Here is a 56457-nt window from a genome sequence, read left to right as displayed (position 1 = left end):
GACTACGCACGCCTAGAGACCCAAGCGGTGGAGATCAGCTTTTTCAGCACACTGACCGTCCCAGGACTTCTTCAGACCGAGCCTTACGCACGTACCACCTTCGCAGTGCGGCAACCCCTGCTCGACGAGAGGACGATCGAGGAGCGGGTCGCCGCTCGACTGGATCGACAAGAGATTCTGACGGCTTGGCCAGCTCCGGTGGTCACCGTCGTGCTTGATGAGTCTGTACTTCGGCGTGAGATCGGCGGACCGGCCGTACAGCGGGAACAGCTCAAGCGCCTGCTTGTGTCCAGCCAATTCCGCAGCACAACGATCCAGATCCTGCCCATGGACTGCGAGGGATACGCGGGCGTGGACGGTCCCTTCATCCTGCTCACGCCGAAGGGCAAACCGCAGCTCGGATACTCGGAGGTACAGGGTGTGGCCAACCTCGTCACCGACCCGGAGGAGGTACGTATGCTGGCCGTGCGCTACGGAACCATTCGAGGCCAGGCCCTCACACCACGCGAGTCCATGGCCCTGATCGAGAAGCTGCTGGGAGACCGATGAGCACGCAGGCATCACCGTCGACGGGTTCGGCAGAGCTGTCTTGGTTCAAGAGCAGTTACAGCGGCGGAGAGGGCGGCGAGTGCGTGGAGGTCGCCCACTCCCCTTCTCGCGTGCACGTCCGCGACTCGAAGAAGCTTCAGGGCCCACACATCAACATGGCTCCGGCAGGGTGGAGTTGCTTCGTGCGGTTCGCCGCACAGAGCTGACTCACTCGGGTGGTACCGCTGACGGCATCACCTTGAGGCATCGCTCTCACTGGTACTGCGCACCCATCGCCACGGCGACGATGAGCCACATCCAGATGACGTGCACGGCGAGCACAGGCCTGCGTGATGTCGACTACTGCCCTCTTCCACTGCCGACGGGTGAATCCAGACGCCGAAGAGGAAGCCGGCCACGGCCAGGTGCCCGACACGAACGAACACCACTGCCCAGAGCGGCGCTTCGACCAGGACAGGCGTCCCGGTGAGCGCCGAGCCGAAGGAGAACAGGCTTCCAGAGACTCCAGTTCCGCCACCAGGCGGTCGAACTCCTCCGCCAGCGCGTCGAACTGTGCGCGCTGGATGCCGAGGATGGCAAGGTCAACCGTGAGTTGGCTCAGCCGTTTCTTCACATCCCGCTCAGCAGCCATCTCTTGCGGTGATCCCCGTCGGCCTGCGGCGCCTTGTTCCGCTTCTGTCTGGGCCAGCCTGGCCACGCGGATGAGCAGCTGCATGCGGTTGCTCGGCGGTATCGGTGCTGGCCAGAGCCTCGTCGAGGCCGTTGCATACATAACGACCCATCACATCCAACGAGACGTCGGCGGTCTTCGGAGCAAGGCTGGTCGACATGATCAGATCCTTCGATGGGGAAATCGCACGTCTTTTCTGTATGAGCGCGGAACACAGCCCGGAGCCGTGTTACCACCAGAAAACGGGCTCGAACCGACACAGGTGGCCCACCGTCACTGGTTATCGATGAATGCCAACGGATTCTCGGCGAATCATTCCTGAAGAACGAAATCAGTGAATGATTCTCGCAACAGACGCTACATCGCTGTGATCGTATGCGCGATGTGGATACCGGAAGCGCGCTGAATCATTCCTCCTACTGAGGGAATGACACTGCGGTCGCCGCTTCCGCGTACCCGGATCACCAGGTTCGACTGCTTCTGCACCGATGACGGGGGCTGCGCTGCGGGGCAACTGGGCGATCGGCCAACATTGCCGCAATGCCCACGTGGAGGTAACAGGGACCGGGCAGGGGGATGTGCTGGGTGGAAGTCGTGGGGGCGCCGTTCGAGGGGATCGCCGGCCACGGTGATCTGGGCGGCCTGCGAGGTCGCGACCAGGCACTCGCGGACGTAGCTGCGGGTGAGAGGCCGGCCTTCGGCGCCGTACCTGCGTTGGAACAGCAACGGCATGGGCGGGCTCCAGGTCTGCTCAAACACGTCATAGGCCGACACCAGCGGCAAGGCGGCGTTCCCGGCCCGGACCCGGAAGATGACCGCGGTCAGAATCTCGACACTGATGACACGCTAGGTTACTAAGCTGTTACAGTCAGTTACAACGCGGATGGAGCCCTGAGTACGTGCCGGGGTTGGCGGCAACTCCAATGCACTGCCCTGCCCAATCGCATGTGGGCACGGTGCAACTGCTGTGCACGTCGAGCGGCACGTCCATGAGAGCAGAGGCGGTAGTCATGGCACAGGAAGCCAGGATCGACGTCGAGTTGACGGCGAAGCAGGATGAAGGGAAGCCCCCGGCCGAGGCATCGGCGACGCTCGCCGGGGCGCTGGAGCCGAGCGTCTGGTTCGCGAGCCCGGCGCGTGCGACCCGCACCGAGGATCGGAAGCCGAGGATCTGGGAGCTGCGGTCCGCCCGGCCGTACCGACGCGAGGTCGCGACCGGATCAGCGGCGGTGTACTTGGCCAACGGGCGCAAGAGCCTGGAGCGGCCCTTCATCTTCGCGGACGGCTTCAACTACGGCCCCAGCGATCTGCCGGGGCTGTGGGAGCACTTCAACGCGCCCTACAAGAAGGGCAAGCCCGGCTTCCTCGACCAGCTGCTCGCCGCGGGCATCGACGTCGTCCTGGTCGGCTTCGAGCAGCGGCACACCTACATCCAGGCGAACGCCGGTGTGGTGATCAGCGCCATCCAGCAGGCCATCATCGAGAAGCAGGGTGATACCCCGCTGATCGTGGGCGGAGTGAGCATGGGCGGCATGATCACCCGCTATGCCCTCGCCGAGATGGAGCACCAGGGCATGGACCACCAGACCGAGACCTACATCTCCTGGGACACCCCCCACAACGGGGCGTGGATCCCGCTGGTGCTCCAGCAGATGGCCTACTTCTTCGAGTCCTTCCCCACCGGCAACCCCGACGCGCCCAAGCAGGCCGACCTGATCAGGAGCCCCGCAGCCCAGCAGCTGCTGTGGGCCTGGGTCGAGAATGCCAAGTACTCCGGCCCTGTCGCCACCACCAGCGAACTCCGCAAGCAGTTCCTGGCGGAGCTGGAGCAGTACGGCCAGTTCCCGGTGCGGCCCCGCAAGCTGGGCGTGGCCAACGGCACCGGCACCGGCACCGGCCGCGACCTGCCGCCCGGCGAGACGGTGTTCGACTGGCGGCTGCCGCTGGTCGCCGCCGCGACGGCCCGCTTCCAGCCCAACGCCGGCGAGCGCCAGCCGATCGGCGAGATGAAGGCACTGGGCCAGGTACGCCGCGGCAACACCTCCCACGTACCCGCCCTCGACGGCGCGCCCGGCGGCAGTCTCGCCTCCTTCGGCATGATCGCCGACGCGCTCAGGGCCGAGATCCCGCAGGAATACCGCAGCGGCTGCTTCGTCCCGGCGGTGAGCGCGGTAGCGCTGGACTTCGACCCGGTCACATGGAACGTGAACCCTTACGAGGACATCGAGTCACTGCCCGCCGAGAAGAGCATGCTCGACGAGTTCAAGTGCGACACCAAGAACACCGAGCACAGCCAGGTCACCGAGACGCTGGCCGACTGGGCCGTGGAGCGGATCGTCGGCTGACGCCAACGATCCGTGCGCTGCGGCCACTTCGGCGGCCTACCTGCCTCCGGAGTGACCGCGGTGCATCACGCCGCGTCAGGCCGCGGCCGGGCACCCAGTGATGCCTGTTGGGCCACGTCTCCAGGGTCGCCCACCAGCGACTACTCGTGCCGGTCGGTGTGTCGCCCCGGGCCTCGTCCTCCTTGGTTTCGGGTCGGCCGTCGAAGGCCCGGCGCCGAGCACGCCGGGAGTACCAGGCCAGCAGGCTGTACTGGTGGCCAGCGGCGCTAAGAAGCTGTGTATGAGGGCTGAATGACAAGCTGAGCGGTGGCTCTGTGCAGGGCAGAGGCCCGTTACCTGCCAACTGAAATGCGGCGGGACAGCTGGTCGTTGCCGTCGCCCGGTGACGGCAACCTACGCCGAGCTCTTGGTCAGCCAACCGGTGCGAATGCAGTCCTGGTTGGGGACGGTCGTGGGGTGGACCATGACAGCAGGAATGGGTACGGCAGCGGCCGCAGTGAGTGAGTCCGCTGTGCTGACGGCCGTGTCGCGGAAAACAGAGCTGGGGTCAGCGCCGGTCACCGAGCTCATGGGACAGTCCAGGTGAGCCGGGTCGGACTCAGAAGTGGCTCGGCACGACCTGGTAGCAGTTGTCGATCGATACGCCCCAGGGCGTTGTCCAGGGTCCATTCTTCTCGACCTTGGCGTGCTCGATCCCCCAGAGAACCTCGCTGCCGGTGTTTTTGCCGACCTTGCCGTCGACGGACAGCCCCATGTCCCCCTGGAAGTTCCTGACCTGGCTCAGGGTGTGATTTCCGAACTGCCCGTCCTGCGAGGTCCAGGCATCTGATCGTTGGTGATAGCTGATGCCGACCTGGACGCAGTACACCTTGAATCCGGTCATTCCGTATCTGATCTCGGGCGCGTTGGGCGAGGCGCTTGCGGTGCTGATCGTTCCGGCCGTTACAGCGCCCGCGAGCGCGAGAATGGTTGCGGATCGGCGCATGCTGTGACGCATCGAGTTCCCATCTGTGAGTGAGAGCGGGATTGGAGAGGTGCACGTCGGCCCGCGCCGCGACCGCGGCGTAATAAGCTGAGGCTGCGTACGAAACGTTGGACGTTGCGGCTGCTTAGCAGATCCCGCACCCACGTATGCCGTCCGGATGTGTCAGTTCTCCGCGTGAATTCGGTTGTTCTTGGGGCCTGGACGCCCGCGGAGCGTGTCCCGCGGCGGTGTCAGCAACCGGACGCCGAGGTGTACGACGCACTCCTCCAGGCACCGTTGATCACGCCAGTTCGCCATAGGCAGCGCGGACTACGCCGGTCCGCCCCAGCCGAACGGTCACACCTGAAAGGTGCAAACGTTCGACGTCAGCGGACCTCTCCGCGGCGGGCGGGACGGCGTCGAACAGAACGGCTGTCGGCAACGCTGTTCCGGTCGGCGCGGATCTGTCCGGCTTCCGCGCCGTGATCTGGTGTGAGCGGTCCTTCGTCTCCTTTGGCGCCACCGGCCTCTCCTCATCGGCTTGATGCGATGACCACAAGTCCGCCACCCGAATGGGCCTCCTCCAGGCGAGGTTCTGGTCAGCCCTCCGCCTCCAGTGCCGCGGTCAAGCGCGCGGGGGCGACCAGGCAGTAGGCGTCTAAAACGAGGTCCTTCACCCGGTCCCAGTCGACGGCGACATCGAGGTAGATGCCGATCCAGCCCCGGTGGCCGACGTAGGGCGGGCGGAAGAAGTGCACCGGGTCGGAGGCGACCAGGTGCTCCTGAACTCCGGCCGGTGCAGCGCACCAGAATGCGAGCCGGTCGTCGTGGTGGTGGTCGGAGAAGGTGACGAACATCTTCTTCCCGGCGAACCAGCTGGGTTCCCCGTGGCTGAGCCGCTCGTCCGCCTCGGGGAGTGCCAGGCAGATCGACCGGAGCCGGGCCGACGCCGAACGTGCCATGGCCGGATCAGCCCGGATCCGCGGCCTTGCGGGGCTCCCCGCGATAGGTACCGAACGACCACCGATTGCCTTCGGGATCGCGGGCGGCGAAATCTCTGGAGCCGTAGTCGGTTTCGCGCAGCTCGGAGGTGATCTCGGCGCCGGCGGCCTTCGCGCGGGCGTACAACCCGTCGGGGTCGGCGGTAACCACGTACGCGCCGATGCTTCCGGGGCGCAGCGGCCAGGCGTCGTCCTCGCCGTCCTGCTTCGCCGAGCCGAGCATGATCCCACCGCCTTCCGGCCAGGACAGCTGGGCGTGGTCGACTCGGTCACCCGCCCCGTGGACCACCGTCTCCTCAAATCCGAACGCGTCGATCAGAAACCGGATCAGCGCGCGGGCATCGTGGGCCCGCAGGGTGGGCCACACCTGCGGTGCCGGTGTCGTGTCGTCCATGTCCACCAAGCCTCCTCGGCCAGTCCTTCAGTACTGGTTGGGCTCTTGCTGCAGCCAACCTTCCACTGGTGCGCCGCTGGGGGCTTGGACGTTTCGGAACTCCTCGGCCAGCCACGTGCTCGGGGCGCAGCCCGCCAGGGAGCGGAACTCACGCGCGAGGTGTGCCTGGTCGAAGTAGCCGCACTTCGCAGCCACGTCGGCGAGCCGGGGAAGCTCCGACCGACCGGCATCGGCTGCCAGCAGTCTGCGGGCGCGGTCGAATCGGACTACCCTCGCGGCGGCCTTCGGCGTGAGCCCGGTCTCCCGGCGGAAGCGGTCCGCCAGATGGCGTCCGCTCCAGCCGACCTCGTCCGCCAGCGCCGACACCGGTACGGCACCGCCGGTGCGGATCAGCAGCTGCCAGGCGCGGGCGACCTCGGGCGGAACGCCTCCGTAGGGGGAGGTCGCCCGGAGCAACAGCTTGTCCAGCACGGCGAAGCGCTCCGGCCAGCTGTCGGCCGCCTGCAGCCGTGCCTGGAGCTCACCGCACACGCGGCCCAGGACGGCGTCTGCGGGAAGATCGGTGTTGGCCAGCTCACCGGCCGGCAGGCCGAGCAGCGCCCGCGCACCGAGCGGGTGGAGCGCGATCTGGATACCCGACTGCCGGCCTTCGTGAGTGATCAGCGCCGGTGACGTGTGCAGGCCGCCGAGCAGGGTGTCGTAATTCCCCGGGGCCTGTCGGGGATCAGGGTGGCCGGCCACGGTGAGCACATCATCGAGCGTGAAGATCAGTGTCAGGTAGGGCGAGGGCATCCCCCGGTGCTGTGCGGCCGGGAAGCCGCCCTGACGGTAGCCGGTGTACCAGGCCACAAAGGGCCGAAGCGCGGCGGCGGCCCGAACGCGGACCGACTCGTTGACCACGCCGTGGCAGGGGAAGGCCGTAGCCGCCGCGGCGACCCGCCCGCGCGGCGGGGAGCCGACGTACGGCCCTGGGATGTCCACTCGCGGCACGCTGTCCACGCCACCAGTATCGGCCCGCCAGGCCAAGGAGTCGCAGAGGAGGTCCTGCCGGATCGACTGGACCATGGTCAGCGTCGACTCGACCACGTGCCGCGCGCACCAGCAATGTCGAGGTACAGCCTCATCTGTCCACCCGCGTACGAGCTAACCCCCGGGCCCGAGGATCGCCTGGGACGACGAGACGGCCCGCGCCGCGCTGGTCGACGCACTGGTCACCGACGCACATCTCCTACTCGGGCACCTGCCCGAGCAGGAGATGGGTGAGAAGGCGGCGAACGCGGTCGGCTTACTTCGCAGCGGCCTCTTGCTCAGCCTCCCGCGATACTACGTGCTGGCCACCCGGGCCCGTTTCGAACTGCACCTCGGTTACGCGGGGGGCCTGCGAACCCCCGCCATCGCTGGGATTCCTGGGCACGTACTGACACGCGGACAGGCGATGAGGACAACCATGAACGACGCGCCCGACTCCTTCCAACTCCTTCCCGGCGCCGCCGACTCGCCGGTTATCCTTCACGTCCCGCACTCCTCGCGGGTCATTCCCGAGTCGGTGCGTGACAGCATCGTGCTGGACGACCCCGCGCTCGAGCTCGAGCTCGACCACATCACCGACTCCCATACGGCGGAGATCGCTGCCGCCGCTGCCGAGGCTGCCCCGACGGGCCCTTGGAGGTTCGTCAACGGGCTGTCCCGTCTGGTGATCGACCCCGAGCGCTTCCCCGACGAGCGCGAGGAGATGCTCGCCGTCGGCATGGGGGCCGTCTATACGCACACCACTCACCGCGAGCGGCTCCGCTCACCGGACCTGGACCCGCAGCCCTTGATCGACCGCTATTTCCATCCCTACGCGGAGGCGATGACCGCGGCGGTCGACGAGCGGCTGGCGGCCACCGGGCGTGCCGTCGTCATCGACATCCACTCGTACCCGACCGATCCGTTGCCGTACGAGCTGCACGGCGACGGGCCGCGGCCCCCGGTCTGCCTCGGCACCGACGACGTCCACACTCCCCCGCAGCTGCTCGCCCACGCGGAGAGGGCATTCGGCGGCTTCGGTGGTACCGGTATCAACAGCCCCTTCGCCGGCACGTATGTGCCGCTGAAGTTCTACGGCAAGGACCCCCGCGTCAGCGCGTTGATGATCGAGATCCGGCGGGACGTCTACATGAGTGAGCCGGGCGGCCCGGCGGGTCCCGGCCTCGCCGCGCTCGCCGGCGCCGTGGCTCATCTGGTCCAGGCGCTCACGGATTGATCCTGTCAGCCGGTTGGACGACTAACGGCACCCGGCCGAGGCGACTTCAGCCGCGACCCGCCGCCCACGCCGCCAGTTCGCCCCGCGCGCCGCTCAGCAGCTCCGCCGAGGGCGCCGCCGCCCCATTGGTGACCAGTGCGTAGTGCAGGCCCACCGGATTCTCCGCGGTGAGCAGCAGGCGGCGGCTGCCCGTCCCGCCCGGCTCGGGGGCGACGGCTATCGGGGTGCCTCGTGTGTACGCGGGAGGTCCGACGGCCGTGCCGAGGTCGGAGATCACCGTCGTCCGGGGGGTGTCGAAGGACGCCGGCAGGTGCAGTTCGGTGGGGACGGAGGTGCCGTCCGAGTGCCAGAGCAGGAGGCCGTACTGGCCCGAGCCGACGAGCTCGGAGACCCGCGGCAGTGACGTCGGGACCGGATTCCAGGTGAGCGTCGCGGAGCCGTCGCGGGAGCGGTCCTCGTAGGTGAAGGCCAGCGCGCGGCCCGCGGTGGCGCCGGGGTAGAGCCGGTCCAGCAGGCGGGCGTCCTGGCGGAGTACGGGCGTGCCGGAGTCGTCGAGGCGGACGGCCGACAGGTCCTCGTCGTTCCAGGCATCGCCCGAGGTCCGGACCTTGGCGGGGTTGCCGTTCATGAGCTCGTGGTGGCGGCCGTTGTAGATGTCCCACTGCCATTGCGTACCGGACAGGACCGGCCCCGACTGCTCGGGCTTCGCCCACCAGCCGGCGCCCGGGAGGCGGAAGTCCAGAGCCTGGTACACGCGGTGGCCGCTGCCAGATAAGTGCGGTCCACCTGGCCCCTCAGGCAGCGGCCTGCGCGTCGAACCAGAGGGGGCCGGCGAGGGGCGCGGCGGCGGACGGTGCGCCTCCTGCGGTCAGGGAGGTGGTCAGGCACGCGACCACGAGGACGAGCAGACCGATCAGACGCGCACGCATCTTCACCATGCCCCTCACGGTTCCTGACGCACCGTCAGACTATCAACACTTCGGCACCATCCCGCGACGGCGACTGCGAGCGCGCCCGGCGACCCATGGCCAAAAGCACCGCGAACGGCAATCGCAGCACCCATTGCTCGAAACGTCGAGCTATCGGAAGGAAATCGCCTATTCCACCCCGCGTCCGGCGCAACTCCGTTATGGGGTTATGTTCCCCGCGCGCGGCACGTCGGCGAATCTGCACACTGAATACTCAGGTGACACACCGTCTCCCACGAACCCGCCCCGTACTGACTGGCCCATCAGCCCCTTGGTGCGGGAATGTCCTGTTCGAGGTCACGGGGCCGCCGGCTGACAGGAGTCAGTGCGGGCGACAACGTGAAGAAGATGCCACCAATCCATGGACACTCGTGCACGTCCCGTAATTCGGCGGAGGGGTACGGTCCGGATCCTTAGTTGTCCGACTGGCTGCGCAACACGCCTGCGTGCTTTGATCCTTCGCACTGCGGGAGTCGCCCCAGGGTTCCCGATTTCTTCGGGCATCCGACGACCGCTGCCGCGGCCGGACCGCCTTTCGGGAACGCCCGGCCGCAGCCATTTCGAGATATCCATTGAAGGGAAGCTCCTCATGAACTCCACCCCCCAGGTTCAGACCCAGGAAATCTCCGACGCCGACCTGGACAACGTGTCCGGTGGCCTGGTGGGCCAGGCTGCCGGTGCCGTCCTCGGCACCGTCGACTCGGTCGTCCCGGTCTCCGGCCTCGTGGGCGCCGCTTCCGGCACCGTCGGCTCCGTCGTCGGCACGGCCGAGGGCCTCACCGGCCTGAACACCGGTGGCGTCACGGGCCTGGTCGCCGGTCTCTGAGCTGATCGCGTGCCGCTGAGCGGCACAGCCACCCGCGGTGACTACGGCTTCGTCGGCCCCCCCTCCTTGCCGGCAAGCCACGCCGTATGCCCCGGACCCAGCCAGGTTCCGGGGCATACGGTCGCCGCCACCGTCGGGCCCGCAACGGGCTCCGGCGTGCCCGACAGAAACCATTGCAGTTGAGGGAAGAGTGTCGTGCAGTTCCGCCAACAGGCCCTTTCCAAGCTGCAATCGCCCGAAGAAATAGATCTGCCGGTGCGCTTCGCCCGGCCGCAGGGCCGGCTCGTCCTGACCGTCACGGTCCTGGTGATGATCGCCGCATCCTTCTGGGCAGTGACCGGCACCGTGTCGTCCACCCTCGGCGCTCCCGGCGTCCTCACCCACGCACAGGGCAGTTACGTCCTGCAGAGCCCCGTCGCGGGCCAGGTCACCGACGTACTCGCCGAGGAAGGCGCACGGGTTCCCGCCGACGCGCCCCTGGTGAAGGTCCGTACCGCCCAGGGCAGCGCCGTCGTCCGCACGATCGCCGCAGGCCGGCTGACGACCCTGGCCGCCACGATCGGATCCGTGGTCACGACCGGATCGGACATCGCGGCCGTGGAGCGGGTGGAAGAGGCCGACGATCCCCTGATGGTCATGCTGTACGTTCCGGCCGGCTCCGGATCGACGGTGCCCGTGGGCGCGTCCGTGGACATCACCGTGCAGTCGGTACCGACACAGCAGTACGGGGTACTGCGCGGCAAGGTCAAGGCAGTCGGCCGGACCGCCCAGACCCGCCAGCGGATCACCGGCTTCCTCGGCAGCAGCCAGCTGGGCGAGCAGTTCTCGCAGAAGGGCCAGCCCGTATCGGTCCTGGTGCGCCTCGCCCCGTCGGCAGGCACCAAGTCCGGCTACGCCTGGTCGTCCTCGGAGGGACCGCCGTACGCGATCGACTCCATGACCCTGGCCACCGGCGCCATCCACCTCGCCGAGCAACATCCGATCGATTGGCTGCTTCCATGACCGCGCAGCAGCAACTGCCTCCGGCGGGCCGCGGCCGGCATCGCCCCGACAGCGCGCCCGCCTCCCGGCGCCGCGCGCACGGCGGCCGCCCCCCAGGGCCCCCCAAGGTCAAGAAGCGGAAAGCCGTTCGCACCCCCACCGTGCTCCAGATGGAGGCCCTGGAGTGCGGGGCCGCCTCGCTGGCCATGGTGCTCGCGCACTTCGGGAAGCATGTGCCGCTCGAGGAGCTGCGTATCGCGTGCGGTGTATCCCGCGACGGCTCGCGGGCCAGCAACCTGCTCAAGGCCGCCCGCAGTTACGGCCTGCAGGCCAAGGGTATGCAGATGGAACCGGCCGCGCTCGCCGAGGTGCAGGCGCCCGCCATCCTGTTCTGGGAGTTCAACCACTATGTCGTCTACGACGGCATGGGCCGCAAGCTCGGCCGCCGTGGCGTACACATCAACGACCCCGACAAGGGCCGCCGTTTCGTGTCGATGGAGGACTTCGACACCAGCTTCACCGGGGTCGCCCTGGTCTTCGAGCCGACCGAGGCCTTCCGCCGGGGCGGCCGCAAACCGGGAATCATGGGCGCCGTGCCCGCGAGGATGCGCGGCACGACGGGCACCCTGCTGGCCGCTCTGCTGGCCAGCCTGCTGCTCGTCGCCGTCGGCGCGGCGATGCCGGCGCTGAGCCGTACGTACATCGACATGTTCCTGATCGGCAACCAGACCTCGCTGCTGGGACCCCTCTTCGCGTCGATGGCCACGATGGTGGCGCTCACCGCCGTGCTGACCGCTCTCCAGCAGGCGAATCTGCTGCGCGGCCGCATCATCTCGTCCACGCTCAGCAGCGCACGCTTCCTGCGGCATCTGCTGCGGCTGCCCGTCACCTTCTTCGCGCAGCGCAGCCCGGCCGATCTGGTCCAGCGGCTGCAGTCCAACGACGCGGTGGCCGAAACTCTGGCGCGGGATCTCGCCGCCGCGGGTGTGGACGGGGTCGTCGTGATCCTCTACGCCTTCCTGCTGTGGACGTACGACCCTCAGCTCACCTTCGTCGGTGTGCTGATCGCCCTGCTCAACGTGGTCGCGATGCGCATCGTGATCCGGCTGCGCGCGACCAACACCCAGAAACTGCGCGCAGACAGCGCCCGGCTGACCAACACCTCGTACACCGGCCTTCAGCTGATCGAGACGATGAAGGCCACCGGCGGCGAGAACGGCTACTTCCGCCGCTGGGCGGGCCAGCACGCGACGACGCTGGAGGTACAGCAGCGTCTTGGCGTGCCGAGCGCGTTCCTGGCCGTCGTCGCGCCCACCCTCGCGACGCTCAACAGTGCGCTGATCCTCTGGATCGGCGGGCTGCGGGCGGTGGAGGGCCACATCTCGATCGGTCTGCTCGTCGCCTTCCAGGCGCTGGTGACGCGCTTCACCGCTCCGATCGCGCGGCTGAACGGCGTGGCCGGCCGGATCCAGGACTTCGCGGCCGATGTGGCACGGCTGAAGGACGTCGAGAACTTCCCGGTCGACTCGCTCTACTCACGCCGGGAGCCGGACGCGAGCACCCGCCGCCTCACGGGCCATGTGACGCTGGAGAACGTCACCTTCGGCTACAGCCCGCTGGACAAACCACTGCTCAGCGGCTTCTCGCTGGCGGTCGGCCCCGGCCGGCAGGTCGCGCTCGTCGGCGGATCCGGCAGCGGCAAGTCCACCGTCTCCCGGCTGATCTCCGGCCTCTACAGCCCCTGGGAGGGGACGATCCGGATCGACGGACAGCGCCTGGAGGACATCTCCCGCAGCGCACTGGCCGCCTCGGTCTCCTTCGTCGACCAGGACGTCTTCCTCTTCGAAGGCACCGTCCGGGACAACGTGGCGCTGTGGGACCCGTCGATAACCGACGAGGCCGTCGTCACCGCCCTCAAGGACGCGGCCCTCTACGACGACGTGATCGCGCGGCGCCCCGACGGCATCCACAGCCGGGTCGAACAGGACGGCCGCAATTTCTCCGGCGGGCAGCGCCAGCGGCTCGAGATCGCCCGCGCGCTGGTGCGGCGCCCGAGCATCCTGGTGCTCGACGAGGTGACGAGCGCCCTGGACGCGGAGACCGAGCGGGTCATCATCGACAATCTGCGGCGGCGCGGCTGCGCGTGCGTCGTGATCGCCCACCGGCTGAGCACGGTGCGCGACAGCGACGAGATCGTGGTCCTCGACCACGGTTCGGTCGTCGAACGTGGCCGGCACGAGGACCTGGTCGCCGCCGGGGGCCCGTACGCCGAGCTGGTCAAGGAGCACTGACGTGTCATCCGTACACCCCTCCACGGCCGCGGGGCCCGCCGAGTCCGACGCGGTGACGCACGCACTGGGCGGCCTCGGCACCCCGGTGGACTGCACGGGTCTGCGCAGTGTGCCGCTGGAGGGGCCGCAGGTGCTGTGGCTCGTTGTCGGCGGGGCCCTCGATCTCTTCGCGGTCGACGCCGCCCAGCAGGGTCACTGGCACTTCCTCGGCCGCCTGGAGGCCGGAACTCTGCTGCTCGGCCCGGTGCAAGGGCCGCAGCACACCCTGCTCGGCAGGCCCTCGCAGGACTGTCTGCTGCGCCGGATACCGCTGCGCGAGCTGTACCGGCCCGAGTACGGGGAAACCGGCCAGTACGACGCCTACGGGAATCAGTACGGCGGTCAGTACGGCGGTCAGGCCGACGGCACGTACGGGGCCGGGTACGAGCCCGTGCCCACCCCGCTGGAGTACGCCTTCGCGCTCGGCATCAGCCGCGGTCTCGGCGTCCTGTTCGAGGCCCCGCTCGACGGCCGGCCGGCCACCGAAGAGGCCGTGGCCGACGACGACATCCTGTGGATGCCGGTCTCCCCCGGCAGCGTCCAGTACGGCGCCGTGTACAGCGCCGAGGCCGCGGGCGACCTGCTGGTCGACGCCGCGACCTGGCAGCAGATGGTCAACCAGCAGTACCGGCTGCTGTCCGCGGTGGACCGCTGGATCGAACAGCTGGAGCGCGCCCACGAAGACCGTACGGCGGCCGGCATCAAGGCGGGCGAGGCCGTCCGCGAGCGCGCGGACCAGGCGTTGCTGGCGTCCATCGGCAGGCCGGAGCGGGCCGGACGGTCTGCCACCGTTGCGGACAGGGCCACCGACGACGCCACCCTCGCCGTCTGCCGCCGCGTCGCCGAGGCCACCGGGATCACGCTCTCCGAGCCCCCGAAGAGCGCCGCGAGGGACGCGCGGGTCAGTCCGGTCGAGCGCATCGCCGTCGGCTCACGGATCCGTACCCGCGCGGTCAGACTCGACGACCGCTGGTGGCGTACGAACTCCGGTCCGCTGGTGGGCCATTGGGCCAGGTCCGGAGCGCCGGTCGCGCTGCTGTGGCGCCGTGGCCGGTACGAGGCGGTGAACCCGGCATCGGGTCTGCGCAGGCGCATCGGCAAGGACGTTGCCGAGGATATCGAGCCGCGCGCCGTGATGTTCTACCGTCCGCTGCCGGAACGGCCGATGACCATGTGGCGGCTGCTGCGCTTCAGCATGCGCGGCACCAGGAGCGACGTACGGAACCTGGCCCTCGGCATTCTGGTGACGGTCGGTCTCGGTGCGCTGGTGCCGATCGCGACCGGGCAGGTGCTCGGTGTCTATGTGCCGACGGCCGAGACGAGCCTCATCGTCCAGGTCTCGCTGGCCGTCATGATCGCCGGCATCGTCACCGCCGCCTTCATGCTGCTGCAGAATCTCACCGTTCTGCGGATGGAGGGGCGTATCGAGAGCGCGCTGCAACCGGCCGTGTGGGACCGGCTGCTGCGGCTGCCGACGAAGTTCTTCACCGAGCGCTCCACCGGAGAGCTGGCCAGTGCGGCGATGGGCATCAGCTCCATCCGCCGGCTGCTGTCCGGCATGGGTCCGGTGGCCGTACAGGCGAGCACGGTCGGTGCCATGAACCTCGCACTGCTGCTCTGGTACAGCGTGCCGCTGGCGCTGGCCGCGATCGGCATGCTGCTCGTCATCGGGGCCGTCTTCCTCGGGATGGGCCTGTGGCAGCTGCGGTGGCAGCGGCAACTGGTCGAGCTCGGCAACAAGCTCAACAACCAGGCGTTCCAGACCCTGCGCGGACTGCCCAAGCTGCGCGTCGCCGCGGCGGAGAGCTTCGCGTACGCGGCCTGGGCGCGCGAGTTCGCGCGCTCGCGTGAACTGCAGCAGCGGGCGGGCCGGGTCAGGAACCTGACCACGGTCCTCGACGCGGTCTATCTGCCGCTCTGCACGCTCACGATGTTCATGCTGCTGGCCGGACCTGCCCGCGGCAGCATGTCGGCGGGTGAGTTCCTCACCTTCAACACCTCCGTGACCATGCTGCTGACCTCGGTCACCCAGCTCTCCGGGGCACTCGTCTCGGTCGCCGCGGCACTGCCCATGTTCGAGCAGATCAAGCCGGTCCTGGACGAGGCACCGGAGGTCCGCGGCGCCAGCGCACAGCCCGGCGTCCTGTCCGGCGGGATCGAGGCCAGGAAGCTCTCCTTCCGCTATACCGACGACGGCCCGCTGGTCCTCGACGATGTGTCCCTCCAGGTGAGGCCGGGCGAGTTCGTGGCGATCGTCGGCCCCAGCGGCTGCGGAAAGTCGACGCTGCTGCGGCTCCTCATCGGCTTCGACAAACCGGCCTCGGGCAGCGTGCTGTACGACGGCCAGGACCTGGCCGCCCTGGACCAGGCGGCGGTGCGGCGCCAGTGCGGTGTCGTCCTGCAGAACGCACAGCCGCTCACCGGATCGATCCTGGACTGCATCTGCGGCGCCGAGGCCTTCACCCAGGAAGAGGCCTGGGAGGCGGCCGAAATGGCGGGCCTGGCCGAGGACATCAAGCGCATGCCGATGGGCCTGCACACCATGATCGCGGGCGGCGGCGCGATCTCGGGCGGCCAGCGGCAGCGCCTGATGATCGCCCAGGCGCTCATCCGCCGCCCGCGCATCCTCTTCTTCGACGAGGCCACGAGCGCGCTGGACAACGAGACCCAGCGCATCGTGATCGAGTCCACCCGCCGGCTGAGCGCCAGCCGCGTGGTGATCGCGCACCGGCTGACCACGGTGATGGACGCCGACCGCGTGATCGTCATGTCGGACGGCCGGGTCGTGGAGCAGGGCGCGCCGGCGGACCTGCTCGCTCATCCAGGTGGTCAGCTGCACGAACTGGTGCGCCGTCAGATGGCGTGACCGCAGAGGACATGACGGTCAACCCGTGAGGCCTATTCGACGGCGCCGTCCAGGTGTGGCAGGTAGTGGTCGAGGCGTTCCCGCTTGGTCCACAGATAGGAGAGGTTCTCCTCGCGCGGCGCGATCAGCAGCGGCACCTGTTCGGTGACCTTGATGCCGTGCCGCAGCAGCGCCTCGCGCTTGAGCGGATTGTTCGACAGCAGCCGTACGGACGGGACGTCGAGGTCGTGCAGAATGTCCGCCGCCACCTTGTAGTCGCGGGCGTCGGCGGGGAACCCGAGGGCGAGATTCGCCTCGACCGTGTCCATCCCCTCCGCCTGGAGCTTCATCGCCCGGAGCTTGGCCAACAGCCCGATCCCGCGCCCCTCATGGCCCCTGAGATAGACGAGGATGCCGTGCCCTTCCCGCACGATGGCATCCAGCGCGGCGGCGAGCTGATCGCCGCATTCACAGTGTTTGGACCCGAAGACATCTCCGGTCAGACACTCCGAATGCACACGCGTGAGAGCTCCTTCTCTCTCGACATCGCCGTACACAAGCACCATTTGCTCATCGGCGCTTTCGCGGTCCAGGTAGCCGATAGCGAGAAATTCGCCGTGCATGGTGGACAACCGCACATCCACCACTCGTTCGACACCTGATGGACGAACACGACCGCCGAACGCACCATCACTTTCTGTCATGACCCGATCCTATATGGCAGGCTCACGGAAGCGTGAGCGAAAATGGTTGAGGAACTTCACTTGGACATCAACTGGCTGTCCGATTCATCACGTTCGACCGTGGGTGCACGGAGCGGACGACGAAAGGCCGGAAAGACATGAGCGGTTCGGAAACGGCACAGGCACCGGGCCTGTTGCCCTGGGACTCGACACAGGACGTGAGGGCCCGGCGGGCCGCGGTCGCCGTCCTTCCCGTCGGCAGCTTCGAGCAGCACGGAGCGTTCCTTCCCTTGGTGACCGACACGGTCATCGCCTGCACGATCGCCGGGGAGGCAGCCGCCGCCCACCCGGTCAACCTGCTTCCGCCGGTGACGATCTCCTGCTCCCACGAGCACGCGGCCTGGCCAGGAACCGTCAGCATTTCCGCCGCGACCCTCCACTTGGTCGTACGGGACATCGCCGACTCGCTGCGACGGTCCGGGGTGCGTGCCCTGATTCTTGTCAATGGGCACGGGGGAAATTACGTACTGCGCAATGTGGTTCAGGAATCCGTCGGCAGCGAGATGCCCATGGCGCTTTTCCCGGGCCCGGCGGACTGGGACACAGCTCGGACGCGGGCAGGCGTACAGACACCCTCGCACAGCGATATGCACGCGGGGGAAGTGGAGACATCCATCCTTCTGCATGCCCACCCCGAACTTGTCCGTCCCGGTTATGAAACGTCCGACTTCCTTGCCGACGAGCGTAAGCATCTGCTCACTCTCGGTATGTCGGCGTACACGGAGTCCGGTGTGATCGGCCGCCCTTCCATGGCGTCAGCCGAGAAGGGAAAACAACTGCTCGCCTCGCTTGCCGATTCCTTCGGTGAGTACGTCTCACTGCTCACCTCCCGGGAGACCCGATGACCGGCCGCAACGCGGTACTTGACGCGGCGAAGGCCTGGGAACGGCTGCGCGGCATCCGGTCCGAGGCGGACGCCGAAGCCGCCGGACTGGTCCCGGGCGCAGGCGGGCCACGGCACTGGAGCGAGGCTGCCTCGCCCGAGGCACAGCTGCTCGCCGACCGCTATCTGCCGCTGTGCCTGGCCGGTCCTCACCTCACCTTCGCCCAACTCGGGCAGAGCCTGGACGGCTTCATCGCGACGCGTACCGGCGACTCCGACTTTGTCACCGGCGAGGAGGACCGTCTCCATCTGCACCGCCTGCGGGCGCTCGCCGACGCGGTCGTCGTCGGCGCCGGGACCGCCGTCGCGGACGACCCCCGGTTGACGGTGCGGGCCTGTCCTGGGGACAACCCGGTGCGCGTCGTCCTCGATCCGAAGGGCCGCGTGCCGCTGGGGCGTCAGGTGTTCACCGATGGTTCAGCCCCGACTCTGTGGGTGGTGGGCGCCGGCGGCGAGCGTGGCAAGGCCGTGCCCGACGGCGTCGATGTGCTGGTACTCCCGGACGGCGACGACTTCGCCCCGGGCCGCCTGGTGCAGGCGCTGGCGCGGCGCGGCCTGGGCCGAGTGCTGATCGAGGGCGGCGGTGTCACCGTGTCGCGGTTCCTGCAAGAGGGTGCGCTGCACCGGCTGTACGTCACCGTGGCGCCGGTCCTGCTCGGCGACGGAATCCCCGGGCTCCGATTCCCCGGACAGCCGGTGATGCGGGACGCGCTGCGCCCGCCGGTGCGACGCGCCGCCCTCGGCGACGACACGCTCTTCGAGCTTGAGTTGCGGACGCCTTAGGTTCTGTCCGACGAGCCACTGACCGGCGAGCACACCCGCGCCGGGCAGGCTCGCGGCGAAGGTGAGCACTCCGTAGACCACGGCGACGGTCAGGCCCTGGGCGGCGCCCAGGCCGGCCGCGCCGAAGGCCCAGGCGGTGACACCTTCCCTGGGGCCCCAGCCGCCGACGTTCAGGGGCAGCGCCATGGCGAGCAGCGCCAGCACCATCAGGGGCACGAGCTCGGCGGTCGGCGCCGTTGCGCCCGCGGCACGGGCGGCGAGAAGGAAGGTGCCGAGGTGTCCCGCCAGCACCACGACGGAGGAGAGGACAACTCCCGGCCAGCTACTGCGTGAGAGCAGTCCGAGGCGCGTCTCGGCCAGCGCGGAGCGTACAGCCCGGCGCCATCGCGAGGCGTCGGGCTTCCTGCCGAGCCTCACGGCCGCCGCGATCATCAGGGCGCCGGTCACGGCGACGGTCAGCGCGATCACCGGCGACGTGGCAAGAGGGCGGATCCCTGCCAGGGCAGGGGTCGGCCCGGCGATCAGGACCGTCACGCCGACCGCGATCAGGACGAGCTGGCCCGCGGCCCGTTCGAGGACGACGGCACGGACGCCTCGGCCGATGTCGCCGGTGCTCTGTCCGTGCCGTACCGCGCGGTGCACATCGCCGAGTACGCCGCCGGGCAGCGCCGCGTTCAGGAACAGGGCGCGGTAGTAGTCGGCGACGGCCGACCCCAGCGGCAGCCGGATGCCGAGGCCACTGGCCACGATGCGCCAGCGCCAGGCGCTGAACACCGTGGTGAGCAGGCCGAGTCCGAGCGCGGCCAGGAGCGTGGGACCGTCTATTCTGCGCAGCCCGTCCAGGAAGGCTCCGGTGCCAAGACGCCACACCAGCACGGCGAGGATGCCCACTCCGGCGATCGTGCCTATTCGGGCCCTCGTCCGCCCGCTCATGATGTCCCGCCCGTCGACGAGGGCCCGCCCGCCCACGAGGGCCCGCCCGTCTGCCGGGGCAGTGCCAGCAGATCGCTGTGGTGCACCACCACCCGCAACTCGCCCGCCGCGCACTGCGCCAGACGGCGCAGCAGATACGTGTCGGCGCGCCGCGCCAGGGCCGGGCGGTGCTCGCAGGCCGCGCCGACCCAGCCCCGCAGCCACTCCACCGTCAGAGCCGACTCATCGGGGCCGAGCCGCCACGTGCTGGCGTCGGTGCGTACTGTCGCCCCGTGCCGTGCGAAGGCCCCGGTGGCCACGGTGACCGCATCGGGTCCGAGCAGACCGCTGCGGCGCTGGTGGGCGTTGAACGCGTACACGATCTCGGCATCCATCGGTTCGGCCGGTGTCAGCTCGACCCGTCCCACCACGGAGAGCGCCAGCAGGGCGGGGCAGCCGGCCCCCTCGCAGGCCGCCGCGAGCCCGTCCACTTCCTCCCGGGTGAGCACGTCCAGCAGTGCGGAGGCCGTCAACAGCGAGGCGCCGGCCAGAGTCTTCGCGGTCAGACGCGCGATGTCACCGCGCCGGGTCGCGACCGTCACGCGGCTGCCGTCGCCCGCCGCACGGGGTGTGCGCACGGCTGCCAGGTCGAGCAGAGCGGGATCGCGGTCGTGCAGGATCCAGTGCTGCGGGCCGTTCAGCCGGGGTGCGAGCCAGCGTCCCATGGAGCCGGTGCCGCAGCCGAGATCGTGGATCACCAGCCGCGGGCCGGGGCGCTCCCGGCCGGCCAGCCAGTGCTGGAGCGGCCCGAGGAGTCCGGGGGCGCGGGCGGCCGCGTCGGCACCCTCCCGCAGCTCCAGCCACTCGGGGGCGTAATGAGGCACTTCGGTCGTGTTCATGCGGCCCTCCGGGGTTCGCTTCGGAGGTGCTCCAACGCACCGGCCAGATTCCGTGCAGTCGTCCCCCACCCGTCCAGCGCGGTGCGCCGCTCGCGTGCGGCCTCCTTCAGCCGGTGGCGCAGTGCGGGCTCGCGGAACCAGCGACGCAGTGCCGTGGGGAGTGCCGCCGGGTCCTCCGACGGTACGAGCAGGCCCGGCACGCTGCCGTCGGGCGCGCGCCCGAGAGCCTCCGGGAGTCCGCCGACGGCTGTCGCCAGTACGGGAATGCCATGGGCGAGGGCCTCGGTCACGGCCATGCCGTACGTCTCGGCGTACGAGGTGAGCACCATGAGGTCGGCGGCGGCGTAGGCGGCCGCCAGCTCCGCACCGGCCCGTGGTCCGACGAGGTGGACCCGGTCGCCCAGGCTGGCTTCCTCGATCAGCTCTCTGAGACCGGCGACGTAGCCGGGGTCCTGGTCGAGGCCGCCGACGCAGACGCAGGTCCAGGGCAGGTCGGCGACGGCCGCAAGTGCCTTCACCAGCCGGTACTGCCCCTTGCGCGGGGTCACGGAGGCGACGCACAGCAGCCGCGAGGCTCCGTCGGTGCCGGGTGCCGACGGCGCGATGTCGGCACCGGGGGCGGCGACATGGACCCGGCCGGAGGCGAGCCCGTGGTGGGCCACGAGCCTGCGGGCCGCCCAGTCGCTGGTCGCCACGACCGCCGGTACGGCGCGCAGAGTTTCGCGCTCCAGGGCGTCCAGGTCGGCCGCCCGGGCGGGCGCAAGTCCTGTCTCGTCGCCGAGCGGCAGGTGTACGAGGACGGCCAGGCGCAGCCGTTGGGCTTCCCGGGCGACGATGTCGGGAACGGCGCAGGCGACGAGTCCGTCGAGAAGGACGACACCGCCGTCCTCCGCCTCCGCCAGGACGCGGGACAGTTCGGCGCGGGCGGCCGCTCCGGGCCGCGGCCAGGTGCCCGCGACGGCGTGTTCGTGAACGTGCCAGCCGACACCGGGCAGGTCCTGGCACACCCGCCGGTCATAGACGTTGCCGCCGCTGGGTGCGGCCGCGTCGTCGACGCCACCGGGCATCACGAAGTGCACCGCACGGGCGTGGGCACGGTTCATAGGCCGCGCTCGTAACTCGCCCAGGCGATGTGGGACTCGTGCAGGGTGACCGTGATGCCGGTCAGGCCGCGTGCGCCCTCGCCCAGTGCCCCCGCGTGCACCCGGTCGGCGAGGCGGTCGGCGATCACCTTGGCCACGAATTCCGTACTGGTGTTGATGCCGGCGAAGTCGGGTTCGTCGTCGAGATTGCGGTAGTTCAGCGCGGCGACCACCGCGTTGAGTTCCTGGGTGGCCAGACCGATGTCGACGACGATGTTGTCGTCGTCCAGCTCGGGGCGGCGGAACGTGGCGTCCACGAGAAAGGTCGCTCCGTGCAGGCGCTGCGCGGGCCCGAAGACCTCGCCGCGGAAGCTGTGGGCGATCATGAGGTGATCACGGACGGTGATGCTGAACAACGAACGACCCTCCAGGTATGGCGGTACATCTGACCTGTAGTACGGCCGACCTGACCTCCTTGTTCAGGCCGGATCAGCAGCTGTTTCGTACAGCACGCGGTGGCAGAGGCCCGGGAGCTCCCCGGAGGCGAGCCGTGGCAGGACCTCGGGCAGCTCGTCGAAGGCGCATTCGCCGGTGATCAGCGCGTCGAAAGCGGGGTCGGCGAGCAGGTCGAGCGCGAGCGCGAGACGGTCGGCGAAGGTCCGGCTGGAGCGCCGCGAGGGGGACACCATCCCCACTTGGCTGCTGCGCAGGACCAGGCGGCGGGAGTGGAAGGCCTCCCCCAGCGGCAGGCTGATCCGCCGGTCGCCGTACCAGCTCAGTTCGAGAACCGTCCCCTCCGGGGCAAGAAGTTCCAGTGAGCGGGCGAGTCCGTCCTCGGTGGCGCTGGCGTGGACGACGAGATCGCAGTCGCCCGCGGCGTCCTCGGGGAGCGCGAAGTCGACGCCGAGTGCCCTCGCGACGGCGGCGCGCCCGGGGTCCATGTCGACCAGTTGGACCCGGACGGCGGGGAACCTGGCGAGGACAGCGGCGACGCAGGCGCCGACCATGCCCGCTCCGACGACGGCGATGCGGTCGCCGAGCTGTGGTGCGGCGTCCCACACGGCGTTCACGGCAGTCTCCACCGTTCCTGCCAGCACGGCCCGCGCGGCGGGCACGGTGTCCGGCACGGGGGTCACGGCGCTCGCCGGGACGACGTACCGGGTCTGGTGCGGGTAGAGGCAGAAGACCGTACGGCCGACCAGGTGTCGTGGCCCTTCCTCGACAAGGCCGACGTTGAGGTAGCCGTACTTGACCGGCCCGGGAAAGTCGCCGTCCTGGAACGGCGCCCGCATCGCGCCGTGTTGGCTCTCCGGTACGCCGCCGCGGAAGACGAGGGTCTCCGTTCCACGGCTCACACCGGAACAGAGCGTGCGCACGAGCACCTCGTCGTCGGCGGGCTCCGGCAGCGAGAGGTCCCGGATCTCCCCGTGGCCGGGAGAGCGGAGCCAGAAGGCCCGTGCCACGCGCTTCATCTGCGTACTCCTGAACATTCGGGCGACGTTTGACGTACTGATCTTCAAGAAGCCGCGGCCACGGTACGCGGCACCATGGACTCTGTCACGCAGCCGGAAGGGGCAAGGGTGGCCCTGAACAACACGTACGACATGAGGCTGCTGCGGCACGAGACGACCGCGGGAGCGGGCGCGCAGCTCCTCCTGCTGGCCCTGCTCGGCACGGCGATCGGTCTGGGGCCCGCGGGCTGGCTGACGGGTCTGGCCTTCGGGGTCGCCACCTGGGCGGTGCTGACACGCGCCCTGCGCCGGTCATGGCTGCAGCCCTTCGGAGCGGCCAACCGCGTCACCCTGGCCCGCGCGACGCTCGTCGGAGGTGTGACCGCGCTGGTCGCGGACTCCTTCGAGAGCCCGCCACCGGTCACGGTCCTGGTGGCGCTCACCTCGGTCGCGCTGATACTCGACGCGGTCGACGGCAAGGTCGCCCGGCGCACCGGCACATCGTCCGCGCTGGGGGCACGCTTCGACATGGAGGTCGACGCCTTCCTCATATTGGTGCTCAGCGTTTACGTCGCCATGTCGCTTGGCCCTTGGGTGCTGTTGATAGGCGCCATGCGGTACGCCTTCGTCGCGGCGGCCCGGGTACTGCCGTGGCTGAACGGAGCCCTGCCGCCGAGCACGGCACGTAAGACGGTGGCCGCGCTGCAGGGGATCGTGCTGCTCGTGGCGGGGGCGGGGATACTTCCGCTGCTGTCGGCGTTCGCGACGGTCCTGTCGGCGCTGATGCTCCTGATGTGGTCCTTCGGACGCGACATCAGGTGGCTGTGGCGGGTCAGGGACCATCAGCGGGCTTGAACGGATCGCCTTCGTCGAGCGCATCGCCACACTGCTACTGGCGACGGGCAGCCCGGGTTCGGGGCAACTCCCTAATTCGGCTCGCACGGTGTGGGCCCCGAGCCTCTCACCATGCGAGCCGCGAGCCGCTCGGGCAGATCAAAGGGCGGCGTATCCGATGAAATCCGCCCAAGCCGCCTGCGATACGGAGAAGCGCGGCCCGTCCTTCTCCTTGGAGTCACGGACATGGACGACGTCGGGTCGGCACGCGACCTCCACGCAACTGTCACCCTGCGAACCGCTGTAGCTGCTCTTGAACCAGTTCAGCTCGTCGGTGGTGCTCATAGCGCTCCTCGCATCCGCTTCAACAGCTCCGCCGAGTCCGCCGGGGACAGGGCCTGTGAGCGCATCTTGGCATAGCGCATCTGCATCAGGCTGACGTCTTTCGGACCAGTGATCAGCTGTCCCGTCTGCTGCCCCTCCGAGTAGCCCAGCCACCTGTTGTCCGGAGTCTCCAGAAGCTGCATCGGGCCGTCCGAACCGGCGTGGTGCGGCTGCCGCAGCGGCATGATCTGCAGCTCGACGTTCCACAACTCGGCGCGGGAGATGAGGTGGTCGAGGAGCTCCCGCGTGACCTCCTCGCCACCGGTGTGCCGCAGCAGCACCGACTCGTCGACGATGAAGCTGAACACGATCGGCGGCCTGCGGGTCAGCAGCTCCTGCCGCTCCATGCGCGCGGTGATCCGTTCCTCCAGCTCCTCCTCGGTGGGCGGCGGGGGGACGTTGAGCATCACGGCCCGTGCGTACGCCTCGGTCTGCAGCAGTCCGGGCACCACCCGGCACTCGTACGTGCACAGGCTGACCGCGGTCGCCTCCAGCTGCGCCCACAACCGGAACCAGGCGGCCAGGCCCGGCCGACGCGACACATGCCGGGCCACCGCCCGTAGCACTCCGAACGAGTCCAGGGACTCCTCGGCCCTCTCGATGAAGTGGGCGGTCGGCATCCGCCGGCCCTGCTCGATCGAGGCGACCGAAGCGATCGAGTAGTTCAACCGCTCGGCGAGCTGCTCCTGCGTCAGTAAGGCCCGTTCCCGGAAGACTTTCAATGCCGCCCCGAACGCCTTGAGGCTGTCGGACTGTTCGGGTGCACTGCTGATGCTCGCCATGGGCGGCGACCCCCTTGTCGCGCTTGTCGCACTCCTTGCACAGGTACAACGACTCCACCGTCACGTGGGGTTACTCGTACTGTCCAGAGCGTGAACCCGTACAGGGGGTCGGTGTACGGGCACCACACGCCGACCCGCCGCTGGCGGCATGGGCCCTACTCGCACCCGGCACACGCCAGTGGGTACACGAACCGTACGTACGCCACCGCGCGTATACGGCACGACTGTTGCCTCGGCGCCGTGGGCGGCACGTACCGCCTGACCTCGGATGTGTCCGAAAACTAGGCAGCAACTGCTCCCTGCATGTACCTTTCGCACCCTGAGTTGCACACAGCGTGGCGCCCCCAACACGGGGAAGGGAGAGGCCATATGCAAGGAAACGGTCCTCCGTTCCGTGCCGGACCTCCGTGGTCGGGAGGACTCGCCGACTCGGTGTACGAGACGGCCGATCGCGATCCCTCCCTGGTGCAGCTCTCCCGCCGGACGGGTACTCGGCCGGACGACTGGGAGCCGGTGAGTGCGGAGCTGTTCCGGGACCAGGTCATCGCCGTGGCCAAGGGGTTCCTCGCCAATGGCATCCGGTTCGGCGACCGGGTCGCGCTGATGTCCCGTACGCGCTACGAGTGGACGGTTCTGGCGTACGCCCTGTGGTCGGTCGGCGCCGAGGTCGTTCCGGTCTACCCCACCTCGTCCATCGAGCAGGTGCGCTGGATCCTGTACGACGCCCAGGTCCGGGCCATCGTGGTCGAGCACGAGCACCATGCGATGACCGTGGCGGCGGCCTCCGACGCGGAGACCCGGCTGTTCGCGATCTGGCAGATGGACCTGGACTGTGTGGCGTCCCTGATCAACCAGGGCCTCGGCGTGGACGACGAACTGATCCACCGTCACCGCGCCGCCGTGCTGCCCGACCAGATCGCCGCGATCGGCTACACCTCCGGCACCACGGGAACACCCAAGGGCTGCCTCATCACCCACGCCAACCTGGCCGCCGAATGCGACATCCTGCTCGAGGGCTGGGGCGGGATCATCGCCGAGCCCGGTGTGCAGCCGTCGATCCTCAACTTCCTGCCCGTGGCCCACATTTACGGGCTGATGGTCGTGCTGGCCTGCCTGCGCGGCGGCGTCCGTCTCGGCCACCAGCCCGATCTGACGCCCGAGACGCTGCTCCCCGCCCTGGCGTCGTTCCGGCCGACGTTCCTCTTCGCCGTCCCGTACATCTTCGAGAAGATCTTCCACAAGGCTCGCCGCACCGCCGAGGAGGCGGGCCACGTGAGCCTCTTCGACAAGGCCGCGGCCGTCGCCGTGCGCTATGCCGAGTCCGTGGAACGGCACTCCATCGGCTCGGGTCACGGTCCGAGCCCGTCGCTGAAGGTCCTGCATGCCGTATACGACCGCCTGGTCTACGGCAAGTTGCGCGCCGTACTGGGCGGTCAGGTACGCAACGCCGTGTCCGGCGGCTCGACGCTCCGAAGGGAGGTGGGGCTGTTCTTCGCCGGCGCGGGCGTCACCGTGTACGACGGCTACGGACTCACCGAGACGGCAGGCGCGATCACGGCTCAGCCACCGGGAGCCGTCAGATTCGGCACGGTGGGCCGGCCCATTCCCGGCTGCGCGGTACACATCGCGGATGACAGCGAGGTGTGGGTAAGCGGCGACACTGTCTTCGCCGGCTACCTCAACAACCCCAAGGCCACCGAAGCGGTGCTGCGGGACGGATGGTTCGCCACCGGCGACATGGGCCACCTCGACGACGAGGGCTACCTCGTCATCACGGGGCGCAAGAAGGACATCATCATCACCAGCGGCGGCAAGAGCGTGGCCCCGCTGCCCCTGGAAGAGGAGCTGCGCCACCATCCGCTGATCTCGCAGTGCCTGGTGGTGGGCGACGACCAGCCGTACATCGCGGCGCTCATCACGGTGGATCCCGAAGCGCTGGCCCACTGGCAGGCGCTGAAGGGGAAGCCGCAGTCGGACATGTCGGCGATGGCGGACGACGAGGACCTGCGGGCGCAGATCCAACGGGCCGTCTCCCGGGCCAACACACAGGTTTCGAGGGCTGAGTCCATCCGCGCGTTCCGCATCCTGCCGAACGAGTTCAGTCTGCACGACGGTCTGATGACACCGACGATGAAGCTCAAGCGCCGGGCGATCACGGGCGCGTACGCGGCGGACATCGACGCGCTCTACATGCGCTGAGGGGTGGGTCGGTGGGCTCTCTGACGATCAATTGGTGACCGTCAAGTTGCTCGCCGGTGACGTTTGTGTTGCGGGGCCCAAAGAGGCATAACCCGACGGGCCGTTCTGGAATAGACGGCGTTCAGGTTAATGCATGAACGTAACGAGAGATCTTAAAGGGCTGACGCACCGGGCCCTCACCGATGGCGGTGGGCAGCCGCTGGTCAGCAAATGGCTGGTCAGAGAGCTGTCCCGCGCCGCCTACTCGTCGGCACCCAGCACACAAGTATTCGGCAAGCAAGCGGTGGATCCGGACTGACCGAAATGCGCGGCACGGTAAGGGAATAGCGGAGCGACTTATTTCGGACTATCACCGGGGCACTTGCCAGACCTACGGTCGCTTCAACTCCGCGCATTGGCTGGCGAATTGCGGCAATGCGCGTCCGAATCGACCATGGGGAGTATCACTCGTGCGCAGTCTCAGACAGGCACTTCTACCGCTGGCCACTGCAGCCATGCTGGCATTGGCCGGGGCGGGACCCGCAATGGCGGGACCCACCCCGCCGTGCCCGGACCCTCCGCCGTCCCCGCCGGGGCCGCGACCACCGCCAGCCCCACTCCGCGGCTCGCCGGCGGTGCGCCGGTCGACTCGCCGGCCGCCGCCGCCGCGCTGGCCCGCTACTGGACGCCGGAGCGGATGAGAAAAGCCATCCCCCTCGACCGGACAGCCGTTTCGCCGGGCGCCGCCCAGAGCAAGCCCGGACCCACCGGGCAGCCGGGATCGACCCCGCCCGCCGAGGGACGGCCGGGCACGGTCCGGCCCCTGGTCACCGAATCCGCAGCAGTGGGCAAGGTGTTTTTCACCAACCCCAGCAACGGACTCAACTACGCCTGCTCGGCCAGTGCCCTCAACAGCGGCTCGAAGCAGATGCTGATCACCGCAGGGCACTGCGTGCACGGGGGTAGCGGCGGCACTTGGATGACCAACTGGACCTACGCGCCGCGCTACCGCTCCGGCGTCCGTCCCTTCGGCACCTTCGCCGCCAAACAGTTCCGCACCTTCAACACCTGGATCAGCAGCAGTGACCTCGGCCGGGACGTGGCGATGGTGACCACCTGGCCGCTCAACGGCAACAAGATCGTCAATGTCACCGGCGGTCACGGACTGAGCTGGAACTTCTCGCGCACCCAGGCCATGACCGTGATGGGCTACCCGGGCAACCGCGACAACGGCCAGCTCCAGTGGGCCTGCCAGGGCACCACCCGCGCGGTCGGCGACGGCCGCATTGAACTGCAGTGTGACTTCGGCGGCGGATCGAGTGGCGGGCCGTGGCTGCGAGAGTTCAACGACGCCAACGGCCTGGGCTCCGTCAACGGGGCGATGAGCACGCTCGCCACAGGCGGCTGGAATCGGAGCTCGTACTTCGATGACGCGGTCAAGGCGATGTACGACGCCCAGGGCGGCGTCACCTGACAGCCTGAAAGCCTGACAAGGAGCAGTCCAATGCGTCGCAGTAGCTTGAGCCGATGGGGAACCGCCGCCGCCCTGCTTGCCGCTGTCGTGGCGGTGGCCGCGTGGCGCACCGCCGCGGCCGACCCGGCCCGGGGGCCGCAGCCGGACTCCGGGACCACCAGCAGCGATGAGCGGCAGAGCCCCGACGAGGTGCGGGACTACTGGACGCCGCAGCGGATGAAGGAGGCTCGGCCCGCGCCCATGCCGGAAGACGACTGAGGACGGCGAGCCGGACCGCGGCACGCCCGGTCAGAACGCAGAAGAGACCCCACTTGAAGTGGGGTCTCTTCTGGCGTGGTCACCGGCGACGCACGGCGGCGGGTGGGGTCCAGACGCACGTCGTGGGACCTGCCGCAGGTGGTACGCGGCGAGTCCGACGTGGCTGCGTACGGCTCAGGCCGACCGGTCGGCGGCCATCCCGACGAACCCGGCCCAGGTATGGGGGGAGACGGTCAGGACCGGTCCGGAGGGGACCTTCGAGTCCCGGATGTGTACGGCTCGGGTGGCATTGGCCACCTCCACACACTCACCGCCTTCAGCACCGCTGTAACTGCTCTTGAACCAGGCGAGTTCCTGTGCGGCTACCGAGGCTTCCGTGGTGTTCATACCTCTCCCAGCAACTTCTCGATGAATCCCAGGGACTCTCGTGGAGTGAGAGCCTGAGACCGGATGATCCCATAACGCGCAGCCACTGAGCGGACTTCTTCTCGCTCGGACAGCAGGATGCTGCGCCCTTGGACCTCCAGGTACGCGACCTGTTCGCTGCCCTTCCGCGTGATCAGCGTGAACGGGCCGTCCACCCCCGCATTGTCCTCCCGGTCGGTCGGCATGACCTGGATCTCCACATTGCGCTTCTGTCCGATCAGGAGAGCGTGTTCGAGCACTCCCCTCAGGACAGGCTTGCCGCCGAACGGCCTTCTCAGTACATGCTCCTCGATCACGAAGCTGATCAAGGGCGCTGGCCAGCGGCTGAAGATCTCCTGCCGTGCACTGCGTGCGGCCACACGCATCTCGATGGTGTCCTCGTCCAACAGTGGTCGCCGCATGGCGAGTAGAGCCCTCATGTACTCCTCGGTCTGGAGAAGACCGGGGATGGCCTGAACGGCGTACAGGAACAGTTCGACCGCCTCGGTCTCCAACCTCGCCGCATCCCGGAAGAACGCCGGGTACTGCGCCCGCGCGACCTCCTCCTTCAGCGCCCGGAGCAAACCCCCCGCATCCAGCACCTCGTCCGCCCGGTCGATGAACCTCGCCGGCGGGATGCGGCGTCCCTGCTCGAAGGATGCGACCGACTGTCCCGCGTAGCCCACGCGCTTCCCGAACTCGGGCCGCTCCAGACCCGCTCTGACCCGGAGCAGCTTCAACTGCCTCCCGAACGCGGTCACCACGCCCGATCCGGGTTCGTCCTCCGGCCGGGGCCCGGCGTCATCCCGTACGCCCTGATCGCCCGGCGCGCGCTGTTCCATTGGTTCCGAAGAGTCCATCGGCCCCACCCCCTCACCGGCCAAACGCCGCGCCCGGAACCCCGTCACGCAACGCGCCACGTACACACCGCACGCCGTCGCGTACAACCAAGCCCCGACGGCGCGTCACCACTGGTCACGCTACGCCACCAACGGGAGCGTTGCAGTCATGACCAGAGAGACCGTCTCCCCCACACACCTCCCCCCGCGCACCAACCAACCCGCCCGCCCCACAGACCACTTCGCCATGCGGTTCAGCTCCACCCCACGCGGTGCACGCCTCGCCCGACGCCTCGCCAGGCAGCGGCTCGACGCCTGGGGCATCCCGTACGACAGCGACGCGCACGACGTCCTCACCCTGATCGTCGCCGAGCTCGCGGCCAACGCGGTCCAGCACTGCAGGGTCCCCGGCCGCGACTTCCACCTCGCCCTCGCCCTCGCTCCGACCTCTGGCTTTGTCAGTGACAACTGGCTCCATCGGTAGGTCTGTTTTGACTCCACTTGGGGATCTCAAAGCCACGTTCTGAAGGTGAGAAGTGACTCCATCCCGCAGAGGGCCTGGTGCCGACGAGGGGCAGCTTTGTACCAGTTCTGGTAGCGGGCTTACCGCCTGGCACTGCCGCGGGGGCGCGATGTTGCGCAGGGCACGCGGCCGCCGCCTGAACGGCGGCCGTCGCCATGCCGGGGGCCGTCGCTTCCTGTCGCAACCGGGCCGGTAAAGGGCCCCGGTTCGAACATCAGGAGCCACTTCGCGGACAAGTACGGCCACGGCAGTGGGAGTCTGGGGCAGACCTGGACTTGTGATCGGTCGGATGTGCGACCCCTTCTAGGCTGCGAGGGCGGCTTTCACGCCCCGGGCTTTCTCCGCATGGCCACTGCTGGTGCCGAACGGCCGGAGGAGTTGGACCCGATGCGAACCAGATGGCCCGCCCTGTTGGAGAACTGCCGCCTGGAGTCCCCGGCCGGGGAGCTCGACCTCGCGTCGGCCCCGGCGTTCGGCGCCCTGCTGTGGGGCATGGACGCCCAGGCCGGCGCGGACTGGCTGATCGTCGATCTGAGGGCGGTGACGTTCATGGACTGCAGCCCCCTGCACGACCTGTGCGCCGCCTGGGACCGCAGCGAGGTGACCGGCCGGTGGACCCGGGTGGTCTACGACCAGGACCGCATCGGCCAGCTCCTGCGCCTGACCTCCCTGCTGGAGCGCTTCCCCCGATATGCCAGCATCGAGGACGCCTGGCGCCACCAGCCCATCGCCTCCCTGCGAGATGATTAGGCGGTGAGGTGACCGTCCGCCGGCCCACCGAGTACTTCAGCGCCAACGCGCGACTCGACAGCCCCTCAACCCGCGCATCCCGGCGGATCGCCGCGTACAACTCGACCTTGGAGACGGGCACTTATGCCCCCTTGCTACCTGGAACAGCCCAACCGCAACCCCGCCAGTGGAGTCAAAACTCACTGACACGACTTACCGCGCAGACACGGTGGAGTCAGATCCCACTGACCGCTGGCCTCAACACTCACCGACAGAGCCAGACCTCGGAAGCCGCGACCGTACGTATCGAGGTCACCGACACCCGTACCGAATGCGTCCCCGTCCTCGCAGCGCCCGCCGGCGACCGCGACGGCGGCCGCGGCCTGCTCCTGGTGGAGTGCCTGGCCACCCGCTGGGACTGGCACCCGCGCAGCGACGGACCGGGCAAAACGGTGTGGGCCGTACTGGACGTGGGAGTGTCGTAGGCGCTCATCCACTCACGTGTCCGCCCCGCTCTGCCGGGCCCGGAACCGTCCCCAGCCCCGCCTGCGGCTGGCCGCCGTCAACCGGGATGTGGGCACCGTTCACGGCTCCGGAGGCCGGTGAGAGGAGGAAGGTGATAACCCGGGCGACCTCCTCAGCGTTCAGCAGGCGCCCGCCGGGGTTGCGTTCTGCGTACGCCTCATAAGCCTCCGGGTCACGTCGGCGCAGGCGGTCCCAGCTCTTGCCCGGCAGGAGCATCGAACCAGGGCTGACGGTGTTGACCCGGACCCCGTACGGGGCGAGTTCCTGACACAGGGCACCCGCGAGGTAGATCTCCGACGCCTTGGCCGCCCCGTACTGTGCCGGGAAGCGGGGCTTCCAGCCGGAGATGGAGGCGACGATCACCACGGAGCTGCCGGGACGCAGACTGTCCAGCGCCGACCGCACGGTGCGCACCGCGTGGCCGCCGTTCAGCTCCCAGGTCGCCTGCCAGTCCTCGCGGGTCGAGTCGAGGAGCCCGCCACCCCGCTTGCCTCCGATGTTGGCGACCAGGCCGTCGAGGCCGCCGAGTGCGCTCCCGGCCTGCCGGGTGAAGTCCTCCAGTTCATCCGGCGCCAGGGCGTCCACGGATCCCGTCACGACCTGGGCGTCGAAGTCCTTGCGCAGCTCGGAGGAGGCCCGTACAAGGGTGTCGGGGTCGCGGCCACAGATCGCGAGAGACGCTCCCTCGGCGGCGAGCAGTCGGGCGGCCGCATAGCCCAGTCCCCTGCTGCCACCGGTCACCAGGAACGATTTGCCACGCAGTCCGTACGTGACATCCGGCGCTGTCGCCGCGCTCTCCTCGGCCTCTTCACGCTGGTCCATGGACGTCACTCTGTCATCCGGTCGTTCGCCGGCAGTCAACGCACCAGCTTGCGGATGACGATGCCCACAATGAGGGTGGTGAACAGCATTCCCGCCGCTGTGAACGAGACCGCAAGCGCTGACCATTCGGCTGTCTTGAGCTCGGACGGCATGCCGGTACCGACGTTCAGCCACAGGGCGAGGGCCAGAACGAAGCTCTTACCGGCGACGGTCAGGTCCGTAAGATCTCGTCCTGGTTCGCGCACCGCCCCCGCCAGATGGAGCATCACGCCCGTCAGCACGACCCCCACCGCCAGCACACGCGCCGGGTTGCGTGCGCGCACTCCCCAGCCGAGGACCCCGCCGAGGATGCCCAGTCCGATGGTGCGCCGCAGCGGCGGCAGGGCTGCTGCCTCGCGCTGTCGCGCAAGGTAGTAGAGCTCGTCGACTTCGCGGTTCCGGTTCCTCCTGGCCAGCGCCGACCGCACGGACTCCAAAGCAGCAGCGGTCACTTCGGTGAAGGAGCGCTCCAGGAAGGAAAGGATTTGGGTGCCGTTGCGGAAGACCTCGCCGGCCAGATCCATGTCACCGACGCTGGAGGAGCTGTCGAGGCTGTAGCGGGAGCTGCCGGACGGAAGTCCGAGGGTGCCCGTGACCGAGGAGCCGTGCAGGCTGATCACAGACGATGCCTCGGACGACGAAATGAGGGACATGACCGTTGTGTTGTGAAGGGCAAGGCGAGCGGTCGCATCAGTCCGATTGCTGTCCGAGCTGCCACAGAGCCCGAGGTTGCGTACCTCCACGGGACCTCTGACGGTGCTGTTGCTGATCGTGCTGTCCTCTGCGGGAATGACCAGCCCGTTCACGCGTACCGTCTCGCTGCAGCGGAGCTCGTTCGCCCGCAGCGGCTCGTCGAGTCGCACACGCTGCAAGGTGAGCTCGGGCGTCTCGACGTCGTCGATCTCGATTGCGGACAGCCAGAGATCGTCGAACGTGATGTCCTCACGGGCCCGCAGTCCTCGCACGACCACACGAGGCCGGCCGAGGCGGCCGCCCGTGGCCTGACTGCGGACCGCGAGCGAGGACACGCGCGTGTTGCTGATCCGGATCGACCCGCGCAGAGCGTTGATCTGTACGAGCTCCTCCACACGGAGCCGCTCCAGCCGAGTTTGCCCGCACGAGTGCAGAGCAAGAAAGTCGAGCGCGGAGTCGATGATCGTGACCTCACAGCCCATCGACGCATTGCGGATGGTCAGGCGGCCGATCCGGGAATTCACCACCAGGAGCGCGTCCGCCTCCACGTGATCGACGACCAGTTCATCGATGTGGCAGGAGCGTACGGTGAGCGCCCCGTCGATGCTCATACGGTCCAGGGAGACACGGTCGGCCGATACGGTGTCGAGCAGAAGGTCCGTCGTGACCTCGTCCTGATGCAGATGCACGCTGCGATCGCTGACGGTGCGCTGGCGACCGATTCTCGCCAGGTCCTCCAACGTCCGGACAACTCCCACCGGCATCCCCCTGCTGCTTGTGGCCGTCGATGTCGCTGTGCGTGTACTCGGATGTGCTCAGGCACGGCGCCGAGTCGCGCTCCGGCGAGCCCCGCTTTCGTCCGTGCCGAGCCCGAGAGTCGCGAACAGCTCCTCCGTACTCAAGACGTCCGGTGCCCCCTCGAGCGCGTGGGCGATCTGCTTGGCAGCCGTCTCCGGATCCGTCCGGTCCGTGCGTACCACCAGGTCGAACAGGTCCCGTACATCGGAGTCGAGAACGTCCTGTGCGGTCTCGTCCCAGGCGTTGAGCCGCTTCGGCGTATCGGTGTCGCCCCGTTCGCGGGACCGTGCCTCGCACACGTTCCTTGGAACCCAGAGGAGCACGCGCAGCCACGAGGTCGCCCGACTGCGGTCCAGCAGCGTGCGCATGTCAGTGACGTTACCGATGTGGGTGACGGGGATCAGGCCCCGCTCCTGCGGCTGCGTGAGGGAGAGGTCATCGACCGCGTAGATGTTGCCGTAACGCCGGGTCTCCACAATGATCCTGCCCTGGTGGCGCAGGTCGTCGAGTTCCTCGGCGGTGACGAACCGGTATCCGGCTGACCGGCCGCTCCCGTGCTTGAGCTTGATGACTGATTCGAAGCGTGGATCGGCGGAGCGGAGGGCTGCCGTCACGGTGTCCTTGCCGGCCGTGGGGGGTCCGTACAGAACGATCGCGCTCACGAGTCCCCCAGCAGCCGTTGCGCGACGGACTCGACCTGCTCGGCCAGCGGGCGTGAGGCTCCGATGCGGTTGTCGATGACGTGGTGAGACGTCACCGGTCGGAGGCCGAGGTCGAGGCCGTTCGTGTACGTGGGCCAGTGCGTCAGCTTCCACGTATCGCGTGAGGCATTGCGCGAGATCAGCCGGTCTCGCATCGATTCCAGGTCGCTGTCCACCCACAGAGTCTCGAAACGGGCTCCGGTCCTACGACACCGGCGTGTCACCCGAGACGTCCATTGCGCATCGGCGCTCTCGGCGAGGAACGGCGCCACGGCGACCACGGACGTTCCGCACTCAAGGTTCTCCCAGACCGCCTTCATCAGGCACTCGTACTCCAGGGGCCTGGCGTGCTCCAGGTAGGCGGGACTGTGGCGGTCGTCCGGATCCCCGCCCAATGCCAGCAACAGTCGCTCGGTCATCGGGCGGCTGATGGTGTCCTTGTCGAGCATGGCCCAACCGGTCGCCGCCGCCAGGAGCTTGCCGGCCTCCGACTTGCCCGATCCGGCATACCCGGCGACAAGCGCAAGGGTGATGGTGCTCGTGCCTAACGCAGTGGTCACGCTGTCCGCCCCCGAGACGTCTCGATACAACTGGGCCCAGCTTAAGGGCGGCTGGGGAGTATGCCGCTCACACTCCTGGCATGGTGATGGCAATCGACCCGCGCAGGCCGCGGACTCACGGGCCGCTGACGGGCTCGTAATCACTCTGGCGGACAGACATCGACATGCCCGCACCTGACCATGCATCGCCGGGGAGATCGGCGTGAGCACCCGCTTCAAGAAGACGTGCGCCAAAGCGGTCGAGCGTCTGAAGGCTGCGGGCATTCCGGTCGCGCCCGCTGCGGGCCGACGCCGCCGAGGAGGCGACCACGGTGCGGGTCGGAACCATGCACTCGTTCAAGGGCCTGGAGTTCCGGTGCGTCGCCGTCATCGACGTCAGCGTCGGGGCGCTGCCGTTCCCTCGTGCACTCACCCTGGTCGATGTGGACCGGCTGCAGCACGAGACGGACTTGATGTCCGAACGCTGTCTGCTGTTCGTCGCCTGCACACGGGCGCGGCACTTCCTGTACGTCTCATGGTCGGGCCGGCCGAGCCCGTTCCTGACGGAGGCGGGCGTCACGGCCTGAGGCACGGCGGCCCCCGGACGGGACGCCGTACATGCGCCGCGGCCGGTCGGCCGAGTACCCGTCAGGGAACAGCGATGGAGCGGAGCTCCCTGCCGCCGGCCAGAGGAACAAAACGGCACATCCTGCCCCACGAATTCGGTCTGGACGACGGTCTGATGACACCGACCCTGAAGCTCAAACGGCGGGCGATCGCGGGAACGTACGCGGCGGACATCGCCGCACTTTATAGGCCCTGAGAGGCGCCCGCGGCCCGCGGAGCCACGCGCGTAGCGACCTGCTGATCATCCGTCACAGGTAACGAATTGACCCGCTCACTTCAAGCCACTATTTTCTGCCCACCGGCTTGCTCCAAGGGGACAGGCCACATCGCTGTCCTTTGGGGGACGTTGTGAACTGGTACGTGGACGTACTCAAGAAGTACGCGGTATTCAGCGGGCGTGCGCGCCGCCAGGAATACTGGATGTTCTTCCTTTTCAACGTCGGCATCAGCATCGTGCTGGCGATCCTCGACGCGGTACTCGGCACGAGCATCCTCCAGCTCATATACGCGGTCGCCGTGTTCCTGCCGAGCCTCGGCGTCGCCGTCCGTCGTCTGCACGACACGGACCGGTCGGGCTGGTGGCTGCTCATCGGGCTGGTCCCGCTCGTGGGCTTCATCATCCTGATCGTCTTCCTCGCGAGCGAGGGCAAGGCGCACGAGAACGCGCACGGCCCGGACCCCAAGGCCGTTCCGGCCTACTGACGGTGCTGGCCGCCCGACGGGAACCGCTCCCCGTCGGCCGGTGACCACCGTCCCACTCGACTGCCCGTCAGCTCCGGCTGACGGGCAGTCGTCGTTCTGGGGCCATACGGAGTCACCCTGCGCCGATGCGCCGTCCGCTCCGCGTTCAAGGGTTGCCTGTACTGCCAACCAGGGCTCGGCACCGGTAGGAGCCGTGATCGGTGGTCGGTGCTTTCCGAGAGTGGCCGATGTGTCTGGCTGCCGGGTGGGAGCGGATTCGAGGTCAAGGCAGGGTGAGGATGCGGGGGCCGTCCTCGGTGATGGCGATGGTGTGTTCGATGTGGGCGGCTCGGCTGCCGTCGATCGTGCGCAGGGTCCATCCGTCGGGGTCGGTGCGGTAGTCGTTGCGTCCTCCGGCCATGAGCATGGGTTCGAGGGCGAGGGCGAGGCCGTGGCGCAGGGGGAAGCCGCGGCCGGGTCGTCCGTGGTTGGGGACGTGGGGGTCTTCGTGCATCTGGCGGCCGATGCCGTGGCCGCCGAAGTCGGCCGGCATGCCGCAGTCGGCCTTGCGGGCGACCGTGCTGATGGCATGGGAGATGTCGCCGATGCGATGGCCGGTGGTGGCGGCGGCGATGCCGGCGTCCAGGGCCTGCTGGGTGGCGGCGACGAGTTCGAGGTCGGCGGGGCGAGGGGTGCCGACGGTGAAGCTGATCGCGGCGTCGCCGGTCCAGCCGTCGAGTTCGGCTCCGCAGTCGATGCTCACCAGGTCGCCGTCGCGCAGACGGTAGTCGTCGGGAATGCCGTGCGCGACGGCGTCGTTCACGGACGCGCAGAGCACGGCGGGGAAGGGGATCGGGGCGAAGGAGGGCTGGTAGCCCAGGAACGGAGAACGCGCTCCGGCCTTGGTGAGAACGGTGCGGGCGGCTTCGTCGAGCTCGCGCAGGCGAACTCCCACAGCTGCCGCCGCGCGGGCAGCCGCAAGTGCGTGGGCCACGACGCGTCCGGCTTCTCGCATCGCCTCCAGTGCCGTGTCGGTCTTGATCTCCACCATGTGTCGTGACTCCCTGCCATGCGACGCTACCCAATACTTATACCGGTATTAGTATCACGGGCATGGTGAGAGTTCCTTTGAGTCCGCAAGAGCGGCAACGCGGAGAGCGCTTCGGGATCCTGCTCCGCCAGGCCCGCGGTGACCGCAGCATGGTCGACGTGGCAGCAGCCGCCGGGGTGTCCGCTGAAACCCTCCGCAAGATCGAGACCGGCCGAGCGCCGAGCGCACGCGAGTGGGCGTGAGCGAGCGAAACGAGGCACGGCCCGGGCGGCGGAGTACGGTGCCGCCGCGGCATACCCGGAATTCCGGCTGCGCCTGCCGAACGGGCGCGCAGGCCCGGGGGCGATACCGTCCGCGGAGGCTGCAGACACAGCGGCGGCGTCCAGAACCCTGGAGAGCGTGCAAACGCGAAAGACCCCTGATGAACAGGGGTCTCAGCTGGTGTCCGAGGGGGGACTTGAACCCCCACGCCCGATAAAGGGCACTAGCACCTCAAGCTAGCGCGTCTGCCATTCCGCCACCCGGACTAGGTGGTCAGCCTCGGTTTCCCGTGGCGACATGGACCACAATACCAGGGGTTTGAGGCGCCCCTCACCTGCATTTCCCGTGGTCAGTGGGGTGCGACTGGCCCGTTCGAGACGATCTCGACGACGCCGGGACGCCCTGTGCACTGCCTGTTGCTTCCCGCGTACGCACAGTTCAGGACGTACCTTCGCGTGCGTGAGTGATCGCAGCTATCGACGGCCCCGGGCGCTCTCGCCGCTGCGCGAGCATCTGCGGGACACCTTCTGGTTCGCGCCGACCGTGGGGCTGATCCTCGTCTTCGTGCTGTGGTGGGGTGCTGCGGAGCTGGACATCAAGATCGTCGCGTATCTGCAGGACGAGCAGGAGTACGAGACGGTCCGTGATCTCATCTCGTTCGCCGACGACACCAAGACGATCGTGACGACGATCAGCTCGGCGATGATGACCTTCATCGGTGTCGTCTTCAGCATCTCGCTGGTCGCCGTGCAGATGGCGAGCGGGCAGCTCACCCCGCGGGTCGTGCGGATCTTCGTGCGGAGCCGGATCAGCAAGCTCACGCTGACCGTGTTCCTGGCGACGTTCGTGTTCTCGCTGCTGGTGCTGACCTCGTACGAGAGCGAGGCCGATCCGCAGCGGGTCACCTCCGTGCCGCTGGTGCAGAGCGTGCTGACCATGGTGCTGGTCGGGCTGAGTCTGCTGCTCTTCATCGCCTATGTGTCCTCCACCCTGCGGCTCATGCAGGTCGGACCCGTCGTCGACCACATCACCAGGGAGGCCTTCGGGATGCTGGGGAGAGCGCCCATCGGTGTGCGGGATGCGGCGCCGCTCGCTCCCGAGAGTGCGTGGCTCGCGCATCAGGGGCGGGCCGGGGTGCTGCGGGATGTGAATGTCGCACGCCTGGTCCGGGCGGCCAGGCGGCAGGGTGTCGTACTGCGGCTGATCCCGCGCATCGGGGACTTCGTGGTGCCCGGGATGCCGGTGCTGGCGGTGCACGGTGAGGGGAAGCCGTCGCGGCAGGCGCTCCGGTACACGGTGTCCGTGGGGGTGGAGCGCACCTTTACCCAGGATCTCGGGTTCGGGCTGCGGCAGCTGTCGGACATCGCACTGCGCTCACTGTCGCCCGCCGTGAACGATCCGACGACGGCCGTGCAGTGCCTGGACCGGATCGTCCAGTTTCTGGCGGCCCTGATGAAGGCACCGCTCGGGACGGCGCATCACCGGGACGGCAAGGGGACGGTGCGCCTGGTGCAGGACGCTCCCGGGTGGGCCGATCTGGTGGATCTGGGGCTGGCCGAGGTGCGGCTGTTCGCGCTGGGGAATCCGCAGGTGACGCGGCGGCTGCTGGCCGGGATCGACGATCTGCTGCTGCTCGCGCCCGAGGAGAGACGGGAGCCGCTGCTCAGGCACCGCGCGCTCCTGGTTCAGGCCGTGGAGCGCACGGTGCCCGGGGCGGCCGAGCGGGAGTTCGCGCTCGAGCCCGACCGCCAGGGCATCGGTTAGGACGAAGGGCAGGGACAGGGGAAGGGAAAGGGGAAGGGGAACGAGCGGGGGCTACGCGTTGAGCTGGTAGTCGGGGAAGTTCCCCGGCAGCCGCTCTCCGGCCGGGCCGTCGGTCACGGCCCGCACCAGCAGCTCGCCGCCGACGAAGGCGCCCCGCCAGGAGGCCCCGAAGCCGCCGAAGAGCTCGTCGCGGTCACCGCGCGAGCGCGGCTTTCCGTGGCCGACCTTGAAGGCGCGGATCTGCGGGGCCAGTCGCTCGTACGTCGCCGGGTCATCGGTCGACAGGGTGGCGACGAGCGCACCGTTGGAGGCGTTCATCGCGGCGAGCAGCTCCGCCTCGGTGTCGACCAGGACGATCGTGTCGACCGGGCCGAACGGTTCCGCGTGGTGCAGCGGCGAGGACGGCGGCGGCCCCAGGAGGGTGACGGGCGGGAGGTAGGCGGAGGTGTCCTGGCCGGGCAGGAAGCGGCCTTCCTCCAGGGTGCCCCGGTGCAGTGGGACGGCCCCGCGGTCGATCGCCTCGGCGACCTGGTCGCCCAGCTCCTTGGCTTTCGCCGCGTTGATCACGGGGCCGAAGTCCAGGGCCGGCAGGGGGTCGGCCGGGTTCTCGACCGCCAGGGGGTGGCCCGTACGGATGGAGCGTACGGCGGGGAGGTAGGCCGCCAGGAAGGCGTCGAAGGAGCTGCGCTGGACCACGAAGCGCGGGTAGGCCGTGCAGCGCTGCTTGCCGTAGTCGAAGAGCTTGGGGATCACGGCGGTGAGCGAGTCCCAGTCGCTGTAGTTCCAGATCCCCCAGGTGTTCAGGCCCTCCTGCTCCAGGATGTGGCGCTTGCCGAGGTCGGCGACGGCGGTGGCGATACGTGCCCCGGTGTCGCGGCCGCCGACGAAGGAGACGCAGCCGATCTCCGGGGAGCGGACCAGGGCCTCGGAGAGCTGGCCGCCGCTGCCGCTGACCAGGGTGATCGGGATGCCCTCGCGTGCGGCGAGGGCACTGGCCAGGGTGAGGCAGGAGACGCCGCCGTCGGTCGGTGCCTTGGCGATCACCGCGTTCCCGGCCAGCGCCTGTACGAGCATGGCGTGGACCAGGACGGACATCGGGTAGTTCCAGCTGGCGATGTTGGAGACCGGGCCAGGCAGGGGCGTACGGCCTTCGAGCATGGGCTGGGCGCCGTCGACGTACCAGCGCACTCCGTCGATCGCACGGTCGACGTCGGCCTGGGCCAGCCGCCACGGCTTGCCGATCTCCCAGACCAGGAGCAGGGCGAGCAGCTCGCGGTGTTCGGTGAGGGCGTCGAGGGCGGCGGCGACGCGGGCCCTGCGCTCGGCGAGCGGGATGTGCCGCCAGGCGCGGTGCTGGTCCAGCGAGGCCCGTACCGCCTGCTGGGCGGTGTCCGCGTCCAGACGCGGCGGTCCCGCGATGGGGCTGCCGTCGACGGGGCTGGTGGCGGGCAGGGCGCGGCCGTCGGCCTGCCAGCCGGCGGCCCACAGGTTCAGTACGCGGTCGTCCCGGAAGGACTCGGGCGCGACGGCGAGGCAGCGCTGCCAGGCGTCGGCCCAGGCGGTGCCGGGCTTGAGGGTGAGGGTGGCGGGTGCGGTGAGGGTGGGTGCCATGAGGGTGGTCTCCGCTCGAAAGGGGCGGAGGGCCGGACGGGGGGCCGTGAGTGGTGGCACGCACTCGGCCTCAGTGGGCGGCGACGTCACCGGGCTGCGCGAGGCGGGCGCGGACGAGTCGCGAGGTCTCGGTGGGGGTCGCTCCGACGCGTACACCTGCCGCTTCGAGGGCCTGTTTCTTGGCGTGCGCGGTGCCGGAGGAGCCCGAGACGATGGCGCCGGCGTGGCCCATCGTCTTGCCCTCCGGAGCGGTGAAGCCTGCGATGTATCCGACGACAGGCTTGGTGATGCGTTCGGCGATGTACGCCGCGGCGCGTTCCTCGGCGTCACCTCCGATCTCCCCGATGAGCACTATGAGTTCGGTGTCCGGGTCCTGTTCGAAGGCGGCGAGGCAGTCGATGTGGGTGGTGCCGACGACCGGGTCGCCGCCGATGCCGACCGCGGACGAGAAACCTATCTCCCGCAGCTCGTACATGAGTTGATAGGTGAGCGTGCCCGATTTGGAGACGAGTCCTACGCGACCGGGCTTGGCGGCGATGTCGGCGGGGATGATGCCGGCGTTGGACTGGCCGGGGCTGATCAGGCCGGGGCAGTTGGGGCCGATGACGCGGGTGCCGCGCTGCGCGGCGTAGGCGTGGAAGACGACCGCGTCGTGCACGGGAATGCCTTCGGTGATGACGACGGCGAGTGGGATGCCGGTGTCCACGGCTTCGATGACGGCGGCCTTGGCGAACGGCGGCGGTACGAAGACGACGGTGACGTCCGCGCCGGTGGCCTCGATGGCGGCTCGCACGGAGCCGAAGACGGGGACGGCACGGTCGTCGAAGTCGATGACCTTGCCCGCCTTGCGCGGATTGACGCCGGCGACGATGTCGGTGCCGGAGGCGAGCATCCGGCGTGTGTGCTTCATGCCCTCGGAGCCGGTCATGCCCTGCACGACGACCTTGCTCTCCTTGGTGAGGAAGATGGCCATGGTTCCCGATCCCTTCAGTTGGCGAGGTCTGCGGCTCGGTTGGCGAGGTCTGCGGCCTGGCGGGCGGCGTCGTCCATCGTGGTGGCCTGCTGGACGAGGGGGTGGGCGCGGCCGTCGAGGATGGCGCGGCCGCGGCCGGCGTTGTTGCCGTCGAGCCGTACGACCAGCGGCTTGGTCAGCCGTACGGATTCCAGGGCCTGGACGATGCCGTCGGCGACGGCGTCGCATGCGGTGATCCCGCCGAAGACGTTGACGAAGACGGAGTTCACGGCCGGGTCGGAGAGGATGACGGAGAGCCCGTCGGCCATCACCTGGGCGGAGGCGCCTCCCCCGATGTCGAGGAAGTTGGCGGGACGGGCGCCGCAGCCGGCGACCACGTCGAGGGTGGACATGACCAGGCCCGCGCCGTTGCCGATGATGCCGACCTCGCCGTCGAGCTTCACGTAGTTGAGGCCCTTGGCGGCGGCCGCGGCCTCGAGCGGGTCGCCGTGGGGGTCGGCTCCCTCGTCGCCCCAACGGGCCTGGCGGAAGTGGGCGTTGTCGTCGAGGGTGACCTTGCCGTCGAGTGCGAGGATCTTGCCGCCCGTGGTGCATACGAGCGGATTGACCTCGACGAGCAGGGCGTCCTCGCGCACCAGGACCTGCCACAGGGCCTGGAGCACGGGGGCGGTTTCGGGCGGTAGGGAGGCGGCCGCCGCGATCTCGGCGGCCTTGACGGCGGTGACCCCTTCCGCCGGGTCGACGGCGATACGGGCCACGGCGTCCGGGCGGCTTGCGGCGACCTCCTCGATGTCCATGCCGCCCTCGGCGGACGCGATGGCGAGGAAGGTCCCGGCCGCGCGGTCCAGCACGTAGGAGACGTAGAACTCGGCCTCGATGTCGACGGGCTGGGCGAGCATCACCTTCCGTACGGTGTGGCCCTTGATGTCCATGCCGAGGATCTGGCGGGCGGTGATCTCGGCCGCCGCCGCGTCCGCCGCGAGTTTGACTCCGCCGGCCTTGCCCCGGCCGCCGGTCTTCACCTGGGCCTTGACGACGACGCGGCCGCCGAGCCGTTCGGCCGCCTCATGGGCTTCCCGGGCCGTGCCGGCCGTCTCGGCCTCCGGCACCGGTATGCCGTGGTCCGCGAAGAGTTCCCTTGCTTGGTGCTCGTAAAGATCCATAGCGACTCCTGCTGCATCGATTTCACGAGTGAAAGTGCCGCGCACCCCCTGGACACCATCCATCGGATGAGGGATAACAAGCTTCATACAGTATTCGTAGACTGTATGCAATGTACCAGGAGAGAGCTCCAGCACCCCTACGAAGGGACAGGACTTCGCCATGCCCGACGACCGCAGCGACACGAACCAAGCACTCATCTCAGGTGGTCACCTGGTCGCCAAGGCGCTCAAAGCAGAGGGCGTAGAGGTCATCTACACCCTCTGCGGCGGCCACATCATCGACATCTACGACGGCTGCGTCGACGAAGGCATCGAAGTCGTCGACGTACGCCACGAGCAGGTCGCCGCCCACGCGGCCGACGGGTACGCACGCATCACGGGCAAGCCCGGATGCGCGGTCGTCACCGCCGGACCAGGCACGACCGACGCCGTCACCGGTGTCGCCAACGCCTTCCGGGCAGAGTCACCCATGCTGCTCATCGGCGGCCAAGGGGCCCACTCGCAGCACAAGATGGGCTCGCTGCAGGACCTGCCGCACGTCGACATGATGACCCCCATCACCAAGTTCGCCGCGACCGTGCCCGACACGGCACGCGCGGCCGACATGGTCTCGATGGCCTTCCGCGAGTGCTACCACGGCGCGCCCGGGCCCTCCTTCCTGGAGATCCCGCGCGATGTGCTCGACGCCAAAGTGCCGGTGGAGAAGGCGCGGGTGCCGCAGGCCGGGCAGTACCGGGCCTCGACGCGGAGCGCCGGCGACCCGGAGGCCGTGGAGAAGCTCGCCGACCTTCTGGTGCACGCGGAGAAGCCGGCGATCCTGCTCGGCAGCCAGGTGTGGACCACGCGTGCCACGGACGCGGCGATCGAGCTCGTACGGACGCTGAACGTGCCCGCCTATATGAACGGCGCCGGCCGCGGCACGCTGCCGCCCGGGGACCCGCACCACTTCCAGCTCTCCCGGCGGTACGCGTTCTCCAACGCGGACGTCATCGTCATCGTCGGTACGCCCTTCGACTTCCGGATGGGGTACGGGAAGCGGCTGTCGCCGAACGCGACGGTCGTGCAGATCGACCTCGACTACCGGACGGTGGGCAAGAACCGGGACATCGATCTCGGGATCGTGGGCGACCCCGGACGGATACTGAAATCTGTCAGTGAATCAGTGACAGGCCGCCTCAACGGCGGATCGGTCAAGCGCAAGGCGTGGCTCGACGAGCTCCGCGCCGCCGAGCAGATCGCCCTCGACAAGCGGCTGCCGCAGCTCCGCTCCGACGCCTCCCCCATCCACCCGTACCGCCTGGTCAGCGAGATCAACGACTTTCTCACCGAGGACTCCATCTACATCGGCGACGGCGGCGACATCGTCACCTTCTCCGGCCAGGTCGTCCAGCCCAAGTCCCCCGGCCACTGGATGGACCCCGGCCCGCTCGGCACGCTCGGCGTCGGTATCCCCTTCGTCCTCGCCGCCAAGCAGGCGCGCCCGGACAAGGAGGTCGTGGCGCTCTTCGGCGACGGCGCCTTCTCCCTGACCGGCTGGGACTTCGAGACTCTCGTCCGCTACAACCTCCCCTTCGTCGGGATCGTCGGCAACAACTCCTCGATGAACCAGATCCGTTACGGCCAGGCGCAGAAGTACGGACTGGAGCGGGAGCGGATCGGCAACACCCTCGGGGACGTGCACTACGACAAGTTCGCCCAGATGCTGGGCGGTTACGGCGAGGAAGTCCGCGATCCGGCCGACATCGCGCCGGCACTGCAGCGCGCCCGCGAGTCCGGGCTGCCCTCGCTCATCAACGTCTGGGTCGACCCCGACGCGTACGCCCCCGGAACCATGAACCAGACCATGTACAAGTAGAGGAGCCCTCTTATGACCAAGGCTCTTGAGGGCATCCGTGTCCTCGACATGACGCATGTCCAGTCCGGGCCCTCCGCCACCCAGCTGCTGGGCTGGCTCGGCGCGGACGTGGTGAAGCTGGAGGCCCCGAGCGGCGACATCACGCGCAAGCAGCTCCGCGATCTCCCCGACGTCGACTCGCTCTACTTCACGATGCTCAACTGCAACAAGCGGAGCATCACGCTCAACACCAAGTCGGAGCGCGGCAAGGAGATCCTCACCGAGCTGATCAGGCGCAGCGATGTGATGGTGGAGAACTTCGGCCCCGGGGCCGTCGACCGGATGGGTTTCACCTGGGAGAGGATCCGGGAGATCAATCCACGGATCGTGTACGCCTCGATCAAGGGCTTCGGTGAGGGCCCGTACACCAACTTCAAGGCGTACGAGGTCGTGGCGCAGGCCATGGGCGGCTCGATGTCGACGACCGGTTTCGAGGACGGGCCGCCACTGGCGACGGGCGCGCAGATCGGTGACTCCGGTACCGGTGTCCATGCCGTGGCCGGCATTCTCGCCGCGCTGTTCCAGCGTGAGAGCACCGGGCGCGGCCAGCGCGTCAACGTCGCCATGCAGCACGCCGTGCTCAATCTCTGCCGGGTCAAGCTGCGCGACCAGCAGCGGCTCGCGCACGGTCCGCTGGCCGAGTATCCGAACGAGGACTTCGGCGACGAGGTGCCGCGCAGCGGCAACGCGTCCGGTGGCGGTCAGCCCGGGTGGGCGGTCAAGTGCGCGCCCGGCGGCCCGAACGACTACGTGTACGTCATCGTCCAGCCGGTGGGCTGGCGGCCGCTGGCCGAGCTGATCGGCCGGCCGGAGCTGGCGGACGATCCCGAGTGGGCGACGCCGGAGGTACGGCTGCCGCAGCTGTCGAAGATGTTCCAGCTGATCGAGGAGTGGTCCTCGACGCTGCCCAAGCTGAGGGTGCTCGAGGAGCTGAACGCCCACAACATCCCGTGCGGACCGATTCTGTCCACCAAGGAGATCATCGAGGACGAGTCCCTGGTCGCGAACGAGATGGTCGTCGAGGTGGCGCATCCGCAGCGCGGCTCCTTCACCACGGTCGGCAGTCCGCTCAAGCTCTCGGACTCCCCGGTGGAGATGGTCACCTCGCCGCTGCTCGGCGAGCACAACGAAGAGGTGTACGTCGGTGAGCTGGGGCTCGGCGACGAGGAGCTGCGGCTGCTGAAGACGACTGGAGTGATCTGATGTCGCGTCATGACGGTGCTGCTGTACGGGAGGTGGTGGACGCGGCGCTGGCCGCGGGCCGTACCGCGCTCACCGCTCCCGAGGCCAAACGGATAGCCGATGCGTACGGCATCCCGGTGCCGGCCGAGGCGCTCGCCGAGTCCGTGGACGAGGCGGTTGCTTTCGCGGACCGGATCGGTTTCCCGGTCGTGCTGAAGATCGTCTCGCCCGACATCGTGCACAAGACGGATGCGGGCGGGGTCCGGGTCGGGCTCGCGTCGGCCGCCGAAGTGCGGGGCGCGTTCACGGCGATCGTCGCCAATGCCCGTACGTACGACACCGAGGCGCGGATCCAGGGCGTCCAGGTGCAGCAGATGGTGCCGGCGGGTACCGAGGTGATCGTCGGCGCCGTCACCGATCCGACCTTCGGGAAGGTGGTGGCCTTCGGGCTCGGCGGGGTGCTGGTGGAGGTGCTGAAGGACATCACCTTCCGGCTGGCTCCGGCCTCGGAGGCGGACGCTCTGGACATGCTGGACTCGATCCGGGCGGCGGAGATCCTGCGCGGGGTGCGGGGCGGCGCGGCCGTCGACCGGGACGCGCTGGCGGACGTGGTGGTGCGGGTCTCGGAGCTGGCCGCGGACTTCCCGGAGATCGCGGAGGTGGACCTCAATCCCGTGTTCGCATCGGCGGACGGGGTGATGGCGGCGGATGTACGGATCCTGCTGACGACCGAGGTTCCCCTCCAGCGGCGCCGCTATTCGCGCGAGGAGATCCTCACCTCGATGCGGCGGCTGATGCAGCCGCGTTCGGTGACGGTGATCGGGGCGTCCAACGAACAGGGCAAGATCGGCAATTCGGTCATGCGGAATCTGATCGACGGCGGTTTCCCGGGCGATATTCATCCGGTGAACCCCAAGGCCGATGACATTCTGGGCCTCAAGGCGTACAAGAGCGTGATGGATGTTCCGGGTGAGCCCGATGTGGCGATTTTCGCGATTCCCGCGAAGTTCGTCGCGTCCGCGCTCGAGGAGGTCGGCCGTAAGGGAATCCCGAACGCCGTCCTGATCCCGTCCGGCTTCGCCGAGACCGGTGAGCACGAGCTCCAGGCGGAGATCGTGGCGATCGCCGAGCGCCACGGCGTGCGACTGCTCGGTCCGAACATCTACGGCTACTACTCGACGTGGCAGGACCTGTGCGCCACGTTCTGCACTCCGTACGACGTCCGGGGCGGCGTTGCGCTGACCTCCCAGTCGGGCGGGATCGGGATGGCGATCCTGGGCTTTGCCCGTACGACGAAGACGGGAGTCTCCGCGATCGTCGGGCTCGGCAACAAGTCGGATCTCGACGAGGACGATCTGCTGACGTGGTTCGGCGAGGACCCCAACACCGAGTGCATCGCGATGCACTTGGAGGATCTGAAGGACGGCCGGGCGTTTGTGGACGCGGCGCGGGCCACCGTGCCGAAGAAGCCGGTCGTGGTGCTGAAGGCGGGCCGTACGAGCGCCGGCGCCAAGGCCGCGGGTTCGCACACGGGTGCGCTGGCGGGCGACGACGCGGTGTACGAGGACATCCTGAAGCAGTCCGGTGTGATCAGGGCACCCGGGCTGAACGAGATGCTTGAGTACGCACGGTCGCTGCCCGTGCTGCCCACGCCGAAGGGCGACAACGTCGTCATCATCACCGGCGCCGGCGGGTCAGGTGTGCTCCTGTCGGACGCGATCGTCGACAACGGGCTGTCCCTGATGGAGATCCCGGAGGATCTGGACGCGGCCTTCAAAGCGTTCATACCGCCCTTCGGCGCGGCCGGGAACCCGATCGACATCACGGGCGGCGAGCCGCCGTCGACGTACGAGGCGACGATCCGACTGGGTCTTAAGGATCCGCGGATCCATGCGCTGGTGCTCGGCTACTGGCACACGATCGTCACCCCGCCGATGGTCTTCGCGGAGCTCACGGCGCGGGTGGTCGAGGAGTTCCGCGAGCGGGGCATCGAGAAGCCGGTGGTGGCCTCGCTGGCGGGCGACGTCGAGGTCGAGGAGGCATGCCAGTACCTCTTCGAGCGGGGCGTCGTGGCGTATCCGTACACCACGGAGAAGCCGGTGGCGGCCCTCGGCGCGAAGTACCGCTGGGCACGCGCGGCGGGCCTGCTGGGTGGTGGTCGATGAGTTGAGCGAGGAGGGGGCGGCAGACCCGAGCTGCCGCCCCCGACCCCAACAGAACGAAAGGTATTGGACAGGGGGCGCTGGCCAGCTCTTTCGACGCAAGGGGTGCTATCCGTCATGACTACCACCGACATCTCAACACCCGTCGCCTTCAGGGAGGTGACGGACCGAAACGGCCGTGTGTACCGGCTCGGCGAGACCGATATCGACATCATGGGCCGCAAGCGCAAGTGGATGGTCATCCTGCCGTGGATTGGCATGATGGGCATCAGCTCGGCCGAGTACGCGTTCGCATCGGCCGAGGACACCCTGCACATCGCACACAGCTGGAACGACGGACACATCTTCTGGATGCTCGGTGTCTGGGTGTTCTTCCAGGCGGCGGTGGCCTTCCCCGCCGGAAAGCTCAGGGAGAGCGGCAAACTGCCCGCCCGCTGGGCGATGATGTTCGGCGCACTCGGCACACTGCTCGGATATCTGTCCCTCGCGTTCGCGCCGCATGTGATCGTCGCGTATGTCGGGTTCGGCATGTTCAGCGGTATGGGTGCCGGCATGGTCTACGCGACCTGCGTCAACATGGTCGGCAAGTGGTACCCGGAACGCAAGGGAGGCAAGACCGGCTTCGTCAACGGCGGCTTCGCCTACGGTTCGGTACCGTTCGTCTTCCTCTTCACCAGCTACATGGATCTGACGAACTTCCGCTGGGTGCTTGTCGCGGTCGGTCTCTTCCTCGCCGCGACGGTGGCCGTGGCCGGCTACTTCTTCCGGGACCCGCCGAAGAACTGGTGGCCCGCCGAGGTCGACCCTCTGCGGCCGCCGGACGACCCGCGCGCCCGTCGCGCACTGGCGATGAACCCGCCTGCCGTGAAGCAGTACACCCCGGGCGAGGCCTGGCGGACCGGGCGGGTCGCGCTGATGTGGTTCTGCCTGCTGTGCACCTCGGGCGTGAACATCTTCGGCATCGCCTTCCAGGTCGACATAGGCGAAGAGGCCGGCTTCGCCGGCGGAATCGTCGCAACGGCCATGTCGATGAAGGCCATCGTCAACGGCACCGGGCGCGGTGTGATCGGCTGGCTGTCGGACCGTTACGGGCGCAAGCGGTGCCTGATCTTCGTCTGCATCGTCCTCGGCCTTTCGCAGTACGCCATCCTGTGGTCCGCCGACATGAAGAACCTCCCACTGTTCCTGCTCTTCTCCAGCATCTCCGGATTCGGCGGAGGCGCCATCTTCCCGATGTTCGCGGCGATGACGGCGGACTACTTCGGCGAGAACAACAACGCATCCAACTACGGGCTGGTCTACAGCTCCAAGCTGGTGTCCGGCCTGCTGGGAGCCGGCATGGGAAAGGTCGTGGTGGACAACTGGGGTCACAGCGGGGCATTCACTCTGGCCGGCTCGATCTCGCTGTTCGCCGCATGCATCGCACTGTTCCTGACCCCACCGGGTCGGCCGAAATCCAAGAGTCTGACGGCCAACCCGATGCCGGTCAGCCGGGATTCGGACTGAGCCGATCACGCACGACGAAGGGGGCCGCCACGACCGGACCAGCCGGTCGCGGCGGCCCCTCGGCCGCTGTGCGCGAAGGAGAACCTACGAGAGGTCGCCGTCGTAGTCGGGCAGCTTGAACGTCTTCTCGGCGTGACCGCCCACCAGGTCGCTGGTGTTGTTGCCGATGTTGGCGATGATCGTGTAGCCCTTGGCCTCGATCTCGGCGCGCTTGCCGGTCTTGTACTTGCTGACCTCATGGAAGAGGTCGGGCAGGTCGCGTACGTACAGACCGTCGACCGGGTAGCCGACCTTCCTCAGGTTGTACTCGGTCAGGGAGTAGATGATGCCCGGACGGGCGGTGACGAAGAAGATGTCCACGCCGCGGGACTCCGCGAAGCGAGTGAGGTCGAGCACCGGCTTCACCGCCGGGGTCGGCAGCTCCCAGAAGTAGTGGAAGTCCGTCTCCAGCGACGTGTTGTCGATGTCGAGGACGATGGCCTGCTTCTTGCCACCGGTGTTCGCGGTGCGCTGCTCGATGTAGGGGCGGGCGACATCGATGACGGCCGCGACATCGCGCTGCCAGGTCTCGTAGTCGACATCGGCAAGCAGCGCGGAACCGCTCGACTGCTGAGCGGTGGTACCGGTCTCGGCCGACGGCCGGTCCGACGCGGCCGGGTCCGCCGCGGTTGCCACCGGGGTGGCCACGGTGAACGCCAGCGCGGCGACGGACGCCACCGACCGGATTCTCCACTTGCCTGCATGCATGGGGGGTTCTCCTGGGTCTCGGGACAGCTCAGGGAAAAGCCCTCCGTCCCGTACGTACGGAGGGCCTTTGGCATGCTCGCGTCCCATGATGGACGGAACCTTACGTTCCCCCTACTGGCCGGTAGCAGGATTCTCGACGAGCTTCTAGCAGTCCTTCTCCCTGAGCGAGTGGAGGTGGGCGCTGGACTTGCGGGCGAAGGCGAAGGACTCGACGGGGTTGTCGTGTTCGGCCTGCCAGTGGTGGTCGCGGTAGCCGCCGGGGGTCCTGTTGACCGCTGAGATGAAGCGCTTGTAGTCGATGTCCCCGTCCCCGACGTCCGTCATGCGGTAGCCGTCGCGGGCGGCCTCGTCGTGGACGCCGTCCTTGACGTGGAACAGCGGATAGCGGTGGGGCTGCTTGAGTACGTAGCGCAGCGGATCGAAGGGCGCGGGGGTGCCGTCGACGCGCTTGGAGAAGCGGAACTGGCCGGCGTACGCCCAGTAGATGTCCATCTCCAGATAGACCAGGTCGGGGTCGGTCTCGGCGAGCAGGACCTCGTAGAGGCGGACGTCGGGCTTGTCGGTGGCGAAGGAGAACTCCTCGGCGTGGTTGTGCTGGTAGAACTTCATGCCGCGCTTCCGCGCCGCCGCTCCGTAGGTGTTGAAGTCCTCCGCGGCCCGCTTCCAGCCGTCGACGGTTGCCCCGTAGCGCCAGGGGCCGGACGCGGTGCCGATGTGCTTGAGCCCGAGGGCCTGGGCGTCGTCGAGCACCTTCTGCAGGTTCTGCGCGAAGCTGTACGCGCCCGGGTTGTTGTCGTCGTAGTAGTTGACGTGACTGCCGATGGCGTTCAGGCCGTGGTCCCGGGCCAGCCGCTTGAGCTGGGCGAGCGTGATGGGGCCCGCGGAGCCCTGGGTGTAGCCGGCGAACTCGATCTCGTCGTAGCCGTACTTCGCGAGTTCCGCGAACACGGGCGCGAAGCCGAGGGTGGAGACCTTGTCGCGCAGGGAGTAGAGCTGGGTGCCGAGGCGGCCGGGGGGCAGTACGGGGCGGCCACGGCCGTTGCTCTGGGCGGCCGCAGTGGGGGCGGCGGAGGCGGGAGCGGCCGCGGCCAGCAGCGCGGCGGCGGTGGCGCCGGCTGCGACGCCGAGCATGCCTCGTCTGCTGAGCCTGTGGGCGAGTTCGGGGTCGCTGTTCTTGCTGGTGCGGCTCGTGCGGCTCATGTGGATAACTCCTCGTTGTCAGTGGCGTCTGCTTCAGTGGAGACCAGCGAGTTGAAGCAGCAGGGACTTCACATCGGTGGCCGCGACGCGGCCGCCTACAGCGCGGGGGGTGGAGCAGATGATGAGCGGACCTTCGTCGTCGCTCGCGGGGAGGCGGCCGTGGCTGCCGCGAATAGGTGAGGGGTCCAGGGGGACGACCGCCAGCCGGTAGCGCATGCCGAGCTTCTTGCGGGCGATCGCCTTGGCCGCCTTCAGGCGTACGTACGGGTCGAGCGGGTCCATGAACAGCTCGACGGGGTCGTAGCCGGGTTTGCGGTGGATCTCGACGAGCTGGGCGAAGTCGGGGGCGTGGGCGTCGTCGAGCCAGTAGTAGTACGTGAACCACGCGTCGGGCTCCGCGACGGCGACGAGTTCGCCGGAGCGGGGGTGGTCGAGTCCGTGGGCCTTCTTGCCCTCGTCGTCGAGGAGTTGATCGACGCCGGGGAGGTCCCTGAGGGCTTCGCGGGCCGCCTCGAGGTCTTCCGGACCGCGTACGTAGACATGGGCGAGCTGGTGGTCGGCGACGGCGAAGGCGCGGGAGGCCATCGGGTCGAGGTACTCCATGCCGTCCTGGGTGTGGACTTCGAGGAGGCCGGCGCGGCGCAGGGCGCGGTTGATGTCGACGGGGCGGCTGACGCGGGTGATGCCGTACTCCGACAGGGCGACGACGGTGCGGCCTTCCTGTTTCGCGTCGTCCAGCAGCGGGGCGATGACGGCGTCGAGGTCGGCGGCCGCCCGGTAGGAGCGCGGGTCGTCGGGGCCGTAGCGCTGCAGGTCGTAGTCGAGATGCGGGAGGTAGCACAGGGTCAGGTCGGGGTGGCGGGTGCGCATGATGTGGCGGGTCGCGTCGGCGATCCACTGGCTGGAGACGACGTCGGCTCCCGGACCCCAGAAGTGGAAGAGGGGGAACGTGCCGAGTCTCTCGGTGAGTTCGTCGTGCAGGGCCGGGGGCCGGGTGTAGCAGTCGGGCTCCTTGCGGCCGTCGGCGTAGTAGACGGGCCGGGGGGTGACGGTGATGTCGGTGTCCGCGCCCATGGCGTACCACCAGCAGATGTTGGCGACGGTGTAGCCGGGGTGGGCGCGGCGGGCGGCGTCCCAGATCTTGTCGCCGGAGACAAGGCCGTTGTGCTGGCGCCAGAGCAGGACGTCGCCGAGCTCACGGAAGTACCAGCCGTTGGCGACGATGCCGTGCTCGGCGGGCAGCGCGCCGGTGAGGAAGGTGGACTGGGCGGCGCAGGTGACGGCGGGCAGCACGGTGGACAGGGGCGCCTGGGAGCCGGACCGGCCGAGCGCCTTCAGGTGGGGCATGTGGTCGAGGAGCTGGGGTGTGAGGCCGACGACGTCCAGGACCAGGAGGGGGGTGGGGTGGGTGGCGTCGGTCATGGCAGCTCCTTGAGTCCGAGGTCGACCAGCAGGTCGCGGGCGAGGGTGAGTTCGGCGGCGATCCCGTCGGCGAGCTGGGTGCGGTTGCGGGGGCGCAGCTCGGGCGGGAGGGCCTGCCAGGTGTAGGTCTCGACCTCGAGGTGGCGGGTGAGCGGTTGGGGCCGCCGACGAGGTCAGCGTGTCCTGAGGACGGAGAGGTGGAGGTGAGCGGCGGGCGGGCGGGCGCAGGGGACGTGGAAGTGGGCGCGCCAGGGGGCGCCGTCGGGGAGTGCCCGGCCGGCGACGGCTTCGTCGAGGTCGTCGGTACCGCGCAGGCCGGCGGCGGTGCGGGTGCGGGTCTGGTGGAGGAAGCGGGGTTCGGCGAAGGCGGCCAGCGCGGTGCGCACCTCGGGGAGATGGGGTTCCTCGGCGTGCAGCGCGGCGGAGAGCTGCGCCTTGGGGATGGTGACGCCTGCCGCGGCGAGTGCGGCCAGGGCCGCCTCGGGGTCTTCGAAGGAGGTGGCGAGATGGCAGGTGTCGATGCAGATGCCGATACGGGGGGTGGCGAGGGCGGTCAGGGGGCGTATCGCGTCGGCGGTCGTCTCGACGGTGCAGCCGGGCTCCGGCTCCAGACCGATGCGTATCGACTTGCCGGTGAGCTCCTCCAGTGCGTCGAGGCGCTCGGCGAGGGTGGCCAGTGCGGTGTGCGCGGCCTCGGCGGCCGTGTCGTCGAAGGGGGTGCGCCAGGCGAGCGGAAGGGTGGAGATGGTGCCCTCGGTGACGTCGTCGGGGAGGAGGGCGGCGAGGAGGCGGGCGAGGTCGGTGGTGTGGGCGAGGCGTTCGGGGTCGGTCCAGTCCGGTTTGTAGACGCGGTACTTGACCTCTTCGGCGCCGAATCCCTCGTAGGGGAAGCCGTTGAGGGTGACGACCTCGAGGCCCCGGCGGTCGAGTTCGGCGCGCAGGCCGCGCAGCGCCGCCGGGTCGGTGATCAGGGCGTGGGCCGCGTCCTTGGCGAGCCAGAGGCCGATGCCGAGACGGTCGCGGCCGAGGCGTTTGCGTACCGGCTCGCAGTGGTCGCGGAGCTGGGCGAGTACGCCGTCGAGGGTCTCGGCGGGGTGGACGTTGGTGCAGTAGGAGAGGTGGACGGTGGAGCCGTCGGGGTGGCGGAAGCGCATGTGCCGGCCTCCTCATTCCCCGCCGCGGAGGATGGAGTTGCCCTCGTGCAGGGATTCCGGTTCCGGGATGTCGAGCTGGAGGCGGCCGCTGAGGCCGTAGAAGGCGACGGGGTTGCGCCACAGGACCTGGTCGACGTCGTCCTCGGTGAAACCGGCGGCGAGCATGGCGTCACCGACCTTGCGGGTCTTGAGCGGATCGCTCTTGCCCCAGTCCGCGGCGGAGTTGACCAGGACCTTCTCGGTTCCGTACGCCTTGAGGATCGCGACCATGCGTTCCTCGTCCATCTTGGTGTCCGGGTAGATGGAGAAGCCGAGCCAGCAGCCGCTGTCAGTGGCATGCTTCACGGTCGTCTCATTGAGGTGGTCCAGCAGCACGCGCTCCGTGGGGAGAGCGGATTCGCGGATGACGTCGACGGTGCGGTGGAGGCCCGCGAGCTTGTCGCGGTGCGGGGTGTGAACGAGAGCGGGCAGGCCGTGGTCGGCGGCGAGCTGGAGCTGGGCGGCCAGCGCGTGGTCCTCCGCGGGGGTCATGGAGTCGTAGCCGATCTCGCCGACGGCGACGACGGAGTCCTTGACGAGATAGCGGGGCAGGGCGTCGATGACGGGGGTGCAGCGGGGGTCGTTCGCCTCTTTGGGGTTGAGGGCAAGCGTGCAGTGGTGGGCGATGCCGTACTGGGCGGCGCGGAAGGGCTCCCAGCCGAGCAGGGCGTCGAAGTAGTCGAAGAAGCCGGCGGGCGAGGTGCGGGGCTGGCCGAGCCAGAAGGAGGGTTCGACGAGGGCGCGGACTCCGGCGGCGTACATCGCCTGGTAGTCGTCGGTGGTGCGGGACGTCATGTGGATGTGGGGGTCGAAGATGCGCATCAGGACTCCTCGGACAGCTCGCCGGTCAGGGTCAGCACGCGATTGAGGTCGTGGGGGACGTCGCGGCCGGCGGCGGTGCGCTCGGCGGCGTAGTCGGCGAGCATCCGCGCGAGCTCGCTGTCGCCCGCGGCGCGGATGGGCAGGTCCGCGACGGCGTCGAGGGGTACGCCGGTGAAGAGGCACTTGAGGACGGCGTGCCGCCAGGCGTGCGGGCCGAGGTGCGCGGCGGCGTACGGGCCGACGGCCGCGGCGACGAGCCGGGTGTCGTTGGTGCGCAGGGCGTCCTCGGTGAGGGGCAGTGCGGCGGGGCCCTCGACCAGATGTGGGAGGGCGAGGAGGAGGGCGCGGCGCTCGGCGGCGGTGCCCTGCTGGTAGAGGCGGGTGAGCGTGGGGGTGTCGGCGCGGGCCTCGACGAGGAGCAGGGTGCGTACGGAGTCGGCGTGGTCCTGGCCGCAGTGGCGGCCGGCGGAGGCGAAGCGGAGTTCCCAGGCGGGCACGGCACAGGGGTCAGCGGCGTCCTCGCCCGTGCGCTCGCGCGCTTCGGCGAGCGCCTCGACGAGCCAGGCACGGGCGGTGTCGGGGAGTTGTGCGTCGAGTTCCTTGCGGATCCTCAGCATGACGGGGCTCCCTTCGACGGCACCTGTGAGCGGAGGAACTCGATGGAGGCGCGGGCGAGTTCGGGGCCCGCGTGGGAGTGGCGGGGCAGTTCGACGACGGTGAGGCCCTGGTAGCCGGTGGCGGCGAGGGCTTCGAGTACGGGCGGGAAGTCGATCTCGCCGTCGCCGAACGGCAGGTGCTCATGGA

49 protein-coding genes, 1 tRNA gene and 7 pseudogenes (2 of these 57 running past the window's edge) are annotated in these 56457 nt (G+C 68.9%); 25 read left to right on the top strand and 32 right to left on the bottom strand.

Annotation, left to right across the window (positions count from 1 at the left end):
* From SLUN_RS33265 to SLUN_RS33250, 3 genes are all read left to right on the top strand, one after another.
* Window positions 1–549: the 3' portion of a helix-turn-helix domain-containing protein gene (locus SLUN_RS33265; protein ID WP_108153632.1), read on the top strand. 300 nt of this gene lie to the left of the window's left edge; the window shows 549 of its 849 coding nt (coding positions 301–849); its start codon lies off the left edge, out of view; its stop codon occupies window positions 547–549.
* A complete protein-coding gene (locus SLUN_RS33260; protein ID WP_108153631.1) occupies window positions 546–755 on the top strand; it encodes a DUF397 domain-containing protein in 210 nt (69 codons plus the stop codon). The genes SLUN_RS33265 and SLUN_RS33260 overlap by 4 nt, the downstream gene beginning before the upstream one ends.
* Window positions 756–2229: 1474 nt before the next feature.
* Window positions 2230–3564, top strand: a complete 1335-nt coding sequence (locus SLUN_RS33250; protein WP_108153630.1) for an esterase/lipase family protein — start codon at window positions 2230–2232, stop codon at window positions 3562–3564.
* A gap of 598 nt (window positions 3565–4162) precedes the next feature.
* Here SLUN_RS33250 and SLUN_RS33245 read toward each other — a convergent pair.
* From SLUN_RS33245 to SLUN_RS33230, 4 genes are all read right to left on the bottom strand, one after another.
* Window positions 4163–4549, bottom strand: coding sequence for a peptidoglycan-binding domain-containing protein (locus SLUN_RS33245; protein WP_159100383.1), 387 nt, complete (start codon window positions 4547–4549; stop codon window positions 4163–4165).
* A 578-nt stretch (window positions 4550–5127) separates the two neighbouring features.
* Window positions 5128–5490 carry an MmcQ/YjbR family DNA-binding protein gene (locus SLUN_RS33240; protein ID WP_108153628.1) on the bottom strand — a complete coding sequence of 121 codons (363 nt, stop codon included), beginning with the start codon at window positions 5488–5490 and terminating at the stop codon, window positions 5128–5130.
* A 7-nt stretch (window positions 5491–5497) separates the two neighbouring features.
* Window positions 5498–5923 (bottom strand): VOC family protein, encoded by a 426-nt coding sequence (locus SLUN_RS33235; protein WP_108153627.1) that lies wholly within the window; start codon window positions 5921–5923, stop codon window positions 5498–5500.
* A 27-nt stretch (window positions 5924–5950) separates the two neighbouring features.
* Window positions 5951–7009: an AraC family transcriptional regulator gene (locus SLUN_RS33230; protein ID WP_257153842.1), complete on the bottom strand. Its 1059-nt coding sequence runs from the start codon at window positions 7007–7009 to the stop codon at window positions 5951–5953.
* A gap of 361 nt (window positions 7010–7370) precedes the next feature.
* Between SLUN_RS33230 and SLUN_RS33225 the strand changes: the two genes are divergently transcribed.
* Window positions 7371–8168 (top strand): N-formylglutamate amidohydrolase, encoded by a 798-nt coding sequence (locus tag SLUN_RS33225; RefSeq protein ID WP_108155073.1) that lies wholly within the window; start codon window positions 7371–7373, stop codon window positions 8166–8168.
* 46 nt (window positions 8169–8214) lie between these two features.
* On the opposite strand, the pseudogene SLUN_RS33220 reads toward SLUN_RS33225, so the two are convergent.
* Together SLUN_RS33220 and SLUN_RS39695 are read right to left on the bottom strand one after the other, a co-directional pair.
* Window positions 8215–8922: pseudogene (locus SLUN_RS33220) on the bottom strand (endoglycosylceramidase); the annotation flags it as partial.
* A 40-nt stretch (window positions 8923–8962) separates the two neighbouring features.
* A complete protein-coding gene (locus SLUN_RS39695) occupies window positions 8963–9106 on the bottom strand; it encodes a hypothetical protein (RefSeq protein ID WP_159100382.1) in 144 nt (47 codons plus the stop codon).
* 619 nt (window positions 9107–9725) lie between these two features.
* Here SLUN_RS39695 and SLUN_RS33215 point away from each other — a divergent pair.
* The 4 genes from SLUN_RS33215 to SLUN_RS33200 all read left to right on the top strand — a co-directional run bounded on the left by SLUN_RS33215 (window position 9726) and on the right by SLUN_RS33200 (window position 16139).
* On the top strand, window positions 9726–9962 hold the full coding sequence (locus SLUN_RS33215; protein WP_108153626.1) for a type A2 lantipeptide: 237 nt from the start codon (window positions 9726–9728) through the stop codon (window positions 9960–9962).
* 195 nt (window positions 9963–10157) lie between these two features.
* Window positions 10158–10964, top strand: coding sequence for an HlyD family efflux transporter periplasmic adaptor subunit (locus SLUN_RS33210; RefSeq protein ID WP_108153625.1), 807 nt, complete (start codon window positions 10158–10160; stop codon window positions 10962–10964).
* Entirely contained in the window at window positions 10961–13234 is a 2274-nt protein-coding gene (locus SLUN_RS33205) for an NHLP family bacteriocin export ABC transporter peptidase/permease/ATPase subunit (protein ID WP_108153624.1), read from the top strand. Before SLUN_RS33210 ends, SLUN_RS33205 begins: the two co-directional genes overlap by 4 nt.
* Window position 13235: 1 nt before the next feature.
* Window positions 13236–16139 carry an NHLP bacteriocin export ABC transporter permease/ATPase subunit gene (locus SLUN_RS33200; protein WP_108153623.1) on the top strand — a complete coding sequence of 968 codons (2904 nt, stop codon included), beginning with the start codon at window positions 13236–13238 and terminating at the stop codon, window positions 16137–16139.
* A 32-nt stretch (window positions 16140–16171) separates the two neighbouring features.
* Here SLUN_RS33200 and ribA read toward each other — a convergent pair whose 3' ends face one another.
* Window positions 16172–16822: a GTP cyclohydrolase II gene (gene ribA / locus SLUN_RS33195; protein WP_108153622.1), complete on the bottom strand. Its 651-nt coding sequence runs from the start codon at window positions 16820–16822 to the stop codon at window positions 16172–16174.
* Window positions 16823–16959: 137 nt separating this feature from the next.
* On the opposite strand from ribA, the gene SLUN_RS33190 reads away from it, so the two are divergent.
* Window positions 16960–17706, top strand: coding sequence for a creatininase family protein (locus SLUN_RS33190; protein WP_108153621.1), 747 nt, complete (start codon window positions 16960–16962; stop codon window positions 17704–17706).
* A complete protein-coding gene (locus SLUN_RS41720; protein ID WP_170146632.1) occupies window positions 17703–18527 on the top strand; it encodes a RibD family protein in 825 nt (274 codons plus the stop codon). Before SLUN_RS33190 ends, SLUN_RS41720 begins: the two co-directional genes overlap by 4 nt.
* A gap of 108 nt (window positions 18528–18635) precedes the next feature.
* On the opposite strand, the pseudogene SLUN_RS40180 reads toward SLUN_RS41720, so the two are convergent.
* The 5 genes and pseudogenes from SLUN_RS40180 to SLUN_RS33165 form a co-directional block, all read right to left on the bottom strand.
* Window positions 18636–19460, bottom strand: a pseudogene (locus SLUN_RS40180) (lysylphosphatidylglycerol synthase transmembrane domain-containing protein); the annotation flags it as partial.
* Window positions 19457–20338 (bottom strand): class I SAM-dependent methyltransferase, encoded by an 882-nt coding sequence (locus SLUN_RS33180; protein ID WP_108153620.1) that lies wholly within the window; start codon window positions 20336–20338, stop codon window positions 19457–19459. The gene SLUN_RS33180 and the pseudogene SLUN_RS40180, both read right to left, overlap by 4 nt.
* A complete protein-coding gene (locus tag SLUN_RS33175; protein ID WP_108153619.1) occupies window positions 20335–21441 on the bottom strand; it encodes a glycosyltransferase family 4 protein in 1107 nt (368 codons plus the stop codon). The genes SLUN_RS33180 and SLUN_RS33175 overlap by 4 nt, the downstream gene beginning before the upstream one ends.
* The gene (locus SLUN_RS33170) at window positions 21438–21836 is read right to left on the bottom strand and encodes a 6-pyruvoyl trahydropterin synthase family protein (protein WP_108153618.1); all 399 of its coding nucleotides are present in this window, start codon (window positions 21834–21836) and stop codon (window positions 21438–21440) included. Before SLUN_RS33170 ends, SLUN_RS33175 begins: the two co-directional genes overlap by 4 nt.
* A 63-nt stretch (window positions 21837–21899) precedes the next feature.
* Complete coding sequence (locus SLUN_RS33165) at window positions 21900–22892, bottom strand: zinc-dependent alcohol dehydrogenase (RefSeq protein ID WP_108153617.1); 993 nt, start codon at window positions 22890–22892, stop codon at window positions 21900–21902.
* 108 nt (window positions 22893–23000) lie between these two features.
* Between SLUN_RS33165 and SLUN_RS33160 the strand changes: the two genes are divergently transcribed.
* Window positions 23001–23726 (top strand): CDP-alcohol phosphatidyltransferase family protein, encoded by a 726-nt coding sequence (locus SLUN_RS33160; protein WP_108153616.1) that lies wholly within the window; start codon window positions 23001–23003, stop codon window positions 23724–23726.
* A 138-nt stretch (window positions 23727–23864) separates the two neighbouring features.
* On the opposite strand, the gene SLUN_RS33155 is transcribed toward SLUN_RS33160, so the two are convergent.
* Together SLUN_RS33155 and SLUN_RS33150 are read right to left on the bottom strand one after the other, a co-directional pair.
* Entirely contained in the window at window positions 23865–24050 is a 186-nt protein-coding gene (locus tag SLUN_RS33155) for a DUF397 domain-containing protein (RefSeq protein ID WP_108153615.1), read from the bottom strand.
* Window positions 24047–24871, bottom strand: a complete 825-nt coding sequence (locus SLUN_RS33150; protein WP_108153614.1) for a helix-turn-helix domain-containing protein — start codon at window positions 24869–24871, stop codon at window positions 24047–24049. The genes SLUN_RS33155 and SLUN_RS33150 overlap by 4 nt, the downstream gene beginning before the upstream one ends.
* Before the next feature lie 369 nt (window positions 24872–25240).
* On the opposite strand from SLUN_RS33150, the gene SLUN_RS33145 reads away from it, so the two are divergent.
* From SLUN_RS33145 to SLUN_RS33135, 3 genes are all read left to right on the top strand, one after another.
* Window positions 25241–27070, top strand: a complete 1830-nt coding sequence (locus SLUN_RS33145; RefSeq protein ID WP_108153613.1) for an AMP-dependent synthetase/ligase — start codon at window positions 25241–25243, stop codon at window positions 27068–27070.
* Between the two features lie 544 nt (window positions 27071–27614).
* The gene (locus SLUN_RS33140) at window positions 27615–28523 is read left to right on the top strand and encodes a trypsin-like serine peptidase (protein WP_257153841.1); all 909 of its coding nucleotides are present in this window, start codon (window positions 27615–27617) and stop codon (window positions 28521–28523) included.
* Window positions 28524–28553: 30 nt separating this feature from the next.
* Window positions 28554–28781, top strand: coding sequence for a hypothetical protein (locus SLUN_RS33135; protein ID WP_108153612.1), 228 nt, complete (start codon window positions 28554–28556; stop codon window positions 28779–28781).
* A 174-nt stretch (window positions 28782–28955) separates the two neighbouring features.
* Here the strand turns inward: SLUN_RS33135 and SLUN_RS33130 are convergent, their stop codons facing one another.
* The gene (locus SLUN_RS33130) at window positions 28956–29168 is read right to left on the bottom strand and encodes a DUF397 domain-containing protein (RefSeq protein ID WP_108153611.1); all 213 of its coding nucleotides are present in this window, start codon (window positions 29166–29168) and stop codon (window positions 28956–28958) included.
* Window positions 29165–30028, bottom strand: a complete 864-nt coding sequence (locus SLUN_RS33125) for a helix-turn-helix domain-containing protein (protein ID WP_175314461.1) — start codon at window positions 30026–30028, stop codon at window positions 29165–29167. The genes SLUN_RS33130 and SLUN_RS33125 overlap by 4 nt, the downstream gene beginning before the upstream one ends.
* 244 nt (window positions 30029–30272) lie before the next feature.
* On the opposite strand from SLUN_RS33125, the pseudogene SLUN_RS33120 reads away from it, so the two are divergent.
* From SLUN_RS33120 to SLUN_RS41715, 3 genes and pseudogenes are all read left to right on the top strand, one after another.
* A pseudogene (locus SLUN_RS33120) lies at window positions 30273–30470 on the top strand (ATP-binding protein); the annotation flags it as partial.
* Between the two features lie 465 nt (window positions 30471–30935).
* Window positions 30936–31298: an STAS domain-containing protein gene (locus tag SLUN_RS33115; RefSeq protein ID WP_108146608.1), complete on the top strand. Its 363-nt coding sequence runs from the start codon at window positions 30936–30938 to the stop codon at window positions 31296–31298.
* Between the two features lie 275 nt (window positions 31299–31573).
* Window positions 31574–31762: pseudogene (locus SLUN_RS41715) on the top strand (ATP-binding protein); the annotation flags it as partial.
* Window positions 31763–31766: 4 nt separating this feature from the next.
* On the opposite strand, the gene SLUN_RS33105 reads toward SLUN_RS41715, so the two are convergent.
* The 4 genes from SLUN_RS33105 to SLUN_RS33090 all read right to left on the bottom strand — a co-directional run bounded on the left by SLUN_RS33105 (window position 31767) and on the right by SLUN_RS33090 (window position 35415).
* Complete coding sequence (locus SLUN_RS33105) at window positions 31767–32624, bottom strand: SDR family NAD(P)-dependent oxidoreductase (RefSeq protein WP_108153609.1); 858 nt, start codon at window positions 32622–32624, stop codon at window positions 31767–31769.
* 35 nt (window positions 32625–32659) lie between these two features.
* Entirely contained in the window at window positions 32660–34045 is a 1386-nt protein-coding gene (locus tag SLUN_RS33100) for a hypothetical protein (protein WP_257153840.1), read from the bottom strand.
* 126 nt (window positions 34046–34171) lie between these two features.
* Window positions 34172–34816 (bottom strand): nucleoside/nucleotide kinase family protein, encoded by a 645-nt coding sequence (locus SLUN_RS33095; RefSeq protein WP_108153608.1) that lies wholly within the window; start codon window positions 34814–34816, stop codon window positions 34172–34174.
* The gene (locus tag SLUN_RS33090; RefSeq protein ID WP_108153607.1) at window positions 34813–35415 is read right to left on the bottom strand and encodes a P-loop nucleotide/nucleoside kinase family protein; all 603 of its coding nucleotides are present in this window, start codon (window positions 35413–35415) and stop codon (window positions 34813–34815) included. The genes SLUN_RS33095 and SLUN_RS33090 overlap by 4 nt, the downstream gene beginning before the upstream one ends.
* Window positions 35416–35602: 187 nt before the next feature.
* Here SLUN_RS33090 and SLUN_RS33085 point away from each other — a divergent pair.
* Window positions 35603–35981, top strand: a pseudogene (locus SLUN_RS33085) (3'-5' exonuclease); the annotation flags it as partial.
* Window positions 35982–36369: 388 nt separating this feature from the next.
* On the top strand, window positions 36370–36723 hold the full coding sequence (locus SLUN_RS33080) for a DUF805 domain-containing protein (RefSeq protein ID WP_108153606.1): 354 nt from the start codon (window positions 36370–36372) through the stop codon (window positions 36721–36723).
* Window positions 36724–36985: 262 nt separating this feature from the next.
* Here the strand turns inward: SLUN_RS33080 and map are convergent, their stop codons facing one another.
* A complete protein-coding gene (gene map, locus SLUN_RS33075) occupies window positions 36986–37753 on the bottom strand; it encodes a type I methionyl aminopeptidase (RefSeq protein ID WP_108153605.1) in 768 nt (255 codons plus the stop codon).
* Window positions 37754–37815: 62 nt separating this feature from the next.
* Here map and SLUN_RS33070 point away from each other — a divergent pair.
* Window positions 37816–37977: pseudogene (locus tag SLUN_RS33070) on the top strand (helix-turn-helix domain-containing protein); the annotation flags it as partial.
* A gap of 215 nt (window positions 37978–38192) precedes the next feature.
* On the opposite strand, the gene SLUN_RS33065 reads toward SLUN_RS33070, so the two are convergent.
* Window positions 38193–38280, bottom strand: a tRNA-Leu gene (locus SLUN_RS33065).
* Window positions 38281–38473: 193 nt separating this feature from the next.
* Between SLUN_RS33065 and SLUN_RS33060 the strand changes: the two genes are divergently transcribed.
* Window positions 38474–39778, top strand: a complete 1305-nt coding sequence (locus tag SLUN_RS33060; protein ID WP_108153604.1) for a DUF2254 domain-containing protein — start codon at window positions 38474–38476, stop codon at window positions 39776–39778.
* 51 nt (window positions 39779–39829) lie between these two features.
* Here the strand turns inward: SLUN_RS33060 and SLUN_RS33055 are convergent, their stop codons facing one another.
* From SLUN_RS33055 to sucC, 3 genes are all read right to left on the bottom strand, one after another.
* Window positions 39830–41389 (bottom strand): aldehyde dehydrogenase family protein, encoded by a 1560-nt coding sequence (locus tag SLUN_RS33055; RefSeq protein ID WP_108153603.1) that lies wholly within the window; start codon window positions 41387–41389, stop codon window positions 39830–39832.
* A gap of 70 nt (window positions 41390–41459) precedes the next feature.
* Window positions 41460–42362, bottom strand: a complete 903-nt coding sequence (gene sucD / locus SLUN_RS33050; protein WP_108153602.1) for a succinate--CoA ligase subunit alpha — start codon at window positions 42360–42362, stop codon at window positions 41460–41462.
* Window positions 42363–42376: 14 nt separating this feature from the next.
* Window positions 42377–43525: an ADP-forming succinate--CoA ligase subunit beta gene (sucC, locus tag SLUN_RS33045; protein WP_108153601.1), complete on the bottom strand. Its 1149-nt coding sequence runs from the start codon at window positions 43523–43525 to the stop codon at window positions 42377–42379.
* A gap of 160 nt (window positions 43526–43685) precedes the next feature.
* Here sucC and SLUN_RS33040 point away from each other — a divergent pair, with 160 nt between their 5' ends.
* The 4 genes from SLUN_RS33040 (at window position 43686) to SLUN_RS33025 (ending at window position 50269) form a co-directional block, all read left to right on the top strand.
* Window positions 43686–45380, top strand: a complete 1695-nt coding sequence (locus tag SLUN_RS33040) for a thiamine pyrophosphate-binding protein (RefSeq protein ID WP_108153600.1) — start codon at window positions 43686–43688, stop codon at window positions 45378–45380.
* Between the two features lie 12 nt (window positions 45381–45392).
* Complete coding sequence (gene frc, locus SLUN_RS33035; RefSeq protein ID WP_108153599.1) at window positions 45393–46622, top strand: formyl-CoA transferase; 1230 nt, start codon at window positions 45393–45395, stop codon at window positions 46620–46622.
* Window positions 46622–48766, top strand: a complete 2145-nt coding sequence (locus SLUN_RS33030; RefSeq protein WP_108153598.1) for an acetate--CoA ligase family protein — start codon at window positions 46622–46624, stop codon at window positions 48764–48766. The genes frc and SLUN_RS33030 overlap by 1 nt, the downstream gene beginning before the upstream one ends.
* Window positions 48767–48880: 114 nt before the next feature.
* The gene (locus SLUN_RS33025; RefSeq protein WP_108153597.1) at window positions 48881–50269 is read left to right on the top strand and encodes an OFA family MFS transporter; all 1389 of its coding nucleotides are present in this window, start codon (window positions 48881–48883) and stop codon (window positions 50267–50269) included.
* A gap of 84 nt (window positions 50270–50353) precedes the next feature.
* On the opposite strand, the gene SLUN_RS33020 is transcribed toward SLUN_RS33025, so the two are convergent.
* The 7 genes and pseudogenes from SLUN_RS33020 to SLUN_RS32990 form a co-directional block, all read right to left on the bottom strand.
* Window positions 50354–51016 (bottom strand): HAD family acid phosphatase, encoded by a 663-nt coding sequence (locus SLUN_RS33020; RefSeq protein WP_108153596.1) that lies wholly within the window; start codon window positions 51014–51016, stop codon window positions 50354–50356.
* Between the two features lie 144 nt (window positions 51017–51160).
* Window positions 51161–52216, bottom strand: a complete 1056-nt coding sequence (locus SLUN_RS33015; protein ID WP_108153595.1) for a sugar phosphate isomerase/epimerase family protein — start codon at window positions 52214–52216, stop codon at window positions 51161–51163.
* 33 nt (window positions 52217–52249) lie between these two features.
* The gene (locus tag SLUN_RS33010) at window positions 52250–53638 is read right to left on the bottom strand and encodes an alkaline phosphatase family protein (protein WP_108153594.1); all 1389 of its coding nucleotides are present in this window, start codon (window positions 53636–53638) and stop codon (window positions 52250–52252) included.
* Window positions 53635–54792 (bottom strand): annotated as a pseudogene (gene eboE, locus SLUN_RS33005) (metabolite traffic protein EboE). Before eboE ends, SLUN_RS33010 begins: the two are co-directional and overlap by 4 nt.
* A gap of 12 nt (window positions 54793–54804) precedes the next feature.
* Complete coding sequence (locus tag SLUN_RS33000; protein ID WP_108153593.1) at window positions 54805–55653, bottom strand: TatD family hydrolase; 849 nt, start codon at window positions 55651–55653, stop codon at window positions 54805–54807.
* Window positions 55653–56270 (bottom strand): EboA domain-containing protein, encoded by a 618-nt coding sequence (locus SLUN_RS32995; RefSeq protein ID WP_108153592.1) that lies wholly within the window; start codon window positions 56268–56270, stop codon window positions 55653–55655. Before SLUN_RS32995 ends, SLUN_RS33000 begins: the two co-directional genes overlap by 1 nt.
* Window positions 56264–56457: the 3' end of a sugar phosphate isomerase/epimerase family protein gene (locus SLUN_RS32990; RefSeq protein WP_108153591.1), read on the bottom strand. Its footprint extends 679 nt past the window's final position; 194 of the gene's 873 nt are visible here — the last part of the coding sequence; the start codon falls outside the window, past its right edge; its stop codon occupies window positions 56264–56266. The genes SLUN_RS32995 and SLUN_RS32990 overlap by 7 nt, the downstream gene beginning before the upstream one ends.

The organism is Streptomyces lunaelactis, from assembly GCF_003054555.1.
In the GTDB taxonomy this organism is placed as follows: Bacteria; Actinomycetota; Actinomycetes; order Streptomycetales; family Streptomycetaceae; genus Streptomyces; species Streptomyces lunaelactis.
This window is presented reverse-complemented; position numbering and strand designations above follow the sequence as displayed.

What these genes read in the sequence shown, in the direction of transcription:
- SLUN_RS33260 (WP_108153631.1), top strand. Translation starts at nt 546, where the DNA reads ATGAGCACGCAGGCATCACCGTCGACGGGTTCGGCAGAGCTGTCTTGG.
- SLUN_RS33250 (WP_108153630.1), top strand. Translation starts at nt 2,230, where the DNA reads ATGGCACAGGAAGCCAGGATCGACGTCGAGTTGACGGCGAAGCAGGAT.
- SLUN_RS33245 (WP_159100383.1), bottom strand. Translation starts at nt 4,549, where the DNA reads ATGCGCCGATCCGCAACCATTCTCGCGCTCGCGGGCGCTGTAACGGCC.
- SLUN_RS33240 (WP_108153628.1), bottom strand. Translation starts at nt 5,490, where the DNA reads ATGGCACGTTCGGCGTCGGCCCGGCTCCGGTCGATCTGCCTGGCACTC.
- SLUN_RS33235 (WP_108153627.1), bottom strand. Translation starts at nt 5,923, where the DNA reads ATGGACGACACGACACCGGCACCGCAGGTGTGGCCCACCCTGCGGGCC.
- SLUN_RS33225 (WP_108155073.1), top strand. Translation starts at nt 7,371, where the DNA reads ATGAACGACGCGCCCGACTCCTTCCAACTCCTTCCCGGCGCCGCCGAC.
- SLUN_RS39695 (WP_159100382.1), bottom strand. Translation starts at nt 9,106, where the DNA reads ATGGTGAAGATGCGTGCGCGTCTGATCGGTCTGCTCGTCCTCGTGGTC.
- SLUN_RS33215 (WP_108153626.1), top strand. Translation starts at nt 9,726, where the DNA reads ATGAACTCCACCCCCCAGGTTCAGACCCAGGAAATCTCCGACGCCGAC.
- SLUN_RS33205 (WP_108153624.1), top strand. Translation starts at nt 10,961, where the DNA reads ATGACCGCGCAGCAGCAACTGCCTCCGGCGGGCCGCGGCCGGCATCGC.
- ribA (WP_108153622.1), bottom strand. Translation starts at nt 16,822, where the DNA reads ATGACAGAAAGTGATGGTGCGTTCGGCGGTCGTGTTCGTCCATCAGGT.
- SLUN_RS33190 (WP_108153621.1), top strand. Translation starts at nt 16,960, where the DNA reads ATGAGCGGTTCGGAAACGGCACAGGCACCGGGCCTGTTGCCCTGGGAC.
- SLUN_RS41720 (WP_170146632.1), top strand. Translation starts at nt 17,703, where the DNA reads ATGACCGGCCGCAACGCGGTACTTGACGCGGCGAAGGCCTGGGAACGG.
- SLUN_RS33180 (WP_108153620.1), bottom strand. Translation starts at nt 20,338, where the DNA reads ATGAACACGACCGAAGTGCCTCATTACGCCCCCGAGTGGCTGGAGCTG.
- SLUN_RS33175 (WP_108153619.1), bottom strand. Translation starts at nt 21,441, where the DNA reads ATGAACCGTGCCCACGCCCGTGCGGTGCACTTCGTGATGCCCGGTGGC.
- SLUN_RS33165 (WP_108153617.1), bottom strand. Translation starts at nt 22,892, where the DNA reads ATGAAGCGCGTGGCACGGGCCTTCTGGCTCCGCTCTCCCGGCCACGGG.
- SLUN_RS33155 (WP_108153615.1), bottom strand. Translation starts at nt 24,050, where the DNA reads ATGAGCACCACCGACGAGCTGAACTGGTTCAAGAGCAGCTACAGCGGT.
- SLUN_RS33150 (WP_108153614.1), bottom strand. Translation starts at nt 24,871, where the DNA reads ATGGCGAGCATCAGCAGTGCACCCGAACAGTCCGACAGCCTCAAGGCG.
- SLUN_RS33145 (WP_108153613.1), top strand. Translation starts at nt 25,241, where the DNA reads ATGCAAGGAAACGGTCCTCCGTTCCGTGCCGGACCTCCGTGGTCGGGA.
- SLUN_RS33135 (WP_108153612.1), top strand. Translation starts at nt 28,554, where the DNA reads ATGCGTCGCAGTAGCTTGAGCCGATGGGGAACCGCCGCCGCCCTGCTT.
- SLUN_RS33130 (WP_108153611.1), bottom strand. Translation starts at nt 29,168, where the DNA reads ATGAACACCACGGAAGCCTCGGTAGCCGCACAGGAACTCGCCTGGTTC.
- SLUN_RS33125 (WP_175314461.1), bottom strand. Translation starts at nt 30,028, where the DNA reads ATGGAACAGCGCGCGCCGGGCGATCAGGGCGTACGGGATGACGCCGGG.
- SLUN_RS33115 (WP_108146608.1), top strand. Translation starts at nt 30,936, where the DNA reads ATGCGAACCAGATGGCCCGCCCTGTTGGAGAACTGCCGCCTGGAGTCC.
- SLUN_RS33105 (WP_108153609.1), bottom strand. Translation starts at nt 32,624, where the DNA reads ATGGACCAGCGTGAAGAGGCCGAGGAGAGCGCGGCGACAGCGCCGGAT.
- map (WP_108153605.1), bottom strand. Translation starts at nt 37,753, where the DNA reads ATGGTGGAGATCAAGACCGACACGGCACTGGAGGCGATGCGAGAAGCC.
- SLUN_RS33055 (WP_108153603.1), bottom strand. Translation starts at nt 41,389, where the DNA reads ATGGCACCCACCCTCACCGCACCCGCCACCCTCACCCTCAAGCCCGGC.
- sucD (WP_108153602.1), bottom strand. Translation starts at nt 42,362, where the DNA reads ATGGCCATCTTCCTCACCAAGGAGAGCAAGGTCGTCGTGCAGGGCATG.
- sucC (WP_108153601.1), bottom strand. Translation starts at nt 43,525, where the DNA reads ATGGATCTTTACGAGCACCAAGCAAGGGAACTCTTCGCGGACCACGGC.
- SLUN_RS33040 (WP_108153600.1), top strand. Translation starts at nt 43,686, where the DNA reads ATGCCCGACGACCGCAGCGACACGAACCAAGCACTCATCTCAGGTGGT.
- frc (WP_108153599.1), top strand. Translation starts at nt 45,393, where the DNA reads ATGACCAAGGCTCTTGAGGGCATCCGTGTCCTCGACATGACGCATGTC.
- SLUN_RS33030 (WP_108153598.1), top strand. Translation starts at nt 46,622, where the DNA reads ATGTCGCGTCATGACGGTGCTGCTGTACGGGAGGTGGTGGACGCGGCG.
- SLUN_RS33025 (WP_108153597.1), top strand. Translation starts at nt 48,881, where the DNA reads ATGACTACCACCGACATCTCAACACCCGTCGCCTTCAGGGAGGTGACG.
- SLUN_RS33020 (WP_108153596.1), bottom strand. Translation starts at nt 51,016, where the DNA reads ATGCATGCAGGCAAGTGGAGAATCCGGTCGGTGGCGTCCGTCGCCGCG.
- SLUN_RS33015 (WP_108153595.1), bottom strand. Translation starts at nt 52,216, where the DNA reads ATGAGCCGCACGAGCCGCACCAGCAAGAACAGCGACCCCGAACTCGCC.
- SLUN_RS33010 (WP_108153594.1), bottom strand. Translation starts at nt 53,638, where the DNA reads ATGACCGACGCCACCCACCCCACCCCCCTCCTGGTCCTGGACGTCGTC.
- SLUN_RS33000 (WP_108153593.1), bottom strand. Translation starts at nt 55,653, where the DNA reads ATGCGCATCTTCGACCCCCACATCCACATGACGTCCCGCACCACCGAC.
- SLUN_RS32995 (WP_108153592.1), bottom strand. Translation starts at nt 56,270, where the DNA reads ATGCTGAGGATCCGCAAGGAACTCGACGCACAACTCCCCGACACCGCC.